The following is a 42,407-nucleotide window of genomic DNA, read 5'->3' as shown; positions in this document are numbered from 1 at the left end:
CGACCGCCTGCGCGCGGCGGAGCGCGAGTTCGCGCAAGGCGGACAGGTTGGATTTGGAGAAGAAGTGCGACAGCGCACGCGTTGCCTCGTGCGGCAGATAGACCTTGCCGGCGCGCAGTCGCTCGATCAGCTCGTCGGGCGGGATGTCGACGACCTCGATCTCGGCCATTTCCAGCACGCTGTCAGGCACCGTTTCGCGCACCCGGACGCGGGTGAAGCTGGCGACGATGTCGTTCAGGCTCTCGACGTGCTGGATGTTGACGGTCGAATAGACGTCGATCCCCGCGACCAGCAGTTCCTCGACGTCCTGATAGCGTTTGGGGTGTCGACTGCCCGGCGCATTGGTGTGTGCGAGCTCGTCGACGAGGACGAGGCGCGGCGCGCGCGCGAGGATCGCATCCAGATCCATCTCCTGGAGCGTGCGGCCTTCATAGGCGACCGCCCGCCTCGGAATGATATCGTGGCCGCGGGTCAGCGCCTGGGTTTCCGCCCGGCCGTGCGTCTCGACCACGCCGACGACGACGTCGACGCCGTCGCGGCGCCGCGCCGCGCCCTCGGACAGCATCTCGAACGTCTTGCCGACTCCGGGCGCGGCGCCGAGGAACACCTTGAAACGCCCCCTGCCCTCCTGCGCAGCAGCGCGCAGGAGGGCGTCGGGGTCAGGTCTGCCGTCGCCCGAGACCGGCATCAGCGCGCGGGCGCGCCCGAGGCCGACAGGCCGTCGAGCGCGCGGTTGAGCGCCAGCACGTTGACGTGCGGCTCCCCGAGGATGGACGCATCCATTGCATCCGTGACCAAAGCGCGAACCCGCTCGACCGGCACGCCTCGAACGCGCGCGATACGTGGCGCCTGGGCCAGCGCGGCGGCGGGCGACAGATCGGGATCGAGCCCCGAACCACTGGCGGTGACCAGATCGGCAGGCACCGGACCGGCCACACCCTCGGCACGGCGTTTCGCGACGTCGGGCGTCACGCGATCGACCAGCGCCTGGCTCGCCGGGCCGAGGTTCGACCCCGACGACGCCAGACCGTCATAGCCCTTGCCGGCCGCCGATGGCCGCGTCTGGAAATAGCGATCGGTCGTGAAGGCCTGTCCCACCACGGTCGAGCCGATGACGGTGCCGCGTGCGTCGCGTACCAGGCTGCCATTCGCTTGGCTCGGGAACAGCGCCTGGCCGATTCCGGTCATGGCGAACGGGTAGACGAGCCCGAGAAGGACCGCGAACAGGATCGTCATGACGATCGCCGGCCGCAGCGCGGAGGTGAAATCCTTGCCCATGTCTGTCTTTCCTTATGCGAGACCGAGGCCACCGACCACAAGGTCGATGAGCTTGATGCCGATGAACGGTGCAACGAGGCCACCCAGGCCGTACACCGCGAGGTTGCGTGCGAGCAGCGGTCCGGCTGCCATCGGCCTGTAGGCGACGCCGCGCAGCGCCAGCGGGACGAGGCAGGGGATGATGACCGCGTTGAAGATGATCGCCGACAGGATCGCGCTTTCAGGACTCCCCAACCGCATCACGTTCAGCACGCCAAGCCCCGGATAGAGCACGACGAACATCGCCGGAATGATCGCGAAATATTTCGCGACGTCGTTGGCGACCGAGAAGGTCGTCAGCGCCCCGCGCGTCATCAGCAACTGCTTGCCGAGGCCGACGACCTCGATCAGCTTGGTAGGATCGCTGTCGAGATCGACCATGTTGCCCGCCTCGCGCGCCGCCTGCGTGCCGGTGTTCATCGCGACGCCAACATCGGCTTGGGCGAGCGCGGGCGCGTCGTTGGTGCCGTCGCCGCACATCGCGACCAGCCGGCCGCCGGTCTGCTCCTTCCGGATCAGCTCCAGCTTGTCCTCGGGCGTCGCCTGGGCGAGGAAATCGTCCACCCCGGCCTCGGCCGCGATTGCCGCCGCGGTCAGCGGATTGTCGCCGGTGATCATCACCGTGCGGATCCCCATCGCGCGCAGCTCGCCGAACCGTTCGCGGATCCCGGCCTTGACCACGTCCTTGAGGAAGATCGCGCCGAGCAGGCGCCCGTCCTGCGCGACCGCCAGCGGAGTCCCGCCGGCGCGAGCGATCTCGTCGGTGATCCGGCGCAGTTCGGTCGCCGCCGCGGTTTCGCCCGATCCGGCATTGGCGCGCAGGATCGAATCCACCGCGCCCTTCTGGATCAAGGTGTCGGCCATCTTCACCCCCGAAATGCGGGTCTGCGCGGTGAACGGGATGATTTCGGCCCCGGTAGGGAGCGTGGTCGTCGCGACGTTGAACGTCTGGCGCGCGAGCAGCACGATCGAGCGGCCTTCCGGCGTTTCGTCGGCAAGGCTGGCAATCAGCGCGGCTTCGGCGAGTTGCTGCGCGCTGGTGCCCGACACCGCGCGAAACTCGCTCGCCTGCCGGTCGCCGATCGTGATCGTACCGGTCTTGTCGAGCAATAGGACGTCGATGTCGCCCGCGGCCTCCACGGCGCGCCCCGACTTGGCGAGCACGTTGAAGCGCACCAGCCGGTCCATCCCCGCGATCCCGATCGCCGACAGCAACGCCGCGATCGTCGTCGGGATCAGCGTGATCAGCAACGCCGCCAGCATCGCCACCGGGATCGACCCGCCGGCATAGGACGCGAAGCCCGGGACGGTGCCGACCGCGATCAGGAAGATGATCGTCAGCCCGACGAGCAGCAGCGTCAGCGCGATCTCGTTCGGCGTCTTCTGCCGCTCGGCACCCTCGACCAGCGCGATCATCCGGTCGAGGAAGCCCTTGCCGGGCTCGACCGTCACCTTGACGCGGATCTCGTCCGAGATGACGCGCGTCCCCGCGGTCACCGCCGAGCGGTCGCCGCCCGCCTCGCGGATCACCGGCGCGCTCTCGCCGGTGATCGCCGCTTCGTTGACCGAGGCCACGCCCGAAACGACGTCACCGTCGGACGGGATCAGGTCGTTGGTCTCGACCAGCACAATGTCGCCGACCTTGAGCTGGCTGGCGGGCACCGCGTCGAACTCGCGCCCGTCGCCTTTGAGCCGCTTGGCGGTCAGTTCCGCCTTGGTCGCGCGCAACGACGCCGCCTGCGCCTTGCCGCGCCCCTCGGCGAGCGCTTCGGCAAAGGTGCCGAACAACACGGTCAGCCACAGCCAGATGACGAGCTGAAGCTTGAAGCCGATCGACAGATTATCCTGCCCGACCACGAGCAGCACGGTCATCAACGCCGCGACCACGGCGGTGACGAACATCACCGGATTGCGGATCAGTTCCTTTGGATTGAGCTTGAGGAACGACGCCTTGATCGCGGGGACGACGAGGTCGGCCGTGAACAGGCTTTTTGTCTGGGTCTTTGCCATGGTGGCCCCCGATCAGGACAATGTGCCGCTGATCATCGCGAGATGATCGGCGATGGGACCGAGCGCGAGGCCCGGCAGGAAGGTGAGACCGCCCAGGATCAGGATGATGCCGACCAGCAGCCCCACCCACAGCCCGCCCGTCGTCGGGAACGAGCCCGCGCTTTCGGGTGTGTACTTCTTCGCGGCCAGGCTCCCGGCGATGGCGAGCATCGGCACGATGATGAAGAACCGCCCGACCCACATCGCGACGCCCAGCAGCCCGTTGTAATAAGGCGTGTTGGCGGTCAGCCCTGCAAAGGCGGAACCGTTGTTGGCGACCGCGCTGGTGAAGGCGTAGAGGATCTCGCTGAAGCCATGCGGCCCCTTGTTGAGCGGCCCCGCCAGCCCTTGTTGCAGCACCGACGACAGCGCGGTCAGCCCGAGGATCATCAACGGCAGCACCGCGATCGCCAGCACCGCGAGCTTCACTTCGCGGCTTTCGATCTTCTTGCCGACATATTCGGGTGTGCGCCCGACCATCAGCCCAGCGACGAACACCGCGAGGATCGCGAACAGCAGGAAGCCGTAAATCCCTGCGCCGACGCCGCCGATCACGACCTCGCCGAGCTGCATGTTGAACAGCGGGATCATCCCGCCGAGCGCGGTGAAGCTGTCATGCATGCTGTTGACCGCGCCGCACGACGCCGCGGTGGTGACGACCGAGAACAAGGCGGACGCGGCGATCCCGAAGCGGACCTCCTTGCCCTCCATGTTGCCGCCCGCGACGCCGAGATGCTGGAGCACCGGGTTGCCCGCGGCTTCCTGCCAATAGGTGACGGTGACACCGGCGAGGAACAGGATCAGCATCGCCGACAGGATCGCCCAGCCCTGCTTGGTGTTGCCGACCGCCTTGCCGAACGTCCAGGTCAGCCCGAAGCCGATCAGGAAGATCGACAGCATCTGGACGAGGTTGGTCAGCGCGGTCGGGTTCTCGAACGGGTGTGCGGAGTTTGCGTTGAAGAAGCCGCCACCGTTGGTGCCGAGCATCTTGATCGCTTCCTGGCTCGCGACCGGGCCGAGCAGCAGCGACTGTTTCGCGCCCTCCAGCGTCTGCACGTCGACGACGCCCGCCATCGTCTGCGGCACGCCGCTGGCGATCAGGAACAGCGCGTAGACGATCGAGATCGGCAGCAGGATATAGAGCGTGACCCGCGTCATATCCGCCCAGAAATTGCCGATCGCCTTGGATTCGCGCCGCGCGAAACCGCGGAACAGCGCGAAGGCGAGCGCGATCCCCGTGGCCGCGGACAGGAAGTTATGGATCGTCAGCCCCAGCATCTGGCTGAGGTTCGACATCGTCGATTCCCCGCCATAGCTCTGCCAGTTGGTGTTGGTGGTGAAGCTGATCGCGGTGTTGAACGCGAGGTTCGGGCTGAGCCCGGCAAGCCCCTGCGGATTACCCGGCAGCACGCCCTGTAGGCGCAGCACCGCATAGGTAAACGCCATCAACGCAACGTTGAAGAACAGCATGTGCAGCGCATACCGCCGCCACCCCTGCTCGGCATGCGGGTCGATGCCCGCGAGCGTATAGAAGCCGCGCTCGACCGGGCCGAGCACGACATGGAGCGGTGTCCGCCGTCCCTCGTACAGCGTAAAAAGCCAGGCGCCGACCGGTTTGGTCAGCGCGAGCAGGATGGCAACGAAGCCGAGGATCAGGATCCAGCCCTGGAATGTCATGGTGTCCGCCTCCTTCAGAAGCGTTCGGGGCGGATCAGGACCGCCACCAGGTAGATGAGAAGGCCAAGCGCGGTCAGCGCCGCGAGCCAGAGGTCGAGCGTCATGCGTGCGTCCTCATGCGTTGTCGCAGAGCCGGGCATAAGCGAGCGTCGCCGCCACCAGCCCGACCATGACGAGGATCCAGATCAGGTCGTCCATCGCCACGTCTCCTCAAAAGGCCGCGGTCAGCGACGCGACGATCGTGCCGCCGGCGATATTGCCGCTGCCGTCCTGCCCCTTGCTGAAACTGGGGCGCAGATAGGTCGCCTCGGCACCCGAAATGTCGGTGTCGATGTACGACACGTTGAAGGTGAGGTTGTGCCAGGTCGCATCCGCGCCGAGCGACCAGTCCCAATATTCGCCGGTCGGCGCGACCGCAGTCGCGTTGGGACCGAGCCCGTCCTGCCCCCAGCTGTGCCCGACATGCGCCTTGGCGGTGATCGGCGTACCGGCCAGCGCAAGCGCGCCGTCGCCCCACAGGTACAGATTGTCGTCCTTGTCGCCCGGACTCGTATAGACGCCCGCCGCGGCATCGGCGCCGGTCGCATACCATTTACCGATCGCCTGCTGCTGGGGCGCATAGGCCGCACCCGCGGTCAGCGTCGCCGGACCGGTCGTCCCGGTCAGCTTCACATAGGGCTCGGCGAAGTCGGTTTTATCGGCGCCGCCCGGATACATGTACCAGGTGAGGCCCACGTCGAGCGTGGCGTTGTTGGCAAGCTTCGCCTTGTAGCCGCCGATCAGATCGAGCTCCATATTGGCACCGCCGAACGTCCCCCAGCCGGCAAGGTTCGATCCCCAGACGCCGGCATAGAGACCGCTTGCGTGCGACACCGTGATGCCGCCCTGGACGGCCATGTGCCGGTCGGACTGCGACACGCCGCGAAACCGATAGTCGGAGGCGATCGCCGCCGAACCGCTGACCGTCAGCGTTGCCGGGGGAGCGGTGTCTGCAGCGGCCTCGGCCTTGTCGCCGGGTGTCGATTGCGCCTGCGCGGTGACGGGAAGAGCGAGGATCGCGACAAGCACTGCCGCATGACGGAACTTCATTGATGCACCCCTTGAACGGCGCTCGTCACACGACGATGCCTTCAGGGATGTGCGATTAGGCGCATCGATCGTAGCAATTCGAGATCGATTCCGGGAAATGGCATATAGCGCGCATATAGCTGGCGCATTTTTACGCTGTGGGCCGATATGCCCGGTGATAAACCGGCGCCAAATTAGTGATGACGCGCGCGGCCTCGCCGCGGGGGCGATGTGGATCGAGGCGCACGGGCAGCTTTGCGAGGGCCGCTTTGCCGCATTGGAGAATGTGATCGGTGACCTGAAGCGGGAGGCAAACGATGGACAGCCAGGGTAGCAATGCGGTCGAGCGCTGCGGCGATCGCGAACTCGTCGTAATGCGGACATTCGATGCACCGCGCAGCACCGTCTATGAGGCGTGGAGCCAGGCCGATCTCTTCCAGCGATGGTGGGTACCGAAGTCCGCCGCCGGCATTTCGCTGGTCTCTTGCGACCTCGACGTCCGCACCGGCGGCACATACCGGCTGGGGTTCAGCGCCGGCGGCTCCGATATCATGACCTTCTACGGCAGCTATATCGAGGTGGTACCGAACGACCGCATCGTCTGGACCAATGACGAAGGCGAAGAGGGCGCGATCACGACTTTGACCTTCGAGGACCGCGATGCACAGACGCTGCTGACGTTTCGCGAATTCTATCCGTCCCGGGAGGCGCTCGACGAGGCACTGCAGGGCTCGGCGGCAGGATTGCCGGAGCAATTGGAACAACTCGGCGAATTGCTCGCCGGCCAGGATCGATAGCGCGGGTCGGGAACCGCCGCTCTGGGAATATATGCTCGCCGGAGTCATGGAGCGTTTGCCAGACCCGCCCGGCTGTCCGCTTCGGCATGGAATCCGTGCCCTGGCCAAAGACGAGAAAAGCGCCCCGCATGTCCGTGTGAAAGATCATGGCGGGGCGCTGAGGGTACTCGTCACTGGAGGCGAGAGCCTCGAGTGCTTGATTAGGATCAACTAGTTGATAATGTGTGAAGCATCCCGCCCGCTCCGTGTGACACCGTCGATGTCGCGGGCGGGATGCCGAGCTCTTACCGTCTTGGAGCAGTAAGCTCTGCGACGAGCGTCTAAAATATGGCCGCGGCGGACAAGCCTCATGTCGTCCGCGAATCCCGGATCGAGACAGACGGCGCCCCGTCACGCGCCCTGCCGTCCTTTTCCAACGGCAGCATCACGATCGCGCGATCGTCCAGCGGCCTTTATCGGGTCGCCGCCGTCGTCTTGTGATGCTTCTGCCATCACCGGGCACAGGCAATCGGCGGGCGGCCGTTCATAGGTCGGCAGGCCGCGCGCCTTGCGCAGGCCGATCAGCATATCGACGCTGAGCGGCATCCCGACCTGCCGGCAGATCGCGCTGAGATAGGTCCGGGCATAGGTCGCCCGCGTGTCCGGCGTCCGCGTGATCGCATTGGGTGCCGCGGTGACCACCCGCCAGAACTGGTCGAACGGCGACCGGTCGCCCTCACCCCAGAAATGCAGCAAGGCCAGCGCCAGCCGCAACCCCGGATTTGGCTTCACCGGGTGCGGACAGCAATCGTCGATCGTCTGGTCGAGCACGCACAGCGCGGTGTAGATCAGCCGCGCACGCGTGGGCGGTTTTGCAGGATCGGACATTGGTCACGCACGGCGCCCGATGCAGCGCCGCGTCACGTGCGTGGAACCCAGATGTCGCGAATCCCGAGCCCGAACTCCCCCGCGCCGAGATACGTGCAGAGCCGCTGGTGGTTGTCGCTGGTCAGGGCCGCCGGACGCCCCTCGCTGATGAAGCGCGCCAGATAGCCGGGCGACCGGTCGATCATGCGCGACAAAGCGGAAAGGCTCTCTCCGCGCTCGTCGGCCAGCTGGCGCAACGCCTGCCGCGGATCTGCCGGCACCAGCGCCAGGCGAAGTCGCGCGCCCATTACTGCACCATCCAGTCCATTTCGGCATCGTCAATCGCCGCGAACGCATCGCCATCCGCCGACATCTCGCGCAGGCGCTTGCGTACGGCTTCCGGGTCGCCGTTCTTCGGAAACTGACGATCGGCGCGTGCTGCATCCGCGACCGGATCGATCCAGTCGCCGCGATCGCGCTGTTTCAGCAGCCACCTGCCGAATGTCTCGCGCGTCGTTTCAACCCCGTCATCGTCCCTGTCCATCGCCTGATCCTCCTGCCGACTCGATGACGGCACGTCTATCCTGTTCCTGTTTCGTTCTCAATGGGCTTGGGCCGTTCATGTGCGATCGGTCAGCTCCGGGCTGGAGGAATCGGCACACTGACTAAGGGGTTTCCCTTAGGTCGCCGGCAACAGGCCGGAAACCAGTCCACCGGCACAAGCAGCGTTCACTGCCATTTCCGGGACGGCGCTCATGTGGTCGAAGCAAATCAACGCGAACAGCGTATCGGCGATGTTTCCAGCGGCGCCCGATCTGGTGATCGTGTTCGGCCCGACCGACCGCCTTGCCGATTGCACGCTCATCGACCGTCTCGCGCACCGCTACGACACCGCGATGATCGTCGGCTGCAGTTCGGGGACGATGGTCGAAGGTGATCGGCTCGACGACGACGGGGTCGTCATCCTCGGCATGGGATTCGACCGGACCGAGCTGCGCCTCGCGGTCCAGCCGCTGCCGTCGTCAGGCCTGTCGTTTTCAGCCGGTGCCGCGCTTGGCAAGGAGCTCGGGGGCGACGGGCTGTCGGGGATATTCGTCCTGTCGAACGGCCTGAACGTCAATGGCAGCGCCCTCGTCGCCGGTCTGCGCACGGTGATTGGCGATCACGTCGCGCTGAGCGGCGGGCTGGCGGGCGATGGCGCGCGATTTGCGGACACGCGGATCCTGGCACGCGGCGAACACCACGCAGACGTCGTCGCCGCCATCGGCTTCTACGGCGACCATGTCCGGTTCGCGCATGGCAGCGCGGGAGGCTGGCAGCCCTTCGGCCCCGTACGCACGATCAACGATGCGGCGGGATCGGTACTGCGCGGACTCGACGGCGAGCCGGCGCTCGCACTGTACGAGCGCTATCTCGGTGAGGAGGCGGTGGATCTGCCTGCATCGGGGCTGCTCTATCCTCTCGAGATCTGGGATCCCGCCCACCCCGATGTTCGCGTCGTCCGCACATTGCTCGCCATCGACCGTGACGCCGGGACGCTGACCTTTGCCGGCGACATGCCGCAGGGGTGGAAGGCACGGCTGATGCGCGGGATGTTCGACGAGCTGATCAACGGCGCCTCGACCGCGGCGCACCACGCGCTCGAGCAGACGACCGCATGGGGTACGTCACCCTCTGCCTGCCTCGCGATCAGCTGTGTAGGGCGGCGGCTGCTGATGGGCCAGCGCACCGAAGAGGAAATCGCCGCGGTCGCCGCCGCGCTCGGCCCGGACATCGCGCTGGCGGGTTTCTATTCCTATGGCGAGATCGCGCCGCAAAATCAGACCGCGGTGCCGTGCCTCCACAATCAGACGATGACGATCACGCTGATCGGGGAATGTGCGTGAAGCCCCCGCCCCCGATCACTACCGAGCCGCCGGTGCTCCACCGGATCGCGGCACGCCAGGCGGAACGCGCGCGACGGCCCGACGGCGGGATCGACACGGATCGCCTGCTCGCGCTGGTGTCGGCGACCTATGCCGAAACCGATGTCGACCGGCGGCGATCGGATCGCGCGAACCGCCTGATGGCGCAGGAACTGGAGGTCGCGCTGGCGGAAAGCGCGCTTCAGAATCTGCGGTTCAAGGCCGCGCTCGACAACATGAACCAGGGGCTCGCGTTGTTCGATGCGTCCCGGCGGCTGGTGCTGACCAATCAGCGGTTCCTCGACATCTACGGGCTCGATCATGCCGTTCCCGGCCTGACGCTCGACCAGCTGCTGAGCAACAGTCCCTGTCTGTCGGTCAGCACGGCCGACGAGCATCGTCGACTGGTCGAGGAATATGACGGCGCGGCCTCCGCCTATGGCGCGAGGATCGAACAGCGCTGGCCGGATGGACGGACCATCACGATCGAGCGCACCCGGCTGGTCGATGGCGGCTTTCTCGACACCGTTGCCGACGTCACCGAAGCGCGCAACGCGTCCGCGCGCCTCGCGCATCTGGCGCGGCACGATGCCCTGACCGATCTTCCCAACCGTACCATGCTGCGCGAACGGCTCGACGAGATGATGCGCAACGCCCGCAGCGGTGATCGTTGCGCGATGCTGTGTCTCGACCTCGACCGGTTCAAGCTCGTCAACGACACGCTCGGCCACCCGGTCGGCGACGCGCTGCTCGTCGCGGTGGCATCGCGTCTCGTCACGCTGGTCCGTCATCATGACGTCGTGACCCGGCTGGGCGGCGACGAATTCTCGGTCCTCGTCCAGCATGTCACGTCGGACCATGCGATCGAGCAACTGTGCCGCCGCATCATCGAGGCACTGACGCAACCCTTTGAGATTGGTGGTCACCATATCCAGATCGGCGCGAGCATCGGCGTCACCATGGTCGAGGTCGACGCGCTCGACCCCAACGTGATGCTCCGCGATGCCGATCTCGCACTGTACAGCGCCAAGGCGGGCGGGCGCGGCAATTATTGTTTCTACACGCCCGACATGCACGTCTTCGCAACCCGCCGGCGCGAGCTCGAGATCGAACTGCGCCGTGCACTGAAATCAGAAGAGTTCGAGGTTCACTACCAGCCGCAGGTCGCGATCGGCACGCATGCGGTGGTCGGCTTTGAGGCACTCGCACGCTGGTATCATCCCGAGCGCGGCATCATCCCCCCGAACGAATTCTTCAGCGTGTGCGAGGAGATCGGGCTGATCGGCGCGGTCGGCGAATTCGTCCTGACGCGCGCCTGTCGGGATGCGGCATGCTGGCCGGACAGCGTCAAGATCGCGGTCAATCTCTCGGCGCTGCAGTTCAAGTCGGGGACGCTGCCGGCGGTCGTCGCACACGCGCTGCGTGTCAGCGGCCTCGATCCGCGTCGCCTGGAACTGGAAATCACCGAAAGCGCGATGCTCGACGACACGGCGAGCGTCCTGAAACAGTTGCGTGACATCAAGCAACTGGGCGTGCTCATCTCGCTCGATGATTTCGGCACGGGCTATTCGTCGCTGAGCCATATCCGCAATTTCCCGTTCGACCGGGTCAAGATCGATCAGTCGTTCGTCCGCGATCTCGGCACCAACAGCGACAGCCTGGCGATCGTGCGTGCGGTGACGGGGCTCTGCGGGAGCCTCGGGATCCTGTCGACCGCCGAGGGGGTCGAGACGCTCGACCAGTTGAATATCCTGGTCGCTGAGAAGTGCGACAGCGCGCAGGGCTATTATTTCAGCCGCCCCGTGCCGTTCGTCGAAACGCTTCCCTTCGTCTCTCGCATGCACGCGCTTCACTCACAGGCCGCCTGAGCGAGCTGCGCGGATCGGACGCGGCTGGCCGTTGCTCACGGCAACGCCAGTCCCCGGGGACCCGCAGGAGCCGCGATGAGGCTGACCGTCAGCGACGTGAAAATTCGGCGATCAGCCGCAGCCCGACCACGAACGCCGACCGGCGGCCTGCGCCGGCATAGGCGCGGCGAACATATTGCACGTCGGGCTGGACCGCGAGGAAGGGCGCCGCCCGATCCTGATAGGTGATCTCGATGCCCGTCTCCGCGGCATCGGCGCGATCGCCCGCATCGCGCACCGTCTGACGGAGAGCCTGCGATAACAGGCCCTGCGCGACGCCGATCGAGAATTGCCCGTCGGGCCGTCCGGGAACGAGGCCGCGTGCGAGCAGCCCGGTTTGAAAACCGCCGCGAAACGGCGTCGTCTTCCCGTCCGATATGCCCGCGCGCAGGAACAGATCAATGCCCCGGCCGTCGTCACCGACCAGCCGCTGATCGACCAGCACATAGGCGCCGATCGCCGTCCGTTTGACCGGATCGCCGTTGCCGTCGCACGCCCGCATGTCGTCCTGCTGCCGTGTGTATCGCCACGCACCGAACGCAAGCTTGCCGTTGGCGCGTGTCCCGGCCTCCGCGATCAGAAGCGCGCCGTCGTGCATTCCGAGGTCGATCCCCGTCGTATCGCCCAACACCCCTGCCCTCGCATTCACGACGGCAGCGTGGAAATAGCCAGATGTGCCGATGGACGTCTTCAGTCGCATCGTCAGCGCGGTCGAGGGGAAGATCGAGGGCCCGTTGGGCCCCGTCGCCGCGAGCTCCGAGCCGATGCCGAACGCCGGCGCGACCAGCATGCCCGCGGAATCATTCTGGTAGAAGTCGACGTTCAGATCGGACAGCCCGACCAGCAGCGCGGCGCGCCCACCCGCAAGATCCTGTTCGACCCACGCCTCGTACAGCTTCACGCGGCTGTCAGCGACCTCGATATTGTCGACGCCCTGCACCGTCCCCGCCAGCGCATTGATCGATCCCCCCTGATTGCTGAGTACATGGAGATGCGCGCGCGCGCCGCGCCAGCCGGCCAGCCGGGCGAGGTCGCCATCGGCCGTGACCTCGAAATTATCGAGCACCCGCGCGCCCCGCGCGTCGCCGCCAGCGACGTTGCCCATGAGATCGACGACATAGCGTCCCGTGATCGCGACGGCCCGTGGCGGGGGGTCTTGCACGACTTCTGGCGGGCCGGACTGCCCCCAGGCAGGTAACGTCCAGGCCGCGGACAGTAATAGGGCGGGTCCGACCAGTCGAGGCACCGTCATAATATCCACGCGCCACCTCCGAGCACTGCATTCCCGCCTATTATAGAAGTCGAAATGTGTCCCAGTACGAAACAGGCCAGCAAAACTATGATGACGAAGTCCCGGTCGCGTGATGCGATGTCGCTGACCCGTATGATCCGGATGGCGGGCATGGTCCTGTTCGGACTGATGCTGCTCTGCGGTGTGACCGGCATCGGCGCGGCGTGGATGCAGAGCGCCGCGCTGCACCGCCTGACCGATGCGACGACGCTGCTTTCCAATCACCAGGGCGCGGACATGATGCACGACGCGATCCGCAGCGACGTGCTCGCCACATTCCAGGCGGCGGAGCCCGGCAGCGCGATCAAGCCGGATGATATCCAGAAGGATTTCCGCGAGCATCTCGTCGCCCTGCGCGAAGGGATCGCAGCGGATTCGGCGTACACCGGCGACGCCGCGGTCGCCGCGGTAACGTCCAGGCTGGCGGCGCCGATGGAAGCCTATGTCCGCGTCGCGACGCAGGTCATCGATCGCGTCGGCCGCGATCCGGTCGCCGCGCGTGCGATGCTGCCCGGGTTCTTCGATCAGTTCCGCGTGCTCGAAGTGTCGATGGGCACGGCGTCGGATGCGATCGAGACGAATTCGACACGGTCCGCCGAGAAAGCGGAGCAGCTCGGCACGATCGCGATGATCCTGCTCGCCATCACGCTGGCGGTCGGCATTGCCGGAACGCTGGCGTTCGTGATGGTCGCACAGCGCCGGGTCGTGCAGCCGATCGTGGTCCTTGCCGGCACGATGCGCGCACTCGGCGACGGCAATCTCGCCGCCGAGGTGACCGGCGCGGATCGCAGCGATGAACTGGGCGACATGGCGAAGGCGATGCTGGCGTTCCGCAACCAGCTTCAGGAGGCCGAGGCCGCGAAACAGGCACAGGCCGCGCTGATCGTCGACAGCCTGGGCACCGGCCTCACCGCGCTGGCGCAGGGCGATCTGACTGCCGAGGTGGTCGCGGACCTGCATGCGCCGTTCACCGGGCTCAAGAGCAACTTCAACAGCGCGCTCGCCAGCCTGCGCGGGCTGATCGGATCGGTCGCGCAAGGGGCGATGATGATCCGGACCGGATCACAGGAGATCGCGCAGGCCAGCGAGGATCTCGCCCGGCGCACCGAAAGCAACGCGGCCAGCCTCGAGCAGACCGCGGCCGCGATCGCGCAGATGGATCAGCGCCTCAAGGCTACGGCGGTCGCCGCGGGCCAGACCGTCGAGCGGGCGGACGGCGCGATCACCACCGTGGCGGACGGGCGCAGGATCGCGGACGAGGCGGTCCAGGCGATGACCCGGGTCAGCGAAAGCGCGACCGGGATCGACAGCGTGATCGAAGGACTCGACAAGATCGCGTTCCAGACGCGCGTGCTGGCGATGAATGCCGCGGTCGAGGCAGGGCGTGCCGGCGAGGCGGGCCGTGGGTTTGCGGTCGTCGCCGACCTCGTGTCCGCGCTCGCCATGCGAGCCGAGGAGGAAGCCGGACGCGCGCGCGACCAGCTGACCGCGACGCAGGCCGATATCGGCACCGCGGTGGAACGCGTGCAGCGGGTCGATGGTGCGCTGTCGGCGATCTCGACGGATGTGCGCGGCGTGCACACGCTGCTCGCCGGGATCGCGGACGACAATCGTGCTCAGTCGAGCGCGATTACCGAGGTCAGCATGGCGGTCGGTGCGATGGACCAGGCAACGCAGCAGAATGCGGCGATGGTCGAACAGACCTCCGCGGCGGCGCGCAACCTGACCGCCGAAGTCGCAGCGCTGTCGGACCAGGCGGCGAAATTCCGCATCGAGGGCGCGCAGCGTGGCGCCGGGGCATTTCGGCAGATGATCGAACGACCGGACCTACAGGGCGACACGCGCCTGCGCTCGTCTCCATCGGCGACCACCACGCCCCCCGCCCCGGTTGGTATCGACGAGGACGCGGATTGCGGGTTCGCCGCCTTTTGACGCGAGCGACGCGTGCTTAACGCGGCATTAGGGTTGATGGCCTAGATGTGGCGTATGAAGACCTACCGCCGCCTCGCCAGCGACATCAGCCACGATCTGCTCGATCGACGCAATTGCACGCGTCGTGCGATCAGCCTCCCCGTGACGATCGTCACCGGCTTCGGCGACACACACGCGGCGATCGTTCAGAATGTCTCGTCCCGGGGTTTCAATATCCAGTCCGAATATGGCGTCACGATCGGTCGGTTTCTCTCGCTCGACATACCCGGGCTCGCCCAATATCCCGGTTGGGTGGCGTGGTCCTATCTCGGGGGATTCGGGCTGGAGGTCGCCAACCCGATTCCCGAACAGGTGATCGAACATATCGTCGCGATGGCCGTCAGACACGCCGCCTGAGCTGCGGCATGCCCGGCGGGGGCCGCGTGATCGCGTCGTCACCGCACCGATGCGGACCTGCCATCAGAAAAACCGCAGCCACGCAATATCCCGACGACGCTGCTTCAACCGTGCGAACCACATCGTCGGAAGCGCAAACGGCATGATCAGGGCGACGTACCATATGAGCACCCAGGCATAGCCATCGACCATGAAGACCGCGCCGTCGGTCGGCCCCCACCACGCCAGCGCCGCGTGATAGAGGATGCGCAGCATGGTGAGATGAAACAGATAGAAGAACATCGGTGCGGCGCCAAAGACGGCCAGACCGGAGACAAGCCGTGAGCTCGCCAGTCGCTCGCATTGCGCCAGCAGCAGCGCTCCGCCGCCCAGGGTCGGCAGCAGGAACAGGAGCGACGGCGGATATTTCGTCATCGACAGGAAGCTGATCGCCGTCCGCAGCGGGCTGTTGTCGACCACATGCCAGGGCGCGTCGCCATAGAGGTTGAACGCGCGCAGCGTGATGAAGCCGACGATCATCCCGATGCCGAGCCGCGTCAGATATCGCCAGCGCTGCGCGGATTCGACCATGCGGTCAAACCACGGCCCGATCGCGTGACCGAGCAGCATGACCCCCAGCCACGGAAGGATCGGATAGGTCGTCCTGGCCAGGAACCCGAACGGCAGGGCGATGACGTCGCGCTGGTGCAGCAACGCCCAGACCGGAAACAGCGTGTCCCCCTGGTGCAGTCGAACGGGATCGAGCAGATTGTGGCCACACACCAGCACGAGTCCCAAGGCGATCCGTGCCGGCCGGGGGAGCCGTATCAGCCCGGCGAGCAGGATCATGCACAGGCCGAGGCACCAGATCACCTGCAGCCAGAAGGTCGGCTGCGGCACCACCCCCCAATAAAGTGGTGAGAGGTACAGCACGTCGATCGCCATCAGCAGCACGCCGCGCTTTGCCAGGAAGGCGGCGGTTTCGCGCGGCGTGTGGCTGACGCCGAAGAGATAGGCGGAAAGGCCGGTCAGCGCGACGAAGATCGGCGCGCAGAAGCTGGCGGCGAAGCGCGCGATCGCGAGTGCCGGCATGACCGTGTTCGCATCCACCGGATCGGGCATGGGAACGAGGACAAGCCATGTCTCGCGCAGATGGTCGAGCAGCATCAGGATCATCACGATCCCGCGCACCGCGTCGATGCTCTCCAGTCGCCTGCGCGGGATATTGCGATCGGGTGCGGCAGCGCGCGTCTGGTCCGTCATTATCGCCATTCAGAATTCCGCTCGCAGCGACGCGCGCACGGTGCGTGACGCGCCTGGATAGATCCAGACCGAATTGTACGAGCTTTGCGCGTAGCGCTCGTCGAACAGGTTATCGACCTCGGCGCGGACCGTCAGCGAACTCGATAGCGGAATGTCGGCGGACGCCTTCACCTTCACATAATCGGGCAGCATGAGCCCGCTGGCGTCGGTCGCGCCGGACCGCTTGCCGACATAGGCGACACCGCCGCTGATCTGCCAGTCCCGGCCGGTTCCGGGATCGAAGCGGTGCACGATGAAGGCCGTCGCCGAATGATCGGGGACGTTCAGCGCCAGCGGCGTGGCGAACGACCGATCGTCGGTGCGCGCCCGCGTCCAGGCATAGTTCACCACCGCCTGCCACCGCGCGGCAAGCCGCAGCGACGCATCGAATTCGACGCCGCGGCTCGTCAGCGATCCCACCGGCGCCAGGAAATTGGCGTCGTTCGGATCCGTCGTGAGGACGTTGCCCTTTTTGATATCGAACCAGGTCAGGCCGACATCGATACCGCGCCAGCGGCCCGCCGCGCCGATTTCATAGCCATGCCCCTGTTCGGGGGCGAACGCGACACCCCCCGCACCACTGCCGGAATTCAGCTGGAACGACTCACCCCAGTTGGTGTGGACCGAGAGCGCGTCGGTGACGGCATAGCGCGCGCCGAGGCGGAAATTGACCGGGCGCCCCCTGGACACGGTCGTCGCCTTGACGAGATTGCGCGCGAGCTGCTGCCGATAGCCGTCGAGGCGGACGCCACCGACGAGATCGAGCCGATCGGTCACCGCCCAGGCGTCCTGTGCGTAGAGCGACACCACGCGTCGCGTTTCGCGCTGATCGATACTGGGCAGGAGCGGCAAGGCCTGTGTCTCGCCATAGACGGGGTTGAAGACGTCGATCGCATAGGGATTGGCGGCGGTCGGATTTCGCCGGTTCAGCAATTCGAGATAGTCGAGCGTGTAGCCTTTGATGCCCAGGCTCGGACGATGGAGCCCGAGGGCGTGCACTTCGCCGCGCACTTCGAGACGCGCGGACAGATCCTCGACTTCGTAACCCCGTTCGCGACGCTGCCGCCACAGCGTGTGTCCGTCGACGACGCGCGACGGATCCGCCGAAAAGCCCCGCAACGTGCCGGTCCGATAGGCGACGCCGCCGACGAGCGACCATGTCCCACCCAGCCGCGCTTCGCCGGTCAGCTGGTGGCGGGTGTCGCGTGCGCGCGTCGGCCTGTTCGAGGGTTCGCCGAGGAACCGCGACGCCGGCAGCGCGAGCGGATCGCCATCGACCGCCGCCACACCGCGATCGAACGGCGCGTCATAGACGATATGCTGGGCAAGATAGGTGAGCTGTACGGCGTCGCTCGGCCGGAAGGTCAGCGACGGGGACACGACGCGGCGCTTCACCGTGACGAAATCGCGGTAGCCGTCGCTGTCTTCGGTCGCGACCACGATCCGCGCGGCGAGCGTCCCGGTCAGCGGCCCCGTCGCGTCGAGTTCGATGCGGCGCGTGTCGAACGAACCATAGTTCAGCGAGGCCGACGCCTGGGATGCAAAACGCGGCGTCTTGCTGACCATATTGACCCGTCCGGCGGGATCGATATCGCCAAAGACGGCGCCGGCGGGGCCCTTGAGGATCTCGATGCGCTCGATGGTCGCGGGGTCCCGCGCGGGGGCGCTGCCGCGATTGGCGATGAAGCCATCGGTATAATATTCGCCGCCGCCATCGGCGGTGCTCAGGAAGCCGCGGATCGCGAAATTGTCGGCAAAGCCCCCGCGATTATTCTGCTGGCTGCTGCCGCTCACCAATTCCAGCGCGTCGCTCAACCGGTACGTCCCCGCCGCACGCAGGATGTCCTGTTCGAGTGACCGGCTCGATTGCGACATCACTTCGGTCGCGCGATCGGAGGAAAGCGTCGCGTCCCGCGACGTCCGGGTCCCGAGCACGACGATCTCGTTCCGCTCCGCCGGCTCCTCCACGGCCTGCGCAACCACTGGCGACCCTGCCATCATCCCGATCGCGCCAAGCGTGTGCCGCAGCCGAAGCGGCACATCCCCGCCCGATAATCGTGTCACAGTCCGCATCGTCCAGCGTGCCAAGAGACTTCCTCATATGCGATGATATGTTGTCTCCTAACGTTGCCACTCCGCGATGGCAACGCGGCAGTCTGCAATGGTGGCCAGGTGTACGAACGATCGACCTGAACCTGCAGGGCGGGACGCAAAACAAGAAGCATCGAGCTTTGCTGCCCGTCCTTCTGACGCTCGATCGCTGGCTATGGGCCGAATACGCGACCTCACGTAAATCAAATTGAGGGACCGCGCCGGCCGCGGCTGGCTGGTCAATTACCACGGGCGAGCGGTGCAGGATGTCGACCGGGCCTGGGACACCATGCTTACGAAGCTCGGACTGCTGAAGGGCCGCGAGTGGCGCTCGTACCTATTGCGCCACAGCCTCACGACGCTCGCGCGCAACCGCGGCGCTACGAAGTGGGATTTAGAAGTTTTCATGGGTCACAGCGACGGCCGCTCAGCCCCTCGCGTCGCGCAACGCTTCCAATGTAGCCAGCTTGACCGGGTCGTCAAATGCAAGAGCCTCTTCAAGATAATAGCCATAAGATATGTTGCGCACCACCTCTTGCGCCTCGCTACTATATTCTTCCGCTATGATCGGAAACGCATCCACGAGCTCACGGAGAAATCCCTTGTCCATCTCTTGAAGATGGCTAGCTAAGGCTTCCATCATCTTCACGGCGGCGTCAGGGTTAAGTTCCTCGTCTTCGGTCAGTTCGAGGAACACGGCATACTCCGCGATAATTTCTGCAACCTGCATAGCGATCATGGCTTCACAACCCTTACGTGGATGTTCGTGATGCTCATCTGCTTGGGCAGTTTCAGTGCCTTGGTTTTCTCGACAGGCGTAGGGACCTCCCACGTCCCGATCAGACGGTGTTGTGCTGATACCTCAGGCTGCCGCAAAATCTGGGCCCGCAAACGAGGCCTGTTTACGACAGCCTATTTTCGGTCGACCATATAATCGCCTTGAATGCCGTCAAACTTCACCGGCCGCTTAGAACCGTTGGGCATCGTCCGCATCAACGTTGGCGCCTGACCGGCGCGCGCGCCGGGCGCCGAATCGTTATAGGGTTTCCAAGGCTTTTTTGACTTGGTCGTCTCCTTGACCCAGCCGATTTGCGGCGGGTCAAAGGTTATACGCGGCCTCGCGATAGCGGGTCGGCGCAATGCGGCAGCCTTGGAGAGCGCCGCCCCCGGCGCTACCGCCAGTGCGACGTTCCCAGCAACCTTTCCTGCGGCGCGACCGATGTCCCGCGCCGAGGCGTTGGCAACGGCGCTTGCCGCGCGGGAGGCCTGGATATGGGCCGGGGTATCCTCAGCAGCGATTGCGGTGTCGATCATGGCCGCGATGCCACGGCCGGCGTTGCGAACAGTCGTTACCGGATTTGTTGTTAGCGCAGCATGGACTCCCGCCACGGTTCCTTCCCCAACATCATAAAGTCCCTGACCGACGCCATCAACGAATTCGGCGACGGGGTTCGGCTGACCACCGGGCCGCGCTGCCGGGATCCGCGTGGACTGCACCTTGGCCGACCTGCGTTCTACCGATTTAGGGTCGTCGCCCGTGAGCGATCGCGCGCGGGGCGTTTCAGCCTTTGGCGGTTTTGCGGTCCGCGATGTATGATTATCCCCTAGGCTTGGAGCGCGACCGCTCCCAGAATGCGCACGATCGTTTCTGGCGCTCGTCGTATCGGTTTGGGTCGGTCCATCATGGCGCCCCGCGCCTGCAAATGTAAACCGGCCATCCGCCGGATCATGCCATGGATTGAATTTGCGTTCGAGAGCGTCAGGACCTAGCGCCGATGGCACCATGCCCGTCCGTAGTCACCGTGAAAATGCGGTCCGCTTAATGGTGCCTGATGTCTGGACCATGCCATCCCCCGCCTATTGCTGCGGTGAGAACATCTGAGCAACATTATCCTACAAGTCAAGCGCAACGCGAGCAAATCTTAAAATTCGCCCTGCTCAACCGCGCTTCTGTAGTATGGTGCCGCTTACAGGACTCGAACCTGTGACCCCCGCATTACGAACGAAGTCCTTCATTCGGATTTCCAACGTTCTTGCCCGGCGAACAAGAGAGCCCCTCCCCCGCTAGCCCGCAGGAACCCGTAACAAAAAGCGGGCTGCACCGGAAAATCACCGGAGCTGGAAACCCTCGACATCCAGCCTTCGGGCTCAACGCAACCGCACCCGCCGCCACGTCGCAAGTGACGGCCGAATGCCTGCCATCGACTTCCTTCGGGAGCCGACACGATGTCGAATTCACTGCCCGCCGCCACTTCCGCCCGCGCTCCTTCCGGCACGAGCAACATCGCCCGCTCGTTTAACGAAGTCACAACCGGCATCCGCGACCGCGCACGGTCAAACTCGCCAGTGCGCCGCAACAGCCACAATGCCGGTGGGTCCGAGGTGTCCCTCTGGCGCACGCACAACACGTTTCCAAAGACCGAACACAACGCGCGGATGCGCGCGGCCGAAGCGTTTGACCATGAGACAAAGCTACCGGGCAAGCGCAACGGCGCCCTGGGCTCGATCGGCCTCGAAGTGCTGCGCTGTCTGCTTCGCCTGCGCGGCCGTAAAGACGGCCGGCTTGATCCGACCTATCAGTGGATCGCGGACAAGATACACCGTTCGCGTAGCGCCGTTGGTGAGGCGCTCGATCGACTGAAGGCGTGCGGCTTCCTCGACTGGATCCGGCGATGCGTGCCGATCGAGGACGCCCTGCCTGACGAACAACAGAGCGAGCAGATCTCCAACGCCTTCATCCTGCTACAGCCGCCAACGGTGCGCGAGTGCGTTCGCCGCATGCTCCGCAAGCCGAGCGAGTTCGTCCGCGCTGTTGCCGAGAAGCTTGCGCGCCAAAAGAAGATGGACACCGCGACGGTCGACGACGTGATCGCCGAGGTCCAGAGCCCCGAGTTGCGCGCCATCCTCGCGCGCGTCCGCGCCTTTGTTGATAGTGCAAATCCGCCGAGCGGTCACACAGAGGCCCTGTAAGATCTAAATATAGAAGGAACGCCTATGGCGTGCGCAGTTTAATGCTCCACCCAGCCCCTGAGGCCCCGAACCCAACGAGCCCAACATCCAGCGACCGCGGGTGAGCGTGCCGGCTTGCGCCGTCCCGTGCATCCTGGGGAGGACGCGCAAATCCGGTGCCATTCTGCTAATTCACGTCGCCCCCGTTGCGAGGCCGCGATCTGCACCAAACTGCACCGGCGTATGAGCCCCCCCGAAACCGCAACGCGGCCTAGGACCTGGGCCAGTTTCCGCAGGCCGTTTGATCGCACCTTTTGCGACACGAAAAGACCGCGGGCGAGGCGGGGGGAATAGCGTGTTTAATGGGGTCGCAGGATCGGCCCTCCCCGACCCCGTTCATCGCAATGCCAGCCGCTCGAATTGCGGGTGGACTACAGCCCCCCCCCCCCCGGGGGGGGGGACGATGGTCGTAGGCGGGCCCGCCAATCTCTTAGATCCGGCCATGGTGGATGGCACGAAGATCGACGCGTTTATCGCGCAGCGGCGCGATACTAGCGGGTTAGAATGACCCAATTCCAGACGTCCAAACCGCCGTGCCCGCTTCCCAAAAGCAGCCGCCCGTTCATCTCGCCTCGAAGCGCCTTTAGGCGACCTTCGCGCGTTCGACGTTAGGCTTTCAATCGGGGAAATAAGATTTACCCCCATCGGCAGGATCGACACATGGCAGAACCCTTCTTCATAGCGGTACTCGACGACCGCCTCGCCGCCATCCGCGCAAAGGTCGAGGCGTTCGACTGGAGCCTTATGCCGGACGCGGGAAGCTGGCAGTCAGGCGTCGGCCTCGCCGATCTCAAGCGGCTCGTCGACTATTGGCTGGCGGACTACGACTGGCGCGCGCAGGAGCGGCGGCTCAATATGCTTCCGCAGTTTACGGCCGACGTGCAGGGGCAGCGCCTCCACTTCATTCATGTGCGGGGCGATGGCTCACGTCCCCCGCTCCTGCTGCTGCACGGCTGGCCGGGGTCGTTCCTCGAATTCGAGGCGCTGATCGCGCCGCTCGTCGCCGACGGTCACGACGTCGTTGTTCCCTCGCTCCCCGGCTACGCGTTTTCGGGCCGCCCCGTGTCCCCGATCGGACCGAAGCAGACCGCAGAACTCATGCACGGCCTTATGGTCGAGCTGTTCGGCACGCGACGCTATCTCGTGCAGGGCGGGGACTGGGGTTCTGCGATCGGTGGCTGGATGGCGCACGCGCATCCCGATGCGATCGCCGGACTCCATCTGAACATGGTGCTGCTCCAGGCCAAGGACGCGGTGCCGAAAAAGCCCGACGAGGTCGCCTGGGCCGCGAAACGCGCCAGGCTCGCCAAGGAAGAAACCGGCTATTCGCAGGAACAGGGCACGCGCCCGCAGACGCTAGGCGTGGCGATGTCGGACAGCCCGGTCGGCGTCGCGGCGTGGATCCTGGAGAAGTTCGGCGCATGGGCCGATGTGCCACGCGACGCACGTGGCCGCCCCGACCTGTGGCAGGCGTTCGACGAGGACCTGCTCCTTACCAACATCATGCTGTATCTGGTCGAGGGATCGTTCGTAACCTCGACCTGGATGTACCGTGGCCGCATGCTCGAGGACTCGGGCACTTTCCCCGCGGGAGCGCGGATTACCGTACCGACCGGAGTCGCGGCATTCCCCGACCCGGTCTTTCCGCCGCCGCCGCGCTCGCAGGCGCAAAAGACCTATGACATCGCCCAGTGGACCGAGATGCCCGCGGGCGGCCACTTCGCCGCGCTGGAGCAACCCGATCTGCTGCTCGCCGACATGCGCCGCTTCTTTGCGTCCAAATCGGTTTCCGATGACGCCCCGAAACGCTCGATCGCACTTCGCTCGGCTGGGATCATCGCTGCGACGCTGGCAGCGGCCGCGGTTTACACTCGGGTGGCGACCAAGCAGATCGAGCAGGACGTGCCCGCCGACGGCCGTTTCATCACCGTCGCGGGTGCACGGATCCACTATGTCGATCGCGGTGCGGGACCGCCGATCGTCCTGATCCACGGGTTGGGCGCGCAGCTCCGCAACTTCTCCTACGGTGTCGCCGATGCGCTGGCCGACGAGTACCGTGTCATCCTGGTCGACCGGCCCGGCTCGGGCTACTCGGTGCCGACCGGCGAACAACCCGGTATCCTAGGCCAGTCGGCGATCATCGCAGGGTTCATTGACACGCTCGCGCTCGATCGTCCGCCGCTGCTCGTCGGTCATTCGCTGGGCGGTGCGGTCGCCCTCGGCGTGGCCACGCACCGCCCTAGTTCGGTCGCAGGCCTCGCGCTGCTGGCGCCGATGACGCAGCCGCCTGGATCGATGCCCGTCCCGGTGGCAAACGCGATCGAAAGTAACCCTGGCGGGCGCGCGCTCTTCGCCAATCTGCTTGGCACGCCGATCAGCCGTGCGGCGTATGGCCTGCGCTGGGGTAAGATCTTCGCTCCCGATCCGGTCCCGGCCGATTTTGGCACGCGCGGTGGCGGCGCGCTTGGCGATCGCCCGGTTGCGTTCAATGCTGCGCTAGTTGAATTGGCCAGCGCCGACGTTGACCTTGCCGCGATCGTCAGTCGCTATGCCAAGCTGACGGTCCCGGTCGCGTTGCTCTATGGTCGTGATGACCAAGTGATCGCCCCCTCGATCGATGGCGAGCAGGCAGTAGCCGCAATTCCTGGCGCGACGCTGGAGATGACCGGCGGAGGCCATATGCTCCCGGTCGCGCATCCACAGGCCAGCGCCGCGTTCGTCCGCCGATTCGCCAAACACGTCTTGCAGTAGCGCCAAGGGGGTTAGGGGGCTCGGCGCCCGCTGGCCCCCTCAGAGATCGTACCTTTCTGATCTGTCAGTGACCGGCGACCTGCCCACCGTCGACGTGGAGTATTTCGCCGGTCACGAAACTGGCATCCTCGAGGTACAGCACCGCGCCGACCACGTCCGCGACCGTGCCCATCCGACCGAGCGGGTGAAACGCTCCGAGCCCGGCGCGCGTCTCGGGAGGGTGCATCGGCGTTTCGGTGATGCCGGGCGACACCGCGTTGGCGCGTACGCCGCGGGAGGCATATTCGATCGCCAAGCTGCGCGTCGCCGCAGCCAGCCCGCCCTTGGTCAGCGACGCCAGCACCGAGGGGAATTCGACATTGGCGTGCTCCGCCAACGTCGTGACGATCTGCAGAATATGGCCACTGCCCTGCTCAACCATCAGCGGCAGCGCCGCCTGCGTCATGTGGAAGAAGCCGTCGAGATTGGTCTGCGTGATCTGGCGATACTGCTCCGCCGTGTAATCGGTAAAGCGCTCGCCGATAAAAACGCCGGCATTGTTGACGAGCGTATCTACTCGCCCGAACCGGTCGCGCGCGGCCATCACGACGCGCCTCGCGGTTTCGGGATCGGCAACGTCCCCCGCAACGGTGATCCAGTCGTCCGATTGCAACGCTGCGATCGATCGTGACACGCCGACGACACGCCAGCCGCGCGCGCGATACGCGTCTGCGATCCCCTCCCCCAAGCCTTGCGAGGCACCGGTGACGATAGCGACCTTGGGCGCGTCAGACATCGACGGCGCCGATCTCCGCGCGGAGGGTAACGGGGGTTGTCATTGCCGAATGGACTCCGAAAAGGACCGACAGCGCGTTACTGCGCTCTCGCGATGTCAGGACAGCGGGGGTTGGCCGTTGGACGCGGTCAGTCCGCCGTCGACCGGCAGGTTGACGCCCGTCACGAAGCGCGCGTCGTCGCTCGCCAGGAACGCGATCGCACCGGCGATGTCCACGGGCTCGGCACCCCGTCCGATCGGGATCCGCTCCTCGAACTTGGCGATCAGGTCAGGTTGTTCCTTCATTCCCGCGGTCAGCGCGGTATAGGTCAGCGACGGGTTGACCGCATTGACGCGCACGCCGTTCCTGGCCTCGTCCATCGCCAGCGCGCGTGTGAAATTGCTCACCGCACCCTTGGCCGCGCAGTAGAAGCTATGGTTCCAGTCGCCGCCGAGCCCCGACACCGACGACACGTTGATGATGCAGCCCTTCGACGTGCGCAGATGTGCGATCGCCGCGCGGCTCATGTGGACGACGCCGTACAGGTCGGTCTCGATCACCTTGGTGAATTCGGCGAAGTCGCCTTCGTCCAGCTTGCCGAGATGATCGACGCCGGCGTCATTGACGAGCACGTCGATCCGACCGAAGCGATCGATCGCCGCCTCGACCAGCGCCTCGCACGTGGCGCGGTCGGTAACGTCGGTTTCCCGCGTCTCGACGGTGCCGCCCAGTTCGGCTGCCAACCTGCCGAGCGCGCCGGTGTCGATGTCGCCCAGTACCAGGATCGCGCCTTCCTCGGCGAAGCGGCGCGCGGCCCCCTCGCCGATGCCCGAGGCGGCACCGGTGATCACGACGACCTTGTCGGCAAAACGCGCCATCATGCGTTCTCCGCCTGCGCCTCGTGCTGGCCCTCGCAGAACTCCTCGACCAGCTTTGCACAGAACGCAGGCAAGTCATCCGGGGTGCGGCTGGTGATCAGCCCCTGGTCGACGACCACCTCCTGATCGACCCAGGTCCCGCCCGCGTTGCGGATGTCGGTGGCGAGCGTCGGGTACGACGTGAGCGTACGACCGCGTACCTGATCGGCTTCGATCAGCGTCCACGGCGCGTGGCAGATCGCCGCGACGGGCTTACCGGCGGCGAAGAAATCGCGGACGAACGCCACGACCTTGTCCGACGACCGCAGCGTATCAGCGCCGACGCACCCGCCGGGAATTACCAGGCCATCGAAGTCGGCGGCCGACACGTCGTCGATCGCCTTGTCGATGGCGAACGTCTTGCCGGGATCGAGGTCGTTGTTGAACGTCTCCGCGTCGCCGGTTTTGAGGCTGATGACGGTCACTGCGCCGCCCGCCTGCTCGACCGCCGCCTTGGGCTGCGCGAACTCGGGTTCCTCGGTGCCGCGGGGTGCGATCAGGATCGCGATTGTCTTGCCTTGGAGCTTCATGGGTACCCTTTCGAAAACAGAATTGCTGAGCGCGGCATCAGGCCGGAATATCGGCGATGGCCGCGGTGTTCGCGGCGGCGATGCCGGTCTCGCGGTGGCGGAAATCGCTGAGCGCGCGGTACACCTGCATGCGTGCGCGCATCACGCCGCCGAGCGGGCGGTGCGCTTCAAGCGCGTGCGCCGGGCGAAACGTCATGACCTCGTCGAAATAGCGGACGCGATCCGGGCCATAGGCGGGTTGCCGCGGCAGACGGATCGTCGCGATCGTGCGGTATTCGCTGACCCGCGTCGGCCAGTCGACCGACGTATCTTCGATCGGCTGCGTCTCGGCATCGGCCCAGAGTTGCGCGCGCAGTTCAAACACCGCGTCATTGTCGTCGAAATACGCGATCGCGGCGTGACGGAAGCCATCCTCATCCTGATGCGGATCGAGCCGCCAATCGTCGAGCGCACGCTGCTCAGGCGCGACCGGAAACACGCCAAGTTTTGCGACATAGTCGCCGTAGCGGATCGGGCATTGGCTGAAATAGGTCTCGACGAGCGGATGGCTGAACGGATGGCCGTAAAAGTCCAGCGTTGGGCTCGGTTCGGCACCGACCGCGTTCAGGACCTTGTTGATGTTGCGCGCGATCGATGCGGCCGCGCTTTTGACGCCTTCGGGCATCGGCACGGTCGGGCCGATCTTCTTAGCCTGCGCTAAAAACCCGGCGGCAGTGCCGGCCGGGAACGTCGTGCCGCTCGCCAGTACGAAGTCCTGGGTCGGCGCGTCGTGACCGGGCAGCTTGGCGTCGTCGACACCAAATACCTTGATCGCCATGCCACGGTGCGTCGATACGCGGTCTCCGAGCTTCTCGCCCGGCCCTTGCGCAAAGCGGACCGCGACGTCGAACGTCCCCGGGTTCGCGAACAGCCCTTGCGCCAGTTCGGGCGGCAAATCCGCGGCGACGACCATCGTTCCGATGACGCAGGCCGTGCTCTTGGCGTGGCTGGCGCGCACCGCATGGCCGTCGCGCTTCTCGACCGTCTCGCTCTCCTGCGTCATCCCCTTGATAATGCCGTCGATACTTTCCTGCTCGCCGGGCTCAGGCGTCTCGATGTCATCGCGATAGGGTAGATAGGGCATGGGAAGCTCCTGCTGGATCAGGATGTTAACACCCGAATGCCCTGCGACGTTTCGGTACGGTTCCGTGCATACCCGATCAGTCGAGCGCAGGCAGCGACCGTGGCTCGTGCATCGGGCAGCCGTTCAACTGGCTGCGCAGATCCTGGATCACCGGATACACCGCACGGCGCGCGCGCATGACCGACCCGAGCGGTCGATGCGCCTCGACGCCGTGCCAGGGGCGGAACGCGGTCTGTTCGTTGAGCACGGTGACGCGCTCTTCGGACCAGCTCTTCTGCGGCTTCACCGTGATGGTCGCGACCGGGATGTAGGGATTGCTCTGCTCGGGCCACGGCGTCGCGGCATCCTCGATCGGGTTCTCCTCGAGGTCGCGGCAAAGCTGCGCGCGGAGAGTCCAGGCACCACCCTCGTTCGCGAAGACCGCCATCAGTTCTTCGCGGATCGAGTCGGGGCTCTTGCTCTCGTCGAGCTTCTGGTCGGACAGCGCGCGAAAGTTGGGCGATTCCGGCACGATGTCGAACTTGGCGATATAGTCTCCGAACCGGAGCGGCGCCTGCGTACCATAGCGGTCACCGATCGGATTGGTGTCGGGATAGCCGCCAAAGCCCTTCAACAACGCGCTCTCGCCGCCGACCGCTTCCAACGCCTGCTCAATCGGGCGCAACACTTTCGACAGCGCTTCCTTCGCCCATTCCGCGCGATTGGTCGTCGCAGCAAGCAGCTTTGTGTTGCGCAGGAACCCGACCGGAGTCGGGTTCGAGAAGGCTACACCCGAAGCCATCAGGAAGTCCTGCGTCACCTCGTCATCGGCGCCTGGTAGGCGCTCGCCATCGACGCCGATGATCTTGATCGAGAAGCCGCGCGGCAGGGAGACGCTGTCGCGGATCGGATCGCCGGGGATCGCCGACATGCGGATGATGACGGGGTAGCGACGCCCGCGCTCGAAAATGCCCTGCGCCTGCTCGTCGGCGAGATCGTCGTGCACCACCATCTCGCCTTCGAGCAAGGCATGACTCTTGGCATGGACGCCGCGCTGGGCATGACCGAGGTCCTCATGCGTCTTCTCGACGATGTAGCTGAACGTCTTGTTGAGACCGTCGATCGTCTCCTGCTCGTCGGGACCGATCGTCTCGACGTCGGGGCTATAGCGGATCGGGGTCTTCAACATGGGAATCCTTGTGGTTCAGCGCGGTAACGCGCGGTTCGCGCTTTTGGGGCGTCGGTAGTCCGGAACGGTCAGGCGTTGGCCGCTGCCTTCGCGCCGGCCGCGGTCGCGACGCCGAAGACGAGGTGGACGATCGTGTGCGTACCGATCGTCGCCGCGTCCGCCTGCCATTCGGGTTTCTTGAGCCCCAGCAGAGGCCCGGTGATCCAGTGCATCGCGACGTAAAACCCTAGGCCGAACACGATACCCGACGGCACTACGCCTGCATCCTCGTCCACCGTCAGCGCATAAACTGCGCCGGCTGCCGCGGAGAGCAGGAGGTGGCTACCTTGGACGACAGCTTGTTCGGTTACATCCGGCAGGTCGCTCGACGGTACGGAGCGGACGCCGAGTTGCCGCGCACCGGCCCGTTCGAGATCGGTGAGTTCGGACGGCGTGCCGATCTTCTTCTCGCCCGCCATCATCATCGCGGTGATGCCGAGCCCGGCCACCAACCCGCCGGCGATCGCGCCGGCCATCCGCCTGCCGTTCATGCGCGCTTTCCCTCTTCCTGGGGATCGTCGGGCAGATCTTCCTCGCGACCGGGGACCGACATGTCGTAGGCGTTGAGCAGCAGCGACACGAGGCAATAGCCACCGACCAGATAGACCAGCTCGGCCGTCCGGTCCTCGCCGAACGCGCGCACGGCACGGTCGTAGGTCGAGGCCGGCAGCTGCCGTCCGCCCGCCAACGTGACCGCGACGTCGTAGGCGGCCTGTTCCTCTTCGGTCAGGTCGGCAGGACGCTGGCCGGCTGCGATCGTCGCGACCTTCTCGGGGGACAGACCCGCCGCCTCGCCGACCCGCTCGTGCGCGTAAAGTTCGTAGCGCGAGTTGAAGACCGCGCCGGTCGCCAGGACCGCGACCTCGTGCGCCGCCTTGGGCAGCGTCGCGTTGTCGATCAGCGCCTTGGTATACGTCCAGGCGGCGCGACCGAACGCGGGAAAGCGTAGCATCGGCGCGAACGGCCCGACCAACGCACCATCCGCTCGATGCGAGACGAAGCCCTTGAGATGCTCGGTGATGTAAGCGTCCATCTCGTCGTGAAGCGGACGCAGATCCGCGGGCATGTCCGCGGGCGGATAAGGTGGGGTACGCATCGCTGGCTCTCCGTTGTCAGACCGCGCCGGCCGGATGCCGGTCACGCAATGATCGACGGGGCGGCACCAGCCACCCCGCCGGGCCGATCAGCGGCGGGGCGCCCCAGCGAACGCGGCCTTCAGGCGCGCGACCGCCAGTTCGTTGGCGTCCTTGGCACCACGCACGACCTTCGCCATGCCGAAGAACTCATGCGTGACGCCTGGAAAGGTCTTCTGCTCGACCTTCACGCCGGCGGTCCGCATCGCGGCGGCCAGAGTCTCGCCGTCCGAGCGCAGCGGATCGATCTGCGCGTTGATGATCGTCGTCGGCGGCAGGGCGCGCAGATTGGCGGCGACCAGGTTCAGGCGCGGGTCCTGCGCATCGGCGGCGCTGGTCTGGTAATAATAGCCGAACCACTTCAGCATCGCAGCGTTCAGCGGCTTGGCGTTCGCCGAGTCCTTGCGCGACGGCAGCGTCATGCTGCTGTTGGCAATCGGATAGACCGAGACGATGTAGCGCGGCAGCGTCAGGCGATTGTCGCGGGCGTAGATCGCCGTCGCGACTGCGAGGTTGCCGCCCGCGCTCTCACCCGCCACTGCGATCTTCGCAGGGTCGCCACCCCAGCTCGCCGCATTCTGCAACGTCCAGCGATACGCCGCTGCGGCGTCGTCATGCTGCGCCGGGAACTTGAACTCGGGCGCGTGGCGATATTCGACCGACACGACGATCGCGTTAAGCGCCTTGGCCATCGCGCGTGGTGCCGAATCATACGTGTTCACGTCCGCGATGACCCAGCCGCCGCCGTGATAATAGACTACGACCGGCATCGGCTTGCCATTCGCGGGCGCTGCCGCGGGCTTGTAGATCCGCGCGAACTGCTGGGCGTCCGAGCCATACGGCACGTCCTGCGTCGTTACCGAAGCGTCGGGCGCGGTTGGCATGCCCTGCTGAGCCATCGCCGCCTTGGCGCCATCGGCGGCCGAAGGCTGCATCCGCGCCTGCGCCGGGGTCAGCGTCTCGATCGGCTTGCCGCCGAGACCCGCGAGCGCGTCGAGCACCTTCTGCATGTCGGGCGCCGCCTTGGGGGGCTGCGTCGCGCTTTCCGGCGGAGCGGCGGGGGGCGGTGCGCTAGGCGTGCGGGCCGATTGCGCGAGCACGCTGGCCGATGCCGTCAGCAGCGTCGCCGCGAAAAGGCTGCGCGCGACGGGGCGCTTCGAGATGGAAACCATGTGATCCTCCTGTTTGATCGCTCATGTGATCCTCCTGTTTGATCGCTCATGAACAAAGCAGAATGGCCAACGTTGCTGTACGGAACCGTGCAAAGTCCGCCGGTTAGAAGGAGAATTGGGTGTCGACGATCGTTTCAATCACCGGCGCAACGCCTCGCGCAGCGGTCGATCGCGATGAAGTTCCTGTCGAAAGAAAGGTTGGCAATCGTCTGCTAGCCAGCCTCTCCCCGGAAGATTTCGGCTTGCTGGCGCCGCATCTCGAGCCGGTATCGTTCGCGGTCGGGGATTTCATCACGCGAACCGGCGATCCGATCGAAAGCATCTGCTTTCTCGAACAGGGCATTGCAGGCGTACTCGACTCGCTCGATGACGATCGTCGCTATGCGGTCGGTCTGGTCGGCGCGGAGGGCTTCATCGGCTGGCCGCTGGTGATGGGCGACGATCGCTCCCCCTACGACGTCACCATGCGCGCCGAGCGCGGCCAGGCGCTGCGCATGCCCGCTAAGGCGTTGCTGGCAGCCGTGGACCAAAGCCCTCCGTTGCGCATGACACTGCTCCGCTTCGCGCACGTGTTCATGCTGCAGATGGGCCGGACCGTCGTGTCATCTCTGGCGCATCCGATCGAACGCCGCATGGCCCGGTGGATCCTGCTCTACCACGACCGTGTCCAGGCCGACGAGATCTGCATGACGCATGAGGAGTTCCGTCTGATGCTCGGCGTTCGCCGTAGCAGCGTTACGGACGCACTTCACCGGCTAGAAGAGGAGCATGCGATCCGGGCAGTCCGGGCCAAGGTTCTGGTCCACGATCGGACAAAGCTTATGGCCCTGGCGGGCGATACATATGGCCAACCAGAGCAGGACTATGCCCGCCTCCTACAGATGACCGGAACCGCTAAGGCCTCGCGCTAAGTGACCCAGAGTCGGTCATTCACGCGCCACTCGCAGGTTCCCGATTTCTGCCGTTCATTCAGCTACAGAGTTTGGCTCATGTTGGCTGGTTGCTGGCAGCAGACGTTCGGTTACCGGACGTGGAGAGCGGACGCTTTGAACATCTCTGGCACGATTCTCAGCTTCATCCGCCAAAGCCATTATCACCGACGGTAGCAAACTAATCCTAAGCATTCCTGATATAGCGCTTTGGGTGGGAACGTTCGCGCTTACTGCGATAGCGGGCTGATCGATCGAACGTGGCGATCCCGTCCACGTAACCGCGAATTGCCGCTTCGTTCGCAAAGTCAGCCGGCCCAAGTGGGATGGAGGCAGTCATCACGACCAGTTTGCGGATTTCAACCCAAGGCTGATAACCCGGCGGCAGCGACACCTGCAAGCGCACATGCTTCGTCGTTATCCGAGGTGTCGCCCGTCACACCCACTGCTCCGACCAACTGGCCGTCTGAGTCGATTACGAGCACGCCGCCCGCCGCAGGCACGACGCCGTCCGGAGAGATGGGCCCGATCGACGCGACGAACGTTGGTCGCTCCAACGCCATCTCGGCAATCTTGCGGCTCGAGATGCCGAGCGCGAGCGCGCCGCTCGCCTTGGCAATTGCGATCTGAGGTCGCAGCATCGAGGCCCCGTCTTCACGTTGCAGCGCGACGAGGTGCCCACCGGGATCGAGCACCACCACGCAGAGCGGCTTGAAACCGAGTTCCACCCGCCTCTCCAGCGTCGCCATGATAATCTTGCTGGCAAGTTCAAGCGTGATGCGCACCATGCAAAGTTCCTTAGTATGGACCGGTATCCTTGGGGACGGATAATCGGCGTGAGGCTGGTCGGGATCATGGCCTATGTGGAAATGCCTCTACCGACTTCAGCGATCCACGCAGCGGTCAGTTTGCGTCGCTGCCGCACACAAATATGCCCCGTTTGACCGGCCCAAACAAATGCTTTGCGGTCCACGTCGGGGGTCAATCGTTAAAACGATCATGCGGCGGTCGACCCTCGTCGACTGTTTACGTGCGATGATGGAGTACGGGATGATGGGCGATCTTCTGGAAAATCGACTTGGCCTTGACGTGGTCGAAACTGGGAAGGGCGTCGGCGCGGAGGTTCGCGGTGTGGATCTTCGGACGCTCGATGACCAACAGTTCGCCGACCTGCACCAGGCCTGGCTCGACAATCTGGTCCTGCTCGTCCGGGACCAGTCGCTTTCGGACGCGGATCTGATCGCCTTCAGCCGCCGGTTCGGGGACCTCGATCTCGCGCCGATCCAGGAGACCGGCCGCCGCTTCGTCGAGGGACTGCCCGAACTCTATGTCGTCTCTAACGTGGTCGAGGGCGGCGTCCCGATCGGCAGCCTCGGCAACGGCGAAGCGGTCTGGCACACGGACATGTCCTATGTCGAAGTCCCGCCCCAGGCGAGCGCGCTTTATGCGCTGGAAGTGCCACCGACGGGCGGCAATACGAGCTTTATCGATATGTACGCCGTGTACGAGGCGCTGCCCGATGACTTGAAGGCGCGCATCGCCGGACGCCGCGTCAAGCACGACGGCACCTACAATAGCGGTGGTTTCCTGCGCCAGGGCGTCACGCCAAGCGACGATCCGCGCGAGGCGCCGGGTAGTTTGCACCCGCTGGTCTACACGCATCCGGAAACCGGTCGCCCCGCGCTGTATCTCGGCCGCCGCCGTAATGCGTATATCGATGGTCTGGATCTGGCCGAGTCCGAAGCGCTGCTCGACGAGCTTTGGGATCATGTCGACGGCGACCGGTTCGGCTGGAGCCATCACTGGCGCAAGGGCGATCTGGTGCTGTGGGACAATCGGTGCACGATGCACCGGCGTGATGCGTTCGATCCGGCCGCACGGCGCGTGATGCACAGGACGCAGATCAAGGGGACGGGCCGACCTGCATGACAGGGCATGGCCTGAACCGGTCCGACGCGGTCGCGCGTCGCGTACCGCGGTGGATGAGCATCCCGAACCGCATCCTCGCGGTGCTCTGCCTGATGTATCTGGTCCTTTACATCGACCGGGTGAACCTGGCGACGGTGGGGCCGCGGATGACCGCCGAACTGGGGATGAGCAACACCCAATTCGGCCTGGCGATCTCCGCCTTCTCCTATCCGTACGCACTCATCCAGCTCTTCGGTGGTCGGGTCATCGACCGCTTCGGGCCGCGGCGCATGTTGGTGATCTGCGGCGCCATCGTCTGCGTGGCGACGGTGCTGACGGGGCTGGTCGGCGGGATGGCGTCGCTGTTTGCGCTGCGTCTCGCGCTCGGCATCGGCGAAGGGTTCGCGTTTCCCGCTGCGACGCGCGCCATGGCGACATGGCTGCCACCGGCGCGCTGGGGCTTTGCACAAGGGATCACGCACGCCGCAGCGCGGCTTGGCAATGCGCTGACCCCGCCGCTGCTGGTCGGTTTGATGGCCCTCGTATCCTGGCGGGGGGCATTCGTGGTGCTCGGAGTCGCGAGCGCGGTCTGGGTGGTCCTGTGGCTGGTGGTCGCGCGGGAGAACCCTGAACGACACCCCGGCATGTCTGACGAGGAACGCGCCGAACTGGCTCCGGCCGTGCAGCAGGCGGCCACCACGCCGCCCGTCCCGTGGTGGCGGCTCGCGCGACGGATCGCGCCCGTCACGGCCGTGGATTTCTGCTACGGCTGGACATTGTGGGTGTTCCTGACATGGCTCCCCTCGTTCTTCTTAAAGAATTTCGGGCTCGACCTGAAGCACTCGGCGCTGTTTTCGGGCGGCGTGCTGTTGGGTGGCGTGATCGGCGACTGGGTCGGTGGAGCAGCCAGCGACTATATCTACCGCAAGACCGGCAGCCTGCAGGCAGCGCGGCGCAATCTGATCATCGTCGGGATGGTCGGCGCTTTCGTGTTTCTGGTGCCCGTGGTCCTCACCCACGACCTGACGACGGTCGCCCTGTGCCTGTCGCTCGCCTTCTTCTTCTCCGAGCTTGTGGTGGCGCCGATCTGGGCCGTCCCGATGGACATCGCGCCGCAATATGCCGGCACCGCCAGCGGCATGATGAACTTCGGCTTCGGCATTGCCGGTATCCTCTCTCCGCTGGTGTTCGGCGCGGCGGTGGACCTGACTGGCAGCTGGTCGATCCCGTTCTGCGCCTCGCTGGCGCTACTCTTGGTCGGCGCCGGTCTGTCGTTCTTCATGCACCCCGAAAAGCCTTTTCAGGCTGAAGGACCTCACTGAGCCGGAAGGTGGAAAGCGCCGCTTTGCATGATTTGGTGGCCAGGACAGTCATATCGCAGCGTAATCTAGCGGGCCTGAGATCGGTCGAGGCCCAAGATAGAACGGTCTGGCGCGTATCTGAGCAGCTACGTTGCGCCACTGACCGGATAAAGGCAGCATCAACCGCTCACGCAAAGGGAGACCGATTGTGTCTGTTGCTATCCTGGATAGCCGTCGGCTGACGCTCATCGCACTCGTTCCCGACAAGGCCGTCTCTATATTCGGGCGGATCCGAGAGTTTCCGCGGTTTGGCGATGCGCAGCATATCGCTGTTTACAGTCGTACCGCTGCCGAGCGAACGGCGCTGGCCGCGCGGATTGATGCCGCCGTATCGGCGTCCGATCGTGCCGTCATGCTCCTGGCACAGGGTAGTGCCTGTGCGGCCGCCGCATGGTGGGCCCGACTGTCGCCTAAAGCCTATACCGCGAACGTTGCGGGCGCCCTGTTGGTCGCCCCCGGAGGCGCAGGCTCGCATCACGGTCATTTTGCGGCACCGAAAATCGGATTGCCCTTCCCGTCGATCGTCGTCGGTGCTGATGACGAAGCGCAGCGTTTGGGCGTGGAATGGGGCAGTCGCCTCATCGATGGCCCGCTACTTAATGCGGCGACGGCGCCGACCAGCCGCCTACGCGCCATCATCGATCGCTTCACTTCCGCCGTCGTCAATCGCGACGTCGTTGCCGCGCATCGTATCATCCAGGCAATCGGTGACGCCTAGCTGCACGGCGGCCGTTAAGTGAGACCGGCCTAAAATCGGGCAATGTGAGCACCCTGTCCGAAATCTCCATACTTCACGGGTGGGGCGGCGCACGTCCGTATCCTCATGACGAAGCAAACCTATCCCAGCGGCGCACCTTTGCTTGCTTTCAATTCCCATCGATCCAGGGGATATTGCCAGCACAAAGGAGCCGGATATGCGAGATTTCGTCGCAAGGATGCCCGTCATCGAGTGGCCCACGCTCGCCATCGCCGTTCTAATCTACGCCGGCTGGATCGCGCTTACCGCGTTTCACGCGCAGGTTCCGCTGCCCGTGCTGGTCGTCCTCGGCGGATGGCTGGTCGCCTGGCAGGGATCGCTGCAACACGAGACGATCCACGGCCATCCGACCGGAGTCGGCCGGATCGACAGCGCGATCGGCTTTGCCCCCCTGTCGCTTTGGCTGCCGTATCGGCTGTATCGCCGAAGCCATCTTGCGCATCATGGCGCCAAGGTAATCACTGATCCCCGGCACGACCCGGAATCGCGCTACCGTCTATCCAGACACGGCGCTCTTGCCGCTTCGCTGCAATCGACCTTGGTCGGCCAGATGATCTTTGGCCCGGCGTTGTCGATCAGCCGATTCCTTATCACCGAGGCGCGGCGTGCCGTCCGCAGCCCTGCCACTGTCGCACAAGATTGGACACCGCATTTGATCGGCGTAGCCGCGGTTTTATGGTGGCTGGATCATGTCGGAATGAACCTTGCCACTTATCTGATAGCATTCGTCTATCCAGGCACCGCGCTGACGATGCTACGGTCATACGCGGAGCATCGCGCCGACTTGGCGAGCCCTGGACGGGCTGCCATCGTCGAGCGCGGCGGCGTGTTCGCAGTGCTGTTTCTGAATAACAACCTTCATGCCGCTCACCACGAGCGTCCGCGTCTGCCCTGGTATCGCCTGCCGTCCTATCACTATAGCCACCGTGACCATTTCGTCGAACAGGGGGCGCCGATCTATCGCGGCTATGGCGAGATCATCTGGCGGTTCGCGTTTCGATCGCATGACGACATGCTCCATCCCGATCATCGGGCACGCTCCGCATGACGCCGCTGATCGCCTCGCTCGGGATGTACGACCATCCGGCGCAGCAGGGCACGAACGACCGGATCTGGTCCGCAATCGTCCGTATCCTGCGAACACGCGGGGTCGAAGGCGTACCCGATGTCCTCGACCGGAAGCGCCACGTCCATGATCTCTGGCGAGACCCGAACCTGCTGTTCGGGCAGGCTTGCGGCTATCCACTGATCGCCGACGATAGCCTTGCTCTGCAAGTCATCGCCTTGCCGATCTACGACGTGCCGGGGTCGACAAGTAGCGACGCGACGCACGCCAGCGTGCTGGTGGCGCGCGCGAACGATGGGCGTAGATCGCTGGCCGACTACCGCGACACCCGCGCCGCGATCAACGATCCGCAGTCGAACACGGGCATGAACCTGTTCCGCGCGACGCTAGCGCCGATCGCCGAGACGAGTGTCTTCTTCGCCAGCGTAGTGCAGACCGGATCGCACCGCGCCAGTGTCGCGGCGGTCGCTGCCGGGGACGCGGATATCGCCGCGATCGACACCGTCACCTATGCGACGCTGATGCGTCACGAACCAGATCTGACCGCCCTGCTCAAGGTCGTCGCGCGCAGCCCCGCCTCTCCGACCCTGCCGTTCGTGACGTCCGCGATCACAAGCATCGAGACGATCGCAGCACTGCGCTTCGCCTTGCAGCAGGTCATGGCGGACCATTGCCTCGCGGACGATCGCGCCGTGCTCGGGTTAGCAGGTATCGTGACCGCGAACGTCGACGCGCTGGCCCCGATCCTTAGGTTAGAACAGTCGGCGATCCGCTGTGGTTATCCGGACCTGCGATGACCGCCGCGCCACATCAGCAAGTGCCCGATCTCGACGACGCCATCGCGGCCCTGCGCGCGGCACGCGCCGCTTGGCGACGCGAAGATGGTGGACGACACAGCGTCGCTCATTTCCCGTCGCGCATCGAGGTCGAGCGCGCGATCGGCGATCTCGTCGTCGCGCTGTTTCCCGGGCGACTTGGCGGCTATGCCGGGGATAGCGCGGGGGAAGACAGGTTCGTCGCCGCAGCGTTGCGCCGCGCTTTAACGATCTTGCAGCGACAGGTCGAAAGCGAATTCGCCTATTGGCAGGAGGAGTCAGCGCAAGCGTTCGATCCCGGCCAGTCGGCGATGATCGTCCGCCTCTTCGTCGGTGAACTCGGCGCGATCCGAGAATTGGTCGACGCCGATGTCCGGGCCGCGTTTCTCGGCGATCCGGCGGCACGCAGCGCAGATGAAATCCTGATCTGCTATCCCGGTATTGTCGCGATGCTCCATCACCGCATCGCGCATGCGCTTTACAATCTGGGAGCGCCGATCGTTGCGCGAATCGTGTCCGAACTCGCCAACACGCGTACCGGCATCGACATCCATCCCGGCGCCACGATCGGGCGGGGTGTCTTCATCGACCACGGCACCGGCGTGGTGATCGGCGAGACCGCGATCGTAGGCGACCGGGTCCAGATCTACCAGCATGTGACACTCGGCGCGCGCAGCCCGCTCGGCGTGACGGACATGTCCGTGCGCGAGCGATTGGCCCGCCATCCGATCGTTGAGGACGACGTCGTGATCTATGCGGGCGCAACGATTTTGGGGCGCGTGACGATCGGACGCGGCGCGACGATTGGTGGCAATGTCTGGCTGCTGGAGGATGTACCGCCCGACAGCGTCGTGGCGCAGCCGACCGCGGTGAACCTCAAGGGCGACGCCGCCACTCAGTTGCACGAGACCTTGCGTGGGCGCTCGGCATGACGCGCTTCTTTCCCTCGTGTCGTGATTCCGGCCGTCACGATGCGGAACCCGAGCGCCCGGTGATCGGCGTGGTATGCTGCAACGAGGTCGCCGATCGTCCGATCCAGACGGTCGCCACCCGCTTCATCGATCCGCTCGTGCAATATGCAAACGCGACGGTGCTGCTGGTGCCCGCAGTCGCGGATGCGCTGGACTCCCGGTCGCTGGCGACGCGGCTCGATGGCCTGTTGCTCACTGGATCCCGGTCGAATGTGGCGGGCGATCGCTATGGCGGGATCGACGCAGAGGATAATGCGCTCGATCTTGACCGCGATACCGTCGCGTTCGATCTTGCCGCGCGGATGATCGAGGCGGGCCGACCAGTCTTCGGCATCTGTCGCGGACTGCAGGAACTGAACGTTCTGTTCGGCGGCACGCTGACCGATACCGAAGCGGGGCACCACCGTGAGACCGGCGACGCGACGGCGTATGAAACGCTGTTCGATCATGTCCACGATGTCGCCTTGCAGACCGGCGGCCTGCTCGAAACGGCGATGGCGCGGTCGAGCGTCACGGTGACGTCGGTGCATCGCCAGGGCGTCGACCGACTTGGTGGGGGGCTCCGCGTGGAAGCGGTTGCGACCGACGACGGCCTGATCGAGGCCTTCTCCGCGCGGCCCTGCGGCGGTGACGTCGTCGCCGTTCAATGGCATCCCGAATGGGATGTCGCGGTCAGCGACGCCAGTCGCGCATTCTTTTCCCTGATCGGCCGATCGCTTCGAATTTCGACGAATTCGTAACCCAGCAGTTACATTGCGGGCGATCAAATCGTCGAAGACTACAGACCAAAGAAGCTGTTCGGACCTCTCCCACCTCCTGTATCTGGCGCCGCGCCCGCTCTACGAACGACTGTTTACGGTAGCAGTCGCCCGATAGCGGACGGGCGGGTGTCCACCAGCAAGCGGGCGGATGCGCCCCTGCCCCACCGCCTGAACGAACGTCCGTTCATGCCGATCGCCGCCCGAAACCGGACAGGCCGCTTTCCACCACGTTGCGACGTTCGCGATCGGCAAAGCGGACCCAGCAGCGGACGGGCCGGAAACGCCCAATTCAGGGCCTTTGCTCACGTCGGCCGAGCTCCTAAAAGCGGTCGCTAGATAAAAAGGCGAGAGCGATGCTTGGCAAGATAGTTGGCGTTACTTTGATTATGGCCGCGTTGCTTCCGAGCAGCGCACAGGTCCTACCTGCTCCGTCACTACCGGGCCAAGCTAGGCTAAGCGAGGAACTCGTTCGGTCAATCGAAACAAAAGACACAGCCGCTTATGCGGCGCTTTTATCTGACGCCGTGCATGTATTTGAGGACGGCAAAGAGGTAGCTCACAGCAAGGCAGACTGGATCAATACATTTGGTAAAAAGCTGTCTGCTGATGGTGTTGTCTTCAAAATATCTCCCGGCTTTTCGTCCTTGGGACGCCTCCTTTTTATCGAGTACTTTAATTCAGCCGGGAGCTGGGGCGGTAACGTTCCAGCGCATTGCTGTTGGTCCTATGACGCGGTTGCCTATGATCTCGCTGGCGGAAAGGTTACTGCAATACGGCGTCTTCGAGGAGGCGAGACCAAGCTAGATGAGCGCGGCTCGCCCGCAAAATAACGTCCGCTAATTCCATGCTGCGCTCCTATAAGCGGCCGGACTGCTAACCACCAGCTTCGGCCGTTCCGAACGTCGCGACTTGGTGGCAAGCGGACATTCAGGCGGCAGGCTCACTACCGTCTCCAAGGTGTAGCCGCCCCTCTCGAACGGTGAACCATCGCGGCGCACCATTGCGCCGGTCCACCAAGTGCCATTGCGGTTGGCCGCCTGTAGTCGAGAATGACAGGAACCGGACTCCGCCATCCGTAGTCATGGACACTTCGGGCAGTTCGCCAAATAGCTCGCATCGCGCAATCCGGGCGTGGCGTAAGTCGTCGAGGGCTCGCTCCCACAGGCCTTCCTCGCTCCAGCTTCCGCATCGGATCGCCGTCGCGTCCTCAATGCGCCAACTCCATTCGACACCGAGCGATACTTCACCTTCGGGGTGGCCTGTCGAGCCATCTCTATTAGCTACAGGGTGCAACTTGCCGCATTCGATGAAGATGGCGGACCCATAGCCACGCCAGACGTGACTTATGGGCAGGCCGATGAGCGACGCGGCAAAAGGCTCGAAGGCTTCGATGGGTGTCATAGGCGCTGATCTTAGCCGGTCACCGCTCTGTCCGCTATTGGGCGTTGGCGGAATGACCGGGATTGGTGGAAAACGGAACGGCCGAAGCTGGTGGGAAGCTGCCGTCAGGCGGGACGCGGCTTTACGGCCAACGCGATCAGCAGCAACGATGCAACAAGAAGCAAGCCGACGACGCCACCCTTTACAAAGTCAGACACTGGAGCGCTTTGAGCAATCGGCACCATCGCCGCAAGAAAAACCGCTGCGAGTGCCATCCCCGGTCTTGCTACTGTCTTCATTAATCAACTCATTCGATGCGCGAGCAGCATGCAGTCAACGCGGAGTTGAAGTCTAGCGAGCTTTTGTCCGCTTATGGGCGAAAGCAGACTGGCAGCTTATCGCTGAGCAAGGAGAAGCGGATGATCAGCTTCGGTGCTGCCTAAGAAATGGCCTTAGGACGCCTGATCGACCGGTCTGCTGATTGAGTAACCTAGCGCGGATTAAACCAGGGGGGACCCTCAACAGCCCAGCGGGCTGCTAAGATTGCGACCGTCGCTGCAAGTCCATTGATGACCAACCTTCTCCCGCTTGGTTGTTGATGTCCAAGCGGAAGGACTAGTATTTCGACCACGACCGCGCTCAGCCAAAACCAAAGCAGGTGGATGCGGCTTTCTATCAGCGGCGCGAGCGTGCGGCTCGCAGCGGCGGCAACAGCAAAAGTTGCGGCGTTGGCGAGGGCTAAGCGGTAAAGCACGCTGCCGCCTATCAGGGAGGCAGCTAGTGCGCCACCGCCCAGAACGCCCGCAATTGGCGCGGTTAGCTACCAGGCACCAGATGGGTGGTATGCAGTCCGGCAGCTCGAACGAGGGAAATCTAAGAAGCAGACGTTCGCCTGTGCCGACGAGCGACGACCAAAAGCACTACAGGGGTGACGTAGAGCCACGCAGCAAAGACTGCCCAAAGCGAGATGCCCTCAGCGGTGCTTTCCGTGCTGAAGGACGGCCATAGCGGCACTTCCAAGATCATGAGACTGAAGATAAGGATCGGCATCGCGGTCGCGAGCCAAACCGCAGCAACGAGCCAGAACAGCCACGTTTTGGCGTTGTTTCGATCGCCGATCATGCCGCCAGAATGTCGGCTTTCGAAGAAAGCGTCTAGCATAGTGATTGACCGCTAATGGGCGACAGCCGAACGGCAGCTTTGCTAAAAATGGTCCGCTTTGGCTTCCCAAAAAGGAACGGTAATCGAGAAGGCCCAAGCATTCTCGAAATAGATGGTAAATCGGGAAAGCTTCTCACCCTCGACC

General features: G+C 64.9%; 41 protein-coding genes. 16 read left to right on the top strand and 25 right to left on the bottom strand.

Translation table 11 applies throughout. The features are described 5' to 3' along the window. The 6 genes from sphst_RS02440 to sphst_RS02415 all read right to left on the bottom strand — a co-directional run. The coding region (locus sphst_RS02440; RefSeq protein WP_442800373.1) for a histidine kinase at positions 1 to 688 on the bottom strand (688 nt) is incomplete at its 3' end. Beyond that, positions 688 to 1,278 (bottom strand): potassium-transporting ATPase subunit KdpC, encoded by a 591-nt coding sequence (gene kdpC, locus sphst_RS02435; protein ID WP_107045094.1) that lies wholly within the window; start codon positions 1,276 to 1,278, stop codon positions 688 to 690. The genes kdpC and sphst_RS02440, both read right to left, overlap by 1 nt. A gap of 12 nt (positions 1,279 to 1,290) precedes the next feature. Continuing rightward, on the bottom strand, positions 1,291 to 3,327 hold the full coding sequence (gene kdpB / locus sphst_RS02430) for a potassium-transporting ATPase subunit KdpB (protein WP_031395977.1): 2,037 nt from the start codon (positions 3,325 to 3,327) through the stop codon (positions 1,291 to 1,293). 12 nt (positions 3,328 to 3,339) lie between these two features. Then, entirely contained in the window at positions 3,340 to 5,043 is a 1,704-nt protein-coding gene (gene kdpA / locus sphst_RS02425) for a potassium-transporting ATPase subunit KdpA (RefSeq protein ID WP_107045093.1), read from the bottom strand. A 14-nt stretch (positions 5,044 to 5,057) separates the two neighbouring features. After that, entirely contained in the window at positions 5,058 to 5,147 is a 90-nt protein-coding gene (kdpF, locus tag sphst_RS02420; protein WP_022685962.1) for a K(+)-transporting ATPase subunit F, read from the bottom strand. 106 nt (positions 5,148 to 5,253) lie between these two features. Beyond that, positions 5,254 to 6,132, bottom strand: a complete 879-nt coding sequence (locus sphst_RS02415; RefSeq protein ID WP_031395975.1) for a TorF family putative porin — start codon at positions 6,130 to 6,132, stop codon at positions 5,254 to 5,256. 296 nt (positions 6,133 to 6,428) lie between these two features. On the opposite strand from sphst_RS02415, the gene sphst_RS02410 reads away from it, so the two are divergent. Then, positions 6,429 to 6,908, top strand: a complete 480-nt coding sequence (locus tag sphst_RS02410; RefSeq protein WP_031395974.1) for an SRPBCC domain-containing protein — start codon at positions 6,429 to 6,431, stop codon at positions 6,906 to 6,908. A gap of 390 nt (positions 6,909 to 7,298) precedes the next feature. Here sphst_RS02410 and sphst_RS02405 read toward each other — a convergent pair whose 3' ends face one another. Genes sphst_RS02405 through sphst_RS02395 form a run of 3 tightly spaced genes read right to left on the bottom strand, consistent with a single transcriptional unit; the run spans position 7,299 to position 8,298 of the window. Continuing rightward, positions 7,299 to 7,775 (bottom strand): hypothetical protein, encoded by a 477-nt coding sequence (locus tag sphst_RS02405; protein WP_031395973.1) that lies wholly within the window; start codon positions 7,773 to 7,775, stop codon positions 7,299 to 7,301. Between the two features lie 32 nt (positions 7,776 to 7,807). Next, on the bottom strand, positions 7,808 to 8,062 hold the full coding sequence (locus tag sphst_RS02400; protein WP_051916617.1) for a hypothetical protein: 255 nt from the start codon (positions 8,060 to 8,062) through the stop codon (positions 7,808 to 7,810). After that, on the bottom strand, positions 8,062 to 8,298 hold the full coding sequence (locus tag sphst_RS02395; RefSeq protein ID WP_031395971.1) for a hypothetical protein: 237 nt from the start codon (positions 8,296 to 8,298) through the stop codon (positions 8,062 to 8,064). Before sphst_RS02395 ends, sphst_RS02400 begins: the two co-directional genes overlap by 1 nt. A gap of 211 nt (positions 8,299 to 8,509) precedes the next feature. On the opposite strand from sphst_RS02395, the gene sphst_RS02390 reads away from it, so the two are divergent. Together sphst_RS02390 and sphst_RS02385 are read left to right on the top strand one after the other, a co-directional pair. Then, complete coding sequence (locus sphst_RS02390; protein WP_031395970.1) at positions 8,510 to 9,640, top strand: FIST signal transduction protein; 1,131 nt, start codon at positions 8,510 to 8,512, stop codon at positions 9,638 to 9,640. Then, on the top strand, positions 9,637 to 11,526 hold the full coding sequence (locus sphst_RS02385) for a putative bifunctional diguanylate cyclase/phosphodiesterase (RefSeq protein WP_159043473.1): 1,890 nt from the start codon (positions 9,637 to 9,639) through the stop codon (positions 11,524 to 11,526). The genes sphst_RS02390 and sphst_RS02385 overlap by 4 nt, the downstream gene beginning before the upstream one ends. An 88-nt stretch (positions 11,527 to 11,614) precedes the next feature. On the opposite strand, the gene sphst_RS02380 is transcribed toward sphst_RS02385, so the two are convergent. Then, the gene (locus sphst_RS02380; RefSeq protein ID WP_234387267.1) at positions 11,615 to 12,727 is read right to left on the bottom strand and encodes a carbohydrate porin; all 1,113 of its coding nucleotides are present in this window, start codon (positions 12,725 to 12,727) and stop codon (positions 11,615 to 11,617) included. Positions 12,728 to 12,907: 180 nt separating this feature from the next. Here sphst_RS02380 and sphst_RS02375 point away from each other — a divergent pair, with 180 nt between their 5' ends. Both sphst_RS02375 and sphst_RS02370 read left to right on the top strand, forming a co-directional pair. Then, complete coding sequence (locus sphst_RS02375) at positions 12,908 to 14,788, top strand: methyl-accepting chemotaxis protein (RefSeq protein ID WP_234387266.1); 1,881 nt, start codon at positions 12,908 to 12,910, stop codon at positions 14,786 to 14,788. 54 nt (positions 14,789 to 14,842) lie between these two features. Continuing rightward, the gene (locus sphst_RS02370; RefSeq protein WP_031395616.1) at positions 14,843 to 15,184 is read left to right on the top strand and encodes a PilZ domain-containing protein; all 342 of its coding nucleotides are present in this window, start codon (positions 14,843 to 14,845) and stop codon (positions 15,182 to 15,184) included. A gap of 63 nt (positions 15,185 to 15,247) precedes the next feature. On the opposite strand, the gene sphst_RS02365 is transcribed toward sphst_RS02370, so the two are convergent. The 4 genes from sphst_RS02365 to sphst_RS02345 all read right to left on the bottom strand — a co-directional run bounded on the left by sphst_RS02365 (position 15,248) and on the right by sphst_RS02345 (position 19,870). Further along, a complete protein-coding gene (locus sphst_RS02365) occupies positions 15,248 to 16,435 on the bottom strand; it encodes a DUF1624 domain-containing protein (RefSeq protein WP_031395615.1) in 1,188 nt (395 codons plus the stop codon). Next, complete coding sequence (locus tag sphst_RS02360) at positions 16,436 to 18,529, bottom strand: TonB-dependent siderophore receptor (RefSeq protein ID WP_234387265.1); 2,094 nt, start codon at positions 18,527 to 18,529, stop codon at positions 16,436 to 16,438. A 454-nt stretch (positions 18,530 to 18,983) separates the two neighbouring features. After that, on the bottom strand, positions 18,984 to 19,295 hold the full coding sequence (locus sphst_RS02350; protein WP_031393523.1) for a hypothetical protein: 312 nt from the start codon (positions 19,293 to 19,295) through the stop codon (positions 18,984 to 18,986). A gap of 173 nt (positions 19,296 to 19,468) precedes the next feature. Beyond that, positions 19,469 to 19,870 (bottom strand): hypothetical protein, encoded by a 402-nt coding sequence (locus tag sphst_RS02345; RefSeq protein WP_031393522.1) that lies wholly within the window; start codon positions 19,868 to 19,870, stop codon positions 19,469 to 19,471. A gap of 912 nt (positions 19,871 to 20,782) precedes the next feature. Here sphst_RS02345 and sphst_RS02340 point away from each other — a divergent pair. Together sphst_RS02340 and sphst_RS02335 are read left to right on the top strand one after the other, a co-directional pair. Then, positions 20,783 to 21,526, top strand: a complete 744-nt coding sequence (locus tag sphst_RS02340; RefSeq protein ID WP_159043472.1) for a hypothetical protein — start codon at positions 20,783 to 20,785, stop codon at positions 21,524 to 21,526. Between the two features lie 699 nt (positions 21,527 to 22,225). Beyond that, positions 22,226 to 24,316, top strand: a complete 2,091-nt coding sequence (locus sphst_RS02335; RefSeq protein WP_107045091.1) for an epoxide hydrolase family protein — start codon at positions 22,226 to 22,228, stop codon at positions 24,314 to 24,316. Positions 24,317 to 24,380: 64 nt separating this feature from the next. Here the strand turns inward: sphst_RS02335 and sphst_RS02330 are convergent, their stop codons facing one another. The 8 genes from sphst_RS02330 to sphst_RS02295 form a co-directional block, all read right to left on the bottom strand. Beyond that, positions 24,381 to 25,091 (bottom strand): SDR family NAD(P)-dependent oxidoreductase, encoded by a 711-nt coding sequence (locus tag sphst_RS02330; RefSeq protein WP_031396369.1) that lies wholly within the window; start codon positions 25,089 to 25,091, stop codon positions 24,381 to 24,383. A gap of 96 nt (positions 25,092 to 25,187) precedes the next feature. After that, positions 25,188 to 25,949 (bottom strand): SDR family NAD(P)-dependent oxidoreductase, encoded by a 762-nt coding sequence (locus sphst_RS02325; RefSeq protein WP_031396370.1) that lies wholly within the window; start codon positions 25,947 to 25,949, stop codon positions 25,188 to 25,190. Continuing rightward, entirely contained in the window at positions 25,949 to 26,518 is a 570-nt protein-coding gene (locus sphst_RS02320; protein WP_031396371.1) for a type 1 glutamine amidotransferase domain-containing protein, read from the bottom strand. The genes sphst_RS02325 and sphst_RS02320 overlap by 1 nt, the downstream gene beginning before the upstream one ends. A 37-nt stretch (positions 26,519 to 26,555) precedes the next feature. Next, positions 26,556 to 27,641: a catalase family protein gene (locus tag sphst_RS02315; protein ID WP_031396372.1), complete on the bottom strand. Its 1,086-nt coding sequence runs from the start codon at positions 27,639 to 27,641 to the stop codon at positions 26,556 to 26,558. 76 nt (positions 27,642 to 27,717) lie between these two features. Next, the gene (locus tag sphst_RS02310) at positions 27,718 to 28,806 is read right to left on the bottom strand and encodes a catalase family protein (protein WP_234387264.1); all 1,089 of its coding nucleotides are present in this window, start codon (positions 28,804 to 28,806) and stop codon (positions 27,718 to 27,720) included. 71 nt (positions 28,807 to 28,877) lie between these two features. Next, positions 28,878 to 29,339, bottom strand: a complete 462-nt coding sequence (locus tag sphst_RS02305; RefSeq protein WP_107045090.1) for a hypothetical protein — start codon at positions 29,337 to 29,339, stop codon at positions 28,878 to 28,880. After that, complete coding sequence (locus tag sphst_RS02300) at positions 29,336 to 29,944, bottom strand: carboxymuconolactone decarboxylase family protein (protein WP_031396375.1); 609 nt, start codon at positions 29,942 to 29,944, stop codon at positions 29,336 to 29,338. The genes sphst_RS02305 and sphst_RS02300 overlap by 4 nt, the downstream gene beginning before the upstream one ends. Positions 29,945 to 30,031: 87 nt before the next feature. Beyond that, on the bottom strand, positions 30,032 to 31,153 hold the full coding sequence (locus tag sphst_RS02295) for an alpha/beta hydrolase (protein WP_107045089.1): 1,122 nt from the start codon (positions 31,151 to 31,153) through the stop codon (positions 30,032 to 30,034). Positions 31,154 to 31,272: 119 nt separating this feature from the next. Between sphst_RS02295 and sphst_RS02290 the strand changes: the two genes are divergently transcribed. Beyond that, positions 31,273 to 32,064: a Crp/Fnr family transcriptional regulator gene (locus tag sphst_RS02290; RefSeq protein ID WP_051916443.1), complete on the top strand. Its 792-nt coding sequence runs from the start codon at positions 31,273 to 31,275 to the stop codon at positions 32,062 to 32,064. A gap of 377 nt (positions 32,065 to 32,441) precedes the next feature. Here sphst_RS02290 and sphst_RS02285 read toward each other — a convergent pair whose 3' ends face one another. After that, positions 32,442 to 32,870 carry a GlcG/HbpS family heme-binding protein gene (locus tag sphst_RS02285; protein WP_107045088.1) on the bottom strand — a complete coding sequence of 143 codons (429 nt, stop codon included), beginning with the start codon at positions 32,868 to 32,870 and terminating at the stop codon, positions 32,442 to 32,444. Positions 32,871 to 33,132: 262 nt separating this feature from the next. Between sphst_RS02285 and sphst_RS02280 the strand changes: the two genes are divergently transcribed. The 8 genes from sphst_RS02280 to sphst_RS20220 all read left to right on the top strand — a co-directional run bounded on the left by sphst_RS02280 (position 33,133) and on the right by sphst_RS20220 (position 40,551). Further along, positions 33,133 to 34,011: a TauD/TfdA dioxygenase family protein gene (locus tag sphst_RS02280; RefSeq protein WP_031394434.1), complete on the top strand. Its 879-nt coding sequence runs from the start codon at positions 33,133 to 33,135 to the stop codon at positions 34,009 to 34,011. Between the two features lie 53 nt (positions 34,012 to 34,064). Continuing rightward, complete coding sequence (locus sphst_RS02275) at positions 34,065 to 35,312, top strand: MFS transporter (protein WP_199848890.1); 1,248 nt, start codon at positions 34,065 to 34,067, stop codon at positions 35,310 to 35,312. Between the two features lie 187 nt (positions 35,313 to 35,499). After that, positions 35,500 to 36,069, top strand: a complete 570-nt coding sequence (locus tag sphst_RS02270) for an alpha/beta hydrolase (RefSeq protein WP_051916328.1) — start codon at positions 35,500 to 35,502, stop codon at positions 36,067 to 36,069. A gap of 196 nt (positions 36,070 to 36,265) precedes the next feature. Then, the gene (locus tag sphst_RS02265) at positions 36,266 to 37,156 is read left to right on the top strand and encodes a fatty acid desaturase (protein ID WP_031393829.1); all 891 of its coding nucleotides are present in this window, start codon (positions 36,266 to 36,268) and stop codon (positions 37,154 to 37,156) included. After that, the gene (locus sphst_RS02260) at positions 37,153 to 37,971 is read left to right on the top strand and encodes a phosphate/phosphite/phosphonate ABC transporter substrate-binding protein (protein WP_031393828.1); all 819 of its coding nucleotides are present in this window, start codon (positions 37,153 to 37,155) and stop codon (positions 37,969 to 37,971) included. Before sphst_RS02265 ends, sphst_RS02260 begins: the two co-directional genes overlap by 4 nt. Beyond that, entirely contained in the window at positions 37,968 to 38,921 is a 954-nt protein-coding gene (gene epsC, locus sphst_RS02255; RefSeq protein ID WP_031393827.1) for a serine O-acetyltransferase EpsC, read from the top strand. Before sphst_RS02260 ends, epsC begins: the two co-directional genes overlap by 4 nt. Then, positions 38,918 to 39,700 carry a gamma-glutamyl-gamma-aminobutyrate hydrolase family protein gene (locus tag sphst_RS02250; protein WP_199848889.1) on the top strand — a complete coding sequence of 261 codons (783 nt, stop codon included), beginning with the start codon at positions 38,918 to 38,920 and terminating at the stop codon, positions 39,698 to 39,700. Before epsC ends, sphst_RS02250 begins: the two co-directional genes overlap by 4 nt. 374 nt (positions 39,701 to 40,074) lie before the next feature. Continuing rightward, the gene (locus sphst_RS20220; protein WP_159043471.1) at positions 40,075 to 40,551 is read left to right on the top strand and encodes a hypothetical protein; all 477 of its coding nucleotides are present in this window, start codon (positions 40,075 to 40,077) and stop codon (positions 40,549 to 40,551) included. Positions 40,552 to 40,648: 97 nt separating this feature from the next. Here sphst_RS20220 and sphst_RS20215 read toward each other — a convergent pair whose 3' ends face one another. Together sphst_RS20215 and sphst_RS20210 are read right to left on the bottom strand one after the other, a co-directional pair. Beyond that, a complete protein-coding gene (locus sphst_RS20215) occupies positions 40,649 to 41,122 on the bottom strand; it encodes a hypothetical protein (RefSeq protein WP_159043470.1) in 474 nt (157 codons plus the stop codon). A gap of 104 nt (positions 41,123 to 41,226) precedes the next feature. Beyond that, entirely contained in the window at positions 41,227 to 41,400 is a 174-nt protein-coding gene (locus sphst_RS20210; RefSeq protein ID WP_159043469.1) for a hypothetical protein, read from the bottom strand. Between the last annotated feature and the right edge of the window lie 1,007 nt (positions 41,401 to 42,407).

This window comes from Sphingomonas sp. STIS6.2 (assembly GCF_000732685.2).
Lineage (GTDB): Bacteria > Pseudomonadota > Alphaproteobacteria > Sphingomonadales > Sphingomonadaceae > Sphingomonas > Sphingomonas aerolata.
The sequence above is the reverse complement of the archived record's forward strand: the minus strand, read 5'-3'. Positions and strand labels throughout refer to the sequence as shown.

Excerpts from the sequence above, each read along its gene's own strand:
- kdpC (WP_107045094.1), bottom strand. The coding sequence starts at position 1,278 with ATGGGCAAGGATTTCACCTCCGCGCTGCGGCCGGCGATCGTCATGACG.
- kdpB (WP_031395977.1), bottom strand. The coding sequence starts at position 3,327 with ATGGCAAAGACCCAGACAAAAAGCCTGTTCACGGCCGACCTCGTCGTC.
- kdpA (WP_107045093.1), bottom strand. The coding sequence starts at position 5,043 with ATGACATTCCAGGGCTGGATCCTGATCCTCGGCTTCGTTGCCATCCTG.
- kdpF (WP_022685962.1), bottom strand. The coding sequence starts at position 5,147 with ATGACGCTCGACCTCTGGCTCGCGGCGCTGACCGCGCTTGGCCTTCTC.
- sphst_RS02415 (WP_031395975.1), bottom strand. The coding sequence starts at position 6,132 with ATGAAGTTCCGTCATGCGGCAGTGCTTGTCGCGATCCTCGCTCTTCCC.
- sphst_RS02410 (WP_031395974.1), top strand. The coding sequence starts at position 6,429 with ATGGACAGCCAGGGTAGCAATGCGGTCGAGCGCTGCGGCGATCGCGAA.
- sphst_RS02405 (WP_031395973.1), bottom strand. The coding sequence starts at position 7,775 with ATGTCCGATCCTGCAAAACCGCCCACGCGTGCGCGGCTGATCTACACC.
- sphst_RS02400 (WP_051916617.1), bottom strand. The coding sequence starts at position 8,062 with ATGGGCGCGCGACTTCGCCTGGCGCTGGTGCCGGCAGATCCGCGGCAG.
- sphst_RS02395 (WP_031395971.1), bottom strand. The coding sequence starts at position 8,298 with ATGGACAGGGACGATGACGGGGTTGAAACGACGCGCGAGACATTCGGC.
- sphst_RS02390 (WP_031395970.1), top strand. The coding sequence starts at position 8,510 with ATGTGGTCGAAGCAAATCAACGCGAACAGCGTATCGGCGATGTTTCCA.
- sphst_RS02375 (WP_234387266.1), top strand. The coding sequence starts at position 12,908 with ATGACGAAGTCCCGGTCGCGTGATGCGATGTCGCTGACCCGTATGATC.
- sphst_RS02370 (WP_031395616.1), top strand. The coding sequence starts at position 14,843 with ATGAAGACCTACCGCCGCCTCGCCAGCGACATCAGCCACGATCTGCTC.
- sphst_RS02365 (WP_031395615.1), bottom strand. The coding sequence starts at position 16,435 with ATGGCGATAATGACGGACCAGACGCGCGCTGCCGCACCCGATCGCAAT.
- sphst_RS02350 (WP_031393523.1), bottom strand. The coding sequence starts at position 19,295 with ATGATCGCTATGCAGGTTGCAGAAATTATCGCGGAGTATGCCGTGTTC.
- sphst_RS02345 (WP_031393522.1), bottom strand. The coding sequence starts at position 19,870 with ATGATCGACACCGCAATCGCTGCTGAGGATACCCCGGCCCATATCCAG.
- sphst_RS02340 (WP_159043472.1), top strand. The coding sequence starts at position 20,783 with ATGTCGAATTCACTGCCCGCCGCCACTTCCGCCCGCGCTCCTTCCGGC.
- sphst_RS02335 (WP_107045091.1), top strand. The coding sequence starts at position 22,226 with ATGGCAGAACCCTTCTTCATAGCGGTACTCGACGACCGCCTCGCCGCC.
- sphst_RS02330 (WP_031396369.1), bottom strand. The coding sequence starts at position 25,091 with ATGTCTGACGCGCCCAAGGTCGCTATCGTCACCGGTGCCTCGCAAGGC.
- sphst_RS02325 (WP_031396370.1), bottom strand. The coding sequence starts at position 25,949 with ATGGCGCGTTTTGCCGACAAGGTCGTCGTGATCACCGGTGCCGCCTCG.
- sphst_RS02320 (WP_031396371.1), bottom strand. The coding sequence starts at position 26,518 with ATGAAGCTCCAAGGCAAGACAATCGCGATCCTGATCGCACCCCGCGGC.
- sphst_RS02315 (WP_031396372.1), bottom strand. The coding sequence starts at position 27,641 with ATGCCCTATCTACCCTATCGCGATGACATCGAGACGCCTGAGCCCGGC.
- sphst_RS02305 (WP_107045090.1), bottom strand. The coding sequence starts at position 29,339 with ATGAACGGCAGGCGGATGGCCGGCGCGATCGCCGGCGGGTTGGTGGCC.
- sphst_RS02300 (WP_031396375.1), bottom strand. The coding sequence starts at position 29,944 with ATGCGTACCCCACCTTATCCGCCCGCGGACATGCCCGCGGATCTGCGT.
- sphst_RS02295 (WP_107045089.1), bottom strand. The coding sequence starts at position 31,153 with ATGGTTTCCATCTCGAAGCGCCCCGTCGCGCGCAGCCTTTTCGCGGCG.
- sphst_RS02285 (WP_107045088.1), bottom strand. The coding sequence starts at position 32,870 with ATGGTGCGCATCACGCTTGAACTTGCCAGCAAGATTATCATGGCGACG.
- sphst_RS02280 (WP_031394434.1), top strand. The coding sequence starts at position 33,133 with ATGATGGGCGATCTTCTGGAAAATCGACTTGGCCTTGACGTGGTCGAA.
- sphst_RS02275 (WP_199848890.1), top strand. The coding sequence starts at position 34,065 with ATGAGCATCCCGAACCGCATCCTCGCGGTGCTCTGCCTGATGTATCTG.
- sphst_RS02265 (WP_031393829.1), top strand. The coding sequence starts at position 36,266 with ATGCGAGATTTCGTCGCAAGGATGCCCGTCATCGAGTGGCCCACGCTC.
- sphst_RS02260 (WP_031393828.1), top strand. The coding sequence starts at position 37,153 with ATGACGCCGCTGATCGCCTCGCTCGGGATGTACGACCATCCGGCGCAG.
- epsC (WP_031393827.1), top strand. The coding sequence starts at position 37,968 with ATGACCGCCGCGCCACATCAGCAAGTGCCCGATCTCGACGACGCCATC.
- sphst_RS02250 (WP_199848889.1), top strand. The coding sequence starts at position 38,918 with ATGACGCGCTTCTTTCCCTCGTGTCGTGATTCCGGCCGTCACGATGCG.
- sphst_RS20220 (WP_159043471.1), top strand. The coding sequence starts at position 40,075 with ATGCTTGGCAAGATAGTTGGCGTTACTTTGATTATGGCCGCGTTGCTT.
- sphst_RS20215 (WP_159043470.1), bottom strand. The coding sequence starts at position 41,122 with ATGACACCCATCGAAGCCTTCGAGCCTTTTGCCGCGTCGCTCATCGGC.
- sphst_RS20210 (WP_159043469.1), bottom strand. The coding sequence starts at position 41,400 with ATGAAGACAGTAGCAAGACCGGGGATGGCACTCGCAGCGGTTTTTCTT.